This window comes from Streptomyces sp. AC512_CC834 (assembly GCF_019049325.1).
GTDB lineage: Bacteria > Actinomycetota > Actinomycetes > Streptomycetales > Streptomycetaceae > Streptomyces.
Genome location: NZ_JAGMUO010000097.1, coordinates 697,145 through 752,047 on the forward strand (window position 1 = coordinate 697,145; position 54,903 = coordinate 752,047).

The 54,903-nt window shown below is 72.6% G+C and carries 55 protein-coding genes and 2 pseudogenes (2 of these 57 only partly in view); 30 read left to right on the plus strand and 27 right to left on the minus strand.

Features of this window, described 5'->3' with window-relative positions:
- The 4 genes in view from KUM40_RS30695 to KUM40_RS30710 are tightly spaced (at most 40 nt apart) and all read left to right on the plus strand, a layout consistent with a single transcriptional unit that may run on beyond the window.
- A protein-coding gene (locus tag KUM40_RS30695; protein WP_217169459.1) for a sugar ABC transporter substrate-binding protein crosses the window boundary here: on the plus strand, positions 1-822 show its 3' portion. The gene continues 465 nt to the left of window position 1, outside the view; only the last 822 of its 1,287 coding nucleotides appear in the window; its start codon lies off the left edge, out of view; it ends in the stop codon at positions 820-822.
- Between the two features lie 23 nt (positions 823-845).
- The gene (locus KUM40_RS30700) at positions 846-1,799 is read left to right on the plus strand and encodes a carbohydrate ABC transporter permease (protein ID WP_217169827.1); all 954 of its coding nucleotides are present in this window, start codon (positions 846-848) and stop codon (positions 1,797-1,799) included.
- 5 nt (positions 1,800-1,804) lie between these two features.
- Positions 1,805-2,632 (plus strand): carbohydrate ABC transporter permease, encoded by an 828-nt coding sequence (locus tag KUM40_RS30705; RefSeq protein ID WP_217169460.1) that lies wholly within the window; start codon positions 1,805-1,807, stop codon positions 2,630-2,632.
- A 40-nt stretch (positions 2,633-2,672) separates the two neighbouring features.
- Entirely contained in the window at positions 2,673-4,064 is a 1,392-nt protein-coding gene (locus tag KUM40_RS30710) for a GH1 family beta-glucosidase (protein ID WP_217169461.1), read from the plus strand.
- Between the two features lie 257 nt (positions 4,065-4,321).
- On the opposite strand, the gene KUM40_RS41750 is transcribed toward KUM40_RS30710, so the two are convergent.
- On the minus strand, positions 4,322-4,417 hold the full coding sequence (locus KUM40_RS41750) for a DUF6415 family natural product biosynthesis protein (RefSeq protein ID WP_254395787.1): 96 nt from the start codon (positions 4,415-4,417) through the stop codon (positions 4,322-4,324).
- A 359-nt stretch (positions 4,418-4,776) separates the two neighbouring features.
- Here KUM40_RS41750 and KUM40_RS30715 point away from each other — a divergent pair, with 359 nt between their 5' ends.
- The 3 genes from KUM40_RS30715 to KUM40_RS30725 all read left to right on the plus strand — a co-directional run bounded on the left by KUM40_RS30715 (position 4,777) and on the right by KUM40_RS30725 (position 7,476).
- On the plus strand, positions 4,777-5,298 hold the full coding sequence (locus tag KUM40_RS30715; protein WP_217169462.1) for a hypothetical protein: 522 nt from the start codon (positions 4,777-4,779) through the stop codon (positions 5,296-5,298).
- A gap of 180 nt (positions 5,299-5,478) precedes the next feature.
- A complete protein-coding gene (locus KUM40_RS30720; protein WP_217169828.1) occupies positions 5,479-6,651 on the plus strand; it encodes an MFS transporter in 1,173 nt (390 codons plus the stop codon).
- A gap of 90 nt (positions 6,652-6,741) precedes the next feature.
- Complete coding sequence (locus tag KUM40_RS30725; RefSeq protein ID WP_217169463.1) at positions 6,742-7,476, plus strand: maleylpyruvate isomerase family mycothiol-dependent enzyme; 735 nt, start codon at positions 6,742-6,744, stop codon at positions 7,474-7,476.
- A gap of 43 nt (positions 7,477-7,519) precedes the next feature.
- Here the strand turns inward: KUM40_RS30725 and KUM40_RS30730 are convergent, their stop codons facing one another.
- Entirely contained in the window at positions 7,520-7,918 is a 399-nt protein-coding gene (locus tag KUM40_RS30730; protein ID WP_217169464.1) for a MarR family winged helix-turn-helix transcriptional regulator, read from the minus strand.
- Between the two features lie 75 nt (positions 7,919-7,993).
- On the opposite strand from KUM40_RS30730, the gene KUM40_RS30735 reads away from it, so the two are divergent.
- Positions 7,994-8,278: a DUF6332 family protein gene (locus tag KUM40_RS30735; RefSeq protein WP_217169465.1), complete on the plus strand. Its 285-nt coding sequence runs from the start codon at positions 7,994-7,996 to the stop codon at positions 8,276-8,278.
- On the opposite strand, the gene KUM40_RS30740 is transcribed toward KUM40_RS30735, so the two are convergent.
- The 3 genes from KUM40_RS30740 to KUM40_RS30750 form a co-directional block, all read right to left on the minus strand.
- Complete coding sequence (locus KUM40_RS30740; RefSeq protein ID WP_217169466.1) at positions 8,239-8,904, minus strand: response regulator transcription factor; 666 nt, start codon at positions 8,902-8,904, stop codon at positions 8,239-8,241. The two genes, KUM40_RS30735 and KUM40_RS30740, sit on opposite strands and share 40 nt — an antisense overlap.
- Positions 8,901-10,205 carry a sensor histidine kinase gene (locus KUM40_RS30745; protein ID WP_254395788.1) on the minus strand — a complete coding sequence of 435 codons (1,305 nt, stop codon included), beginning with the start codon at positions 10,203-10,205 and terminating at the stop codon, positions 8,901-8,903. The genes KUM40_RS30740 and KUM40_RS30745 overlap by 4 nt, the downstream gene beginning before the upstream one ends.
- A gap of 133 nt (positions 10,206-10,338) precedes the next feature.
- The gene (locus KUM40_RS30750) at positions 10,339-11,655 is read right to left on the minus strand and encodes a geranylgeranyl reductase family protein (RefSeq protein ID WP_217169467.1); all 1,317 of its coding nucleotides are present in this window, start codon (positions 11,653-11,655) and stop codon (positions 10,339-10,341) included.
- A 156-nt stretch (positions 11,656-11,811) separates the two neighbouring features.
- Between KUM40_RS30750 and KUM40_RS30755 the strand changes: the two genes are divergently transcribed.
- Both KUM40_RS30755 and KUM40_RS30760 read left to right on the plus strand, forming a co-directional pair.
- Positions 11,812-13,167 carry a dipeptidase gene (locus tag KUM40_RS30755; RefSeq protein ID WP_217169468.1) on the plus strand — a complete coding sequence of 452 codons (1,356 nt, stop codon included), beginning with the start codon at positions 11,812-11,814 and terminating at the stop codon, positions 13,165-13,167.
- Positions 13,168-13,405: 238 nt separating this feature from the next.
- Positions 13,406-13,975, plus strand: a pseudogene (locus tag KUM40_RS30760) (MBL fold metallo-hydrolase); the annotation flags it as partial.
- A gap of 2 nt (positions 13,976-13,977) precedes the next feature.
- Here the strand turns inward: KUM40_RS30760 and KUM40_RS30765 are convergent.
- The 3 genes from KUM40_RS30765 to KUM40_RS30775 all read right to left on the minus strand — a co-directional run bounded on the left by KUM40_RS30765 (position 13,978) and on the right by KUM40_RS30775 (position 16,993).
- A complete protein-coding gene (locus KUM40_RS30765) occupies positions 13,978-15,021 on the minus strand; it encodes an NUDIX hydrolase (RefSeq protein ID WP_217169470.1) in 1,044 nt (347 codons plus the stop codon).
- A 138-nt stretch (positions 15,022-15,159) separates the two neighbouring features.
- A complete protein-coding gene (locus KUM40_RS30770; protein ID WP_217169471.1) occupies positions 15,160-15,354 on the minus strand; it encodes a hypothetical protein in 195 nt (64 codons plus the stop codon).
- 685 nt (positions 15,355-16,039) lie between these two features.
- Entirely contained in the window at positions 16,040-16,993 is a 954-nt protein-coding gene (locus tag KUM40_RS30775) for an ROK family protein (RefSeq protein WP_217169472.1), read from the minus strand.
- Between the two features lie 214 nt (positions 16,994-17,207).
- On the opposite strand from KUM40_RS30775, the gene KUM40_RS30780 reads away from it, so the two are divergent.
- Both KUM40_RS30780 and KUM40_RS30785 read left to right on the plus strand, forming a co-directional pair.
- The gene (locus tag KUM40_RS30780) at positions 17,208-18,284 is read left to right on the plus strand and encodes a LacI family DNA-binding transcriptional regulator (protein ID WP_217169473.1); all 1,077 of its coding nucleotides are present in this window, start codon (positions 17,208-17,210) and stop codon (positions 18,282-18,284) included.
- A gap of 93 nt (positions 18,285-18,377) precedes the next feature.
- On the plus strand, positions 18,378-19,238 hold the full coding sequence (locus KUM40_RS30785) for a hypothetical protein (protein ID WP_217169474.1): 861 nt from the start codon (positions 18,378-18,380) through the stop codon (positions 19,236-19,238).
- Here KUM40_RS30785 and KUM40_RS30790 read toward each other — a convergent pair.
- The 5 genes from KUM40_RS30790 to KUM40_RS30810 form a co-directional block, all read right to left on the minus strand.
- Positions 19,219-20,517 (minus strand): aldolase/citrate lyase family protein, encoded by a 1,299-nt coding sequence (locus KUM40_RS30790; RefSeq protein WP_217169475.1) that lies wholly within the window; start codon positions 20,515-20,517, stop codon positions 19,219-19,221. The genes KUM40_RS30785 and KUM40_RS30790 overlap by 20 nt on opposite strands.
- Positions 20,518-20,683: 166 nt before the next feature.
- Positions 20,684-21,646, minus strand: coding sequence for an electron transfer flavoprotein subunit alpha/FixB family protein (locus KUM40_RS30795; protein WP_217169476.1), 963 nt, complete (start codon positions 21,644-21,646; stop codon positions 20,684-20,686).
- A gap of 54 nt (positions 21,647-21,700) precedes the next feature.
- The gene (locus KUM40_RS30800) at positions 21,701-22,489 is read right to left on the minus strand and encodes an electron transfer flavoprotein subunit beta/FixA family protein (protein ID WP_217169477.1); all 789 of its coding nucleotides are present in this window, start codon (positions 22,487-22,489) and stop codon (positions 21,701-21,703) included.
- Positions 22,490-22,708: 219 nt separating this feature from the next.
- On the minus strand, positions 22,709-23,218 hold the full coding sequence (locus KUM40_RS30805) for a flavin reductase family protein (RefSeq protein ID WP_217169478.1): 510 nt from the start codon (positions 23,216-23,218) through the stop codon (positions 22,709-22,711).
- 181 nt (positions 23,219-23,399) lie between these two features.
- Positions 23,400-23,747: a thioredoxin family protein gene (locus KUM40_RS30810; protein ID WP_217169479.1), complete on the minus strand. Its 348-nt coding sequence runs from the start codon at positions 23,745-23,747 to the stop codon at positions 23,400-23,402.
- A gap of 293 nt (positions 23,748-24,040) precedes the next feature.
- Between KUM40_RS30810 and KUM40_RS30815 the strand changes: the two genes are divergently transcribed.
- Complete coding sequence (locus tag KUM40_RS30815; RefSeq protein WP_217169480.1) at positions 24,041-24,769, plus strand: 1-acyl-sn-glycerol-3-phosphate acyltransferase; 729 nt, start codon at positions 24,041-24,043, stop codon at positions 24,767-24,769.
- Positions 24,770-24,782: 13 nt separating this feature from the next.
- On the opposite strand, the gene KUM40_RS30820 is transcribed toward KUM40_RS30815, so the two are convergent.
- The 4 genes from KUM40_RS30820 to KUM40_RS30835 form a co-directional block, all read right to left on the minus strand.
- Complete coding sequence (locus tag KUM40_RS30820; protein WP_217169481.1) at positions 24,783-25,355, minus strand: transglutaminase domain-containing protein; 573 nt, start codon at positions 25,353-25,355, stop codon at positions 24,783-24,785.
- A 61-nt stretch (positions 25,356-25,416) separates the two neighbouring features.
- Entirely contained in the window at positions 25,417-26,487 is a 1,071-nt protein-coding gene (locus KUM40_RS30825) for a low specificity L-threonine aldolase (RefSeq protein ID WP_217169482.1), read from the minus strand.
- On the minus strand, positions 26,484-27,230 hold the full coding sequence (locus KUM40_RS30830; protein WP_217169483.1) for an SDR family NAD(P)-dependent oxidoreductase: 747 nt from the start codon (positions 27,228-27,230) through the stop codon (positions 26,484-26,486). Before KUM40_RS30830 ends, KUM40_RS30825 begins: the two co-directional genes overlap by 4 nt.
- Positions 27,231-27,340: 110 nt before the next feature.
- Positions 27,341-28,744 carry a DUF6421 family protein gene (locus KUM40_RS30835; protein WP_217169484.1) on the minus strand — a complete coding sequence of 468 codons (1,404 nt, stop codon included), beginning with the start codon at positions 28,742-28,744 and terminating at the stop codon, positions 27,341-27,343.
- 228 nt (positions 28,745-28,972) lie between these two features.
- Between KUM40_RS30835 and KUM40_RS30840 the strand changes: the two genes are divergently transcribed.
- Positions 28,973-29,656 carry a glycerophosphodiester phosphodiesterase family protein gene (locus KUM40_RS30840; protein ID WP_217169485.1) on the plus strand — a complete coding sequence of 228 codons (684 nt, stop codon included), beginning with the start codon at positions 28,973-28,975 and terminating at the stop codon, positions 29,654-29,656.
- 27 nt (positions 29,657-29,683) lie between these two features.
- On the opposite strand, the pseudogene KUM40_RS30845 reads toward KUM40_RS30840, so the two are convergent.
- Positions 29,684-30,225: pseudogene (locus KUM40_RS30845) on the minus strand (GNAT family N-acetyltransferase).
- Positions 30,226-30,323: 98 nt separating this feature from the next.
- Between KUM40_RS30845 and KUM40_RS30850 the strand changes: the two are divergent.
- Both KUM40_RS30850 and KUM40_RS30855 read left to right on the plus strand, forming a co-directional pair.
- Positions 30,324-30,716 (plus strand): VOC family protein, encoded by a 393-nt coding sequence (locus KUM40_RS30850; RefSeq protein ID WP_217169486.1) that lies wholly within the window; start codon positions 30,324-30,326, stop codon positions 30,714-30,716.
- Positions 30,717-30,829: 113 nt separating this feature from the next.
- Positions 30,830-31,594 carry a VOC family protein gene (locus tag KUM40_RS30855; RefSeq protein WP_217169487.1) on the plus strand — a complete coding sequence of 255 codons (765 nt, stop codon included), beginning with the start codon at positions 30,830-30,832 and terminating at the stop codon, positions 31,592-31,594.
- Between the two features lie 28 nt (positions 31,595-31,622).
- Here the strand turns inward: KUM40_RS30855 and KUM40_RS30860 are convergent, their stop codons facing one another.
- Together KUM40_RS30860 and KUM40_RS30865 are read right to left on the minus strand one after the other, a co-directional pair.
- Positions 31,623-32,294, minus strand: a complete 672-nt coding sequence (locus KUM40_RS30860; RefSeq protein ID WP_217169488.1) for a MarR family winged helix-turn-helix transcriptional regulator — start codon at positions 32,292-32,294, stop codon at positions 31,623-31,625.
- Positions 32,291-34,012 (minus strand): FUSC family protein, encoded by a 1,722-nt coding sequence (locus KUM40_RS30865; protein WP_217169489.1) that lies wholly within the window; start codon positions 34,010-34,012, stop codon positions 32,291-32,293. The genes KUM40_RS30860 and KUM40_RS30865 overlap by 4 nt, the downstream gene beginning before the upstream one ends.
- Positions 34,013-34,188: 176 nt before the next feature.
- On the opposite strand from KUM40_RS30865, the gene KUM40_RS30870 reads away from it, so the two are divergent.
- From KUM40_RS30870 to KUM40_RS30880, 3 genes are all read left to right on the plus strand, one after another.
- Positions 34,189-34,800, plus strand: coding sequence for a DUF5134 domain-containing protein (locus tag KUM40_RS30870; protein WP_217169490.1), 612 nt, complete (start codon positions 34,189-34,191; stop codon positions 34,798-34,800).
- A gap of 135 nt (positions 34,801-34,935) precedes the next feature.
- Entirely contained in the window at positions 34,936-35,871 is a 936-nt protein-coding gene (locus KUM40_RS30875) for a M56 family metallopeptidase (RefSeq protein ID WP_217169491.1), read from the plus strand.
- 56 nt (positions 35,872-35,927) lie between these two features.
- Positions 35,928-36,632, plus strand: coding sequence for a phosphatase PAP2 family protein (locus KUM40_RS30880; RefSeq protein ID WP_217169492.1), 705 nt, complete (start codon positions 35,928-35,930; stop codon positions 36,630-36,632).
- Between the two features lie 226 nt (positions 36,633-36,858).
- On the opposite strand, the gene KUM40_RS30885 is transcribed toward KUM40_RS30880, so the two are convergent.
- Positions 36,859-37,842, minus strand: a complete 984-nt coding sequence (locus KUM40_RS30885) for an SDR family NAD(P)-dependent oxidoreductase (protein WP_217169493.1) — start codon at positions 37,840-37,842, stop codon at positions 36,859-36,861.
- Between the two features lie 86 nt (positions 37,843-37,928).
- Complete coding sequence (locus KUM40_RS30890; protein WP_217169494.1) at positions 37,929-38,858, minus strand: chlorophyllase; 930 nt, start codon at positions 38,856-38,858, stop codon at positions 37,929-37,931.
- 155 nt (positions 38,859-39,013) lie between these two features.
- On the opposite strand from KUM40_RS30890, the gene KUM40_RS30895 reads away from it, so the two are divergent.
- Positions 39,014-39,610: a TetR/AcrR family transcriptional regulator gene (locus KUM40_RS30895; RefSeq protein ID WP_217169495.1), complete on the plus strand. Its 597-nt coding sequence runs from the start codon at positions 39,014-39,016 to the stop codon at positions 39,608-39,610.
- 180 nt (positions 39,611-39,790) lie between these two features.
- A complete protein-coding gene (locus KUM40_RS30900; RefSeq protein WP_217169496.1) occupies positions 39,791-40,483 on the plus strand; it encodes a TetR/AcrR family transcriptional regulator in 693 nt (230 codons plus the stop codon).
- On the opposite strand, the gene KUM40_RS30905 is transcribed toward KUM40_RS30900, so the two are convergent.
- The gene (locus KUM40_RS30905) at positions 40,471-41,973 is read right to left on the minus strand and encodes an LVIVD repeat-containing protein (protein ID WP_217169497.1); all 1,503 of its coding nucleotides are present in this window, start codon (positions 41,971-41,973) and stop codon (positions 40,471-40,473) included. The genes KUM40_RS30900 and KUM40_RS30905 overlap by 13 nt on opposite strands.
- A 155-nt stretch (positions 41,974-42,128) precedes the next feature.
- Here KUM40_RS30905 and KUM40_RS30910 point away from each other — a divergent pair, with 155 nt between their 5' ends.
- Positions 42,129-42,767 carry a DUF305 domain-containing protein gene (locus tag KUM40_RS30910; RefSeq protein ID WP_217169829.1) on the plus strand — a complete coding sequence of 213 codons (639 nt, stop codon included), beginning with the start codon at positions 42,129-42,131 and terminating at the stop codon, positions 42,765-42,767.
- 27 nt (positions 42,768-42,794) lie between these two features.
- Here KUM40_RS30910 and KUM40_RS30915 read toward each other — a convergent pair whose 3' ends face one another.
- Together KUM40_RS30915 and KUM40_RS30920 are read right to left on the minus strand one after the other, a co-directional pair.
- A complete protein-coding gene (locus KUM40_RS30915) occupies positions 42,795-43,250 on the minus strand; it encodes a DUF6214 family protein (protein ID WP_217169498.1) in 456 nt (151 codons plus the stop codon).
- Positions 43,251-43,368: 118 nt separating this feature from the next.
- On the minus strand, positions 43,369-44,124 hold the full coding sequence (locus KUM40_RS30920) for a PaaX family transcriptional regulator C-terminal domain-containing protein (RefSeq protein WP_217169830.1): 756 nt from the start codon (positions 44,122-44,124) through the stop codon (positions 43,369-43,371).
- A gap of 102 nt (positions 44,125-44,226) precedes the next feature.
- Between KUM40_RS30920 and KUM40_RS30925 the strand changes: the two genes are divergently transcribed.
- The 5 genes from KUM40_RS30925 to KUM40_RS30945 all read left to right on the plus strand — a co-directional run bounded on the left by KUM40_RS30925 (position 44,227) and on the right by KUM40_RS30945 (position 50,051).
- Positions 44,227-46,014, plus strand: a complete 1,788-nt coding sequence (locus tag KUM40_RS30925) for a DNA alkylation response protein (RefSeq protein ID WP_217169499.1) — start codon at positions 44,227-44,229, stop codon at positions 46,012-46,014.
- Positions 46,015-46,094: 80 nt separating this feature from the next.
- On the plus strand, positions 46,095-47,249 hold the full coding sequence (locus KUM40_RS30930; protein ID WP_217169500.1) for a sialidase family protein: 1,155 nt from the start codon (positions 46,095-46,097) through the stop codon (positions 47,247-47,249).
- An 82-nt stretch (positions 47,250-47,331) separates the two neighbouring features.
- Entirely contained in the window at positions 47,332-48,009 is a 678-nt protein-coding gene (locus KUM40_RS30935) for a uracil-DNA glycosylase (RefSeq protein WP_217169501.1), read from the plus strand.
- The gene (locus KUM40_RS30940) at positions 48,006-48,989 is read left to right on the plus strand and encodes a BadF/BadG/BcrA/BcrD ATPase family protein (protein ID WP_217169502.1); all 984 of its coding nucleotides are present in this window, start codon (positions 48,006-48,008) and stop codon (positions 48,987-48,989) included. Before KUM40_RS30935 ends, KUM40_RS30940 begins: the two co-directional genes overlap by 4 nt.
- A gap of 138 nt (positions 48,990-49,127) precedes the next feature.
- A complete protein-coding gene (locus tag KUM40_RS30945) occupies positions 49,128-50,051 on the plus strand; it encodes a sirohydrochlorin chelatase (RefSeq protein WP_217169503.1) in 924 nt (307 codons plus the stop codon).
- A 159-nt stretch (positions 50,052-50,210) separates the two neighbouring features.
- Here the strand turns inward: KUM40_RS30945 and KUM40_RS30950 are convergent, their stop codons facing one another.
- Positions 50,211-51,278 carry a lactonase family protein gene (locus KUM40_RS30950; protein WP_217169504.1) on the minus strand — a complete coding sequence of 356 codons (1,068 nt, stop codon included), beginning with the start codon at positions 51,276-51,278 and terminating at the stop codon, positions 50,211-50,213.
- Between the two features lie 175 nt (positions 51,279-51,453).
- Positions 51,454-52,944, minus strand: a complete 1,491-nt coding sequence (locus KUM40_RS30955; protein WP_217169505.1) for an FUSC family protein — start codon at positions 52,942-52,944, stop codon at positions 51,454-51,456.
- 218 nt (positions 52,945-53,162) lie between these two features.
- On the opposite strand from KUM40_RS30955, the gene KUM40_RS30960 reads away from it, so the two are divergent.
- The 3 genes from KUM40_RS30960 to KUM40_RS30970 form a co-directional block, all read left to right on the plus strand.
- Positions 53,163-53,639 carry an Lrp/AsnC family transcriptional regulator gene (locus tag KUM40_RS30960; RefSeq protein WP_217169506.1) on the plus strand — a complete coding sequence of 159 codons (477 nt, stop codon included), beginning with the start codon at positions 53,163-53,165 and terminating at the stop codon, positions 53,637-53,639.
- A gap of 37 nt (positions 53,640-53,676) precedes the next feature.
- Positions 53,677-54,372 carry an HAD family phosphatase gene (locus KUM40_RS30965; RefSeq protein WP_217169507.1) on the plus strand — a complete coding sequence of 232 codons (696 nt, stop codon included), beginning with the start codon at positions 53,677-53,679 and terminating at the stop codon, positions 54,370-54,372.
- A 101-nt stretch (positions 54,373-54,473) separates the two neighbouring features.
- Positions 54,474-54,903: the 5' portion of a DUF4142 domain-containing protein gene (locus KUM40_RS30970; protein ID WP_217169508.1), read on the plus strand. 311 nt of this gene lie beyond the right edge of the window; only the first 430 of its 741 coding nucleotides appear in the window; the start codon lies at positions 54,474-54,476; the stop codon falls past the right edge of the window.

Below are 54,903 nucleotides of genomic sequence, written 5' to 3' on the forward strand. Positions count from 1 at the left end.
TACTACGGTGCGGCCCGCTCCGTGAACACGCTCGCCCTCTTCTACAACAAGGATGTCCTCGACCAGGCCGGTGTGGAGGTGCCCACCACCTGGGCGGAGTTGCGAGAGAGCGCGAAGAAGCTCACCCGGGGCAACCAGTACGGCCTGGCGCTCAGCGCGGGCGGCGCGGAGGACGGCGTCTTCCAGTTCACGCCCTTCATGTGGTCCAACGGCGGCGACGAGACCGACCTGGACGGCCCGAAGGTCGTCGAGGCCCTGGACTACTGGAAGAGCCTGCTGAAGGACGGTTCGCTCTCGAAGTCGACGGTCAACTGGACGCAGGCGGACGTCAACGACCAGTTCATGGCCGGCAACGCGGCGATGATGATCAACGGCCCGTGGCAGGTGGAGACGCTCAACAGCGACAAGTCGCTGCACTGGGAGATCGCGCCGATCCCGGTCCCCGAGGCCGGCGACGACTCGGTGGGCCCGCTCGGCGGCGCTGTCCTGACCGTCCCCAACACCGGTGACGAGGCCCGGGAGAAGACGGCCGGCAAGATCGTCGCCTGTCTGGCGAGCGAGAAGGAGCAACTGACCTACGCGCTCAACAGTTGGATGGTCCCGGCCAACGCCAAGGCCGCCGCCGTCTGGCGCGAGAAGGTGCCCGAGCTGGAGTCCCTCGCCGACCAGGTCGCCGTCGCCCGGTCCCGGACCGCGAAGCTCGGCGCCGGCTGGTCGAGCGTGTCGCTCGCCCTGCAGAGCGCCTTCCAGTCCGCCCTGACCGGCCAGTCCAGTGAGACCGCCCTGAAGCGCGCCCAGCAGCGGGCCACGAGCGGGAACTGAGGTACGCCCCCATGACCACTCCCATGCCCACGTCCGCCGTCACCGCGCGGACGCCCGCCGAGGCGGCCAAGTCGCCCGCCGCGCCCGACCCGGGCCGGATCGCGCGCCGCCGCAGGCTCACCCAGTGGGGGTTCGTCGCCCCCGCCGTCGTCTTCATGCTGCTGTTCTTCGGCTACCCCCTCGTCCGCAACGTCGTGATGAGCTTCCAGGAGTACACGCCGAAGACCTTCTTCACCGGTGAGGCGCCCTTCAACGGCACCGACAACTGGTCCCACGTGTTCCAGGACGCCCTGTTCGGCAAGGCCCTGTGGCACACGCTCGTCTTCACGGCGGGCTCGCTGCTCGGCCAGTTCTGCATCGGTCTCGCTCTCGCGGTCTTCTTCAGCCGCCGCTTCCCGCTGAACGGGGTGCTGCGCTCGCTGATCCTGCTGCCCTGGCTGGTGCCCATGGTGGTGTCCGGCATCGTCTGGCGGCGCATCCTCGACCAGGACACGGGTGTGCTCAACTCGTTCCTGGACACGTTCGGCATCGGCGGGCACACGCCCTGGCTGACCAGTCCGGAGATGGCCCTGGTGTCGGTCATCCTGGTCAACATCTGGATCGGCATCCCGTTCAACATGGTCATCCTGTACGGCGGTCTCCAGGAGATCCCGAAGGAGCTGCACGAGGCGGCCGCCCTGGACGGCGCCTCGGCCTGGCGGACCTTCCGCTCCGTCACCCTGCCGATGCTCAAGCCCGTCGTCACGGTCGTCCTCGTGCTCGGCTTCATGTCGACGGTCAAGATCCTCGACCTGATCCTCGCCCTGACCGACGGCGGCCCCGCCGACGCCACCCAGACGCTCGGCACCCTGACGTACCAGAACTCGTTCGTACAACTGGACTTCGGCGCGGGCGCCGTCGTCGGCAACGTACTCATCCTGATCTCCGCCGTGTTCGCGGTGTTCTACCTGCGGGCCAACCGCACCGAGGGGAAGTGACGTCCATGGCCTCCCACACGCCCACCGCCTCCCGGCGCCGCTGGGGTTCCACCGTCGCCGGCGTTCTCATCCTGTGCGTGATGCTCTTCCCGCTGTACTGGATGCTCAACACCGCGCTCCAGCCCGACTCGGGGCTGCTCCAGGTCGACCCGGTGCCGGGCGGCCTCGACATGTCCGGCTTCTCCAAGGCGATCAGCGACCAGGGCGGTCACCTGCTGACCTCGCTGGCGGTCTCGCTCGGCGCGGTCGCCATCTGCCTGGCGATATCGGCGCCGGCCGCCTACGGGCTCGCGCGGTTCGGGCTGCGCGGCTCGCGCACCATCGTGTTCGGCACGCTGATCACCCAGATGGTGCCGGGCATCGTCATCGCCAACGCGCTCTACAACTCGTACGTCGACCTGGGCCTGGTCAACTCCTACTTCGGCCTGATGCTGGCGGACGCCTCGCTGGGCATCCCGTTCTCCATCGTGCTGATGCGCTCCTTCATGGTGTCGATCCCGGGCGAGGTGATCGAGGCCGCGCAGATCGACGGTGCCGGTCCGGTGCGCACCTTCGTGCGGGTGGTGCTGCCGATGAGCCGCAACTCGCTGATCACGTCGGGGCTGTTCGCGTTCCTGTTCTCGTGGAGCGACTTCATGTTCGCGCTCACCCTGAACACGACCGACGACGTCAAGCCCATCACCCTGGGCATCTACCAGTACATCGGCGCGCACGTCGGCGACTGGGGCTCGGTGATGGCGGCCTCCGTGCTGTCGGCGGTGCCCGCCGCGATCCTCCTCGTCCTCGCCCAGAAGTACATCGCCGCCGGGATCTCCGGCGGTTCCGTCAAGTGAACCTCGCACGCCCCGCAAGCACGGAGATGAGCACCACAGCATGAGTGAGTACCCCGGTGAGTACCCCGGTTTCCCGCCCGGCTTCGTCCTCGGCGCCGCGACCGCCTCGTACCAGATCGAGGGCGCAGCGGCGGAGGACGGCCGCGGTCCGTCGATCTGGGACACCTACAGCCACACCCCCGGCCTGGTGGTGAACGGCGACACCGGTGACGTGGCCTGCGACCACTACCACCGCTATCCCGAGGACGTGGCGCTGCTGCGCGACCTCGGCGTGGACTCCTACCGCTTCTCCATCGCCTGGCCGCGCATCGTGCCGGACGGTTCGGGCGCGGTGAACCCCAAGGGCCTGGACTTCTACTCCCGCCTGGTGGACGAACTGCTCGCGGCGGGCATCGAGCCGGCCGCCACCCTCTACCACTGGGACCTGCCACAGGCCCTGGAGGACCGGGGCGGCTGGCGGGTGCGGGAGACGGCGGAGCGCTTCGCCGAGTACACGGCCGTGGTCGCGGAGCACCTGGGCGACCGGGTGCCGCGCTGGATCACCCTCAACGAGCCGTGGTGCAGCTCCTTCCTCGGCTACTCCATCGGTCGGCACGCCCCCGGAGCCAAGGAGGGCCGGGGCGCGCTGGCCGCCGCCCACCACCTGCTGGTCGGCCACGGGCTGGCCGTGCGGGCGTTGCGCGCGGCCGGGGTGCGCGAGGTCGGCATCACCCTCAACCTCGACCGCAACCTGCCCGCCACCGACTCCCCGGCCGACCTGGCGGCGGTGGTCCGCGCGGACACCCAGCACAACCTGGTGTGGACCGAGCCGATCCTCGCGGGCCGCTACCCGGTCACCGAGGAGGAGACCTGGGGCGAGCTGATCACCGGCGAGGACTTCCGGCGGGACGGTGACCTGGAGCTGATCTCCCAGCCCCTGGACTTCCTCGGCATCAACTACTACCGCCCGATCATCGTCTCCGACGCCCCGCACCGCGAGAGCGACCCGGCGCGGCGCGTGGCAACGGACAACCGCTACGAGGAGGTGCGGCTCCCCGGCGTCCGGCACACGGCGATGAACTGGCCGGTCGTCCCGGACAGCTTCACCGACCTGCTCGTCCAGCTCAAGCAGCAGTACGGCGACGCCCTGCCGCCGGTCCACATCACGGAGAACGGCTCGGCGGAGGACGACGCGCCCGCCGCCGACGGCACGGTGCACGACACCGACCGCGTCGCCTACCTGCGCGACCACCTCACCGCGCTGCGAGCCGCGATCGACGCGGGCGTGGACGTACGCGGGTACTACGTGTGGTCGCTGCTGGACAACTTCGAGTGGGCGTACGGCTACGACAAGCGCTTCGGCATCGTGCGGGTCGACTACGACACGCAGGAACGCACACCGAAGGACAGCTACCACTGGTACCGCGAGCTGATCGCCGCGAACCGCGGCTGACCCGGTGCGCCGGGGCTCCGGTGCGCGGGGCCCGGCCGTGCGGACGCTGTTGGCGAATCAGCCGGTCAGCCGTCGGCCCGGTGGTCCGGGCCTCATGATTGGACAGTCTGTCCCGGCGACACGCCGCCGAAGTGGCGCTTTTGCCGGGACAGACTGTCCAATCACCAACCGCTAGTCGTCCGGGTCGGGAATCGACGCGTCGCAGTACCGGCACACGTGCCGCGCGGCGGTCACCGGTACTCACCGCCCACCGTCTGCTAGTGGTCGCAGAGGGCTTTCACGGACCGGGCGAGGCGCTGCGCGTGCCTGATGCCGGCGGGAAGGTTGCGGCCGGGCTCGAGGCGCAGCCGCATGCGGGCCTTCCGATGCACCGGAGGGTATGCGTCTCCAAGTCCTGCGGCGAAGGGGGCTCGGCGTCCTCGACAAGCAGGTGGCGGGCGGTGGCTCTCATCTCCGCGGTATTGAGCGAAGACCGTGGTGACGCATCTGAAGGGAGGGCTGTAGGTTTCATGCCACCCGGCTGCACCGGTCACTCGTAGTCCCTCTCGCGCGGCTCGGCGCTTGGCGCCCTGCCTGCTCAGCACCTGCGCCGTCAGGGGCCTTGACTTCCGCTCTGTACGTACACCGTGCGCAGTGGGAGGTTGGAGGATCTGCGGCGGTCGGGACGGCCGTTCGGCCCCGCGTGTCCCACTCGACCTGGGGAGGGTCGGCGGTGATCTCCGATCACGACATGTTGTGGCGTCGCTGCGCACACCTGCGCCGTGTCCTGCTGCCGGTGGTGGACGAGGAGGGGTGGCGCCAGGCCCGCCGTCACGAGCGCCTGGAGGCCCTGGGCATCAGCATCACGGAAGGGGAGCCGCTCATCGAGGTCTTCGCGGCCCTGGCCGCCCATGCCGTCGCGGTCGACATTTCCGTGTCTGCCGCAGAACTTGACGTCCTGCCTCTGAGCTCGGTGACTTCCGCAACGACCGGCAAGAGCGACTTCGAGCTGCTCGCCGGACTCCCGGACACCTTCGCCGACGGCCGCGACGAGCGGGCCGTCAAGGTCTTTCGGCTGTACACCTACAGGGGCGGGCAGTACGGCCATCGGCTCTTCCGACTGAGCAGGGAACTGCGCCATGCTCTGATCGTCCTCGCCGAGCGCTCACGAGCGCCGTCCCCCAAGTGCGGGCACGTCTTCTTCTGGGCGGCTGCGGCCGGCCTTCCCGGCGGTCACCGAGATTCGACGGGCTGAGGTCATGTTGCGGCCGCGCGTTGGGCCCTGGTCCACCTTGGCGTCGTTTGAGCCCGTGCAACTACGGAGGGCGGCTCCGGACTGCGGCGCTGTCGCCGGAATCCGACCCTTGTCCGTCCGCGGTCCCGCCTCTAGCCTGACTTTGTGCCGCAAATAAACAAAGCCCGATCGCACAGCGCCGTGCCGGGCTCCCGCGACGATCTCACCCGTCTCCGTATCGCCCTGACCGCCTTCTTCGCCCTCGACGGCTTCGTCTTCGCCGGCTGGGTGGTCCGGATCCCCGCCATCAAGGAGCAGACCGGCGCCTCCGCCAGCGCCCTGGGACTCGCGCTGCTCGGTGTCTCGGCGGGTGCCGTCGTCACCATGACGCTCACCGGACGACTGGTCCGCCGCTACGGCAGCCACCCCGTCACCGTCGCCTGCGCGGTCCTGCTCTGCCTCAGCATCGCCCTGCCCCCGCTCACCCACTCCGCACTCGCCCTCGGCGCCGTGCTGGTGGTCTTCGGCAGCGCCTACGGCGGGATCAACGTCGCGTTCAACAGCGCCGCCGTGGATCTGGTGGCCGTGCTGGGGCGGCCGATCATGCCCAGCTTCCACGCGGCGTTCAGTCTCGGCGGCATGGTCGGCGCGGGGCTCGGCGGGCTGGTCGCCGGGTCGCTGTCGCCGACGCGGCACCTGCTCGGGCTCACCGTGATCGGCCTGCTGGTCACGCTCTTCGCGGGCCGCGCCCTGCTGCGTTGCGAGCCCGCCGCGCTGGTGGACCGCACGCCCGAGGAGGGCAGTGCCCCGCGCCGCCCGGACCGTCGTACGCGTCGCCTCGTCATCACCTTTGGTCTGATCGCCCTGTGCACGGCGTACGGCGAGGGCGCGATGGCCGACTGGGGCGCTCTGCACCTGGAGCAGGACCTCGACGCATCCCCGGGCATGGCGGCGGCGGGCTACTCGTGCTTCGCGCTTGCCATGACCGTCGGCCGGCTGACGGGGACGACGCTGCTGGAACGCCTCGGCCGGACGGCCACGGTGGTGGTCGGCGGCACCACCGCTGCGGCCGGCATGCTGCTCGGCTCGCTCGCTCCGTCGGTGTGGGCGGCACTGTTCGGCTTCGCGATCACCGGTCTCGGACTCGCCAACATCTTTCCGGTCGCGATCGAACGGGCCGGTGCGCTCGGCGGCCCCAGCGGTGTCGCGACCGCGTCCACCCTGGGCTACGGCGGCATGCTGCTGGGCCCGCCCGCGATCGGTTTCATGGCCGACTGGTTCTCCCTGTCGGCCGCCCTCACCAGCGTGGCGGTGCTCGCGGCGGTGGCGGTGCTGGTGGCGGTCGCGACGCGGCGCGCGGCGGTTCCCGGCTGAGCCGGGGCCCGAGCCGCCGGCCACTCCGGGGGCGGCCGACCACCCCGGGGGCCTGCCGCCGGGTCCGCTCCATGCGGCACACTCCGTGGCATGAAGACTGCCGCGTACGTCGAGATCCTGGACCGCGAAGGCGCGTTGCTGGCCGCGGCCGCCGAGGCGGCGGGCAGTGACGCCGAGGTGCCGACCTGCCCCGGCTGGCAGGTGCGGGACCTGCTGCGGCACACGGGGACGATCCATCGCTGGGCGGCGGCGTTCGTCGCCGAGGGACACACCGGTCCCCGGCCCGAGGGCGGCCTGCCCGACCTGGACGGTGCCCCGCTCCTGGACTGGTTCCGCCAGGGGCACGGCCGGCTCGTCGACACCCTCGCGGGCGCCGCACCCGACGTGCGGTGCTGGCACTTCCTGCCCGCGCCGTCACCGCTCGCCTTCTGGGCCCGGCGGCAGGCGCACGAGACGACCGGGCACCGGTTCGACGCCGAGTCGGCCCGGGGCGGTGCACCCACCGGCGTCGGCGTGGACTTCGCGGTGGACGGCATCGACGAGCTGCTGTGCGGCTTCCATGCCCGTCCGAAGAGCGCCGTACGCTCCGAGGAGCCCCGCACGCTGCGGGTCCGGGCGACGGACGCGCCGGATGCCGTATGGACCGTACGGCTGTCCGCGCAGCCTCCGGTGACCGTGCGGGACGGCGCCGGGGACGCCGACTGCGAGCTGTCCGGACCCGCCGCGCAGCTCTACTCGGCGCTGTGGAACCGCCGGGCCTTCCCGGAAGTCACCGGCGACGGCTCGCTCGCCGCGCTCTGGCGGGAGAGGTCGGGCGTCACCTGAAGGCGAGGCGAACCGCGCGCGCCGACGACGCCCAGTCTGCCGGTCATCCGGTCAGCATCCGGTGCAGGACCGCTCGTTGCACCGGGAGGACCTCGCCGTGCCGGGCCCGTCCCTTCGGGGTGAGCGCCACCCGCACGCCCCGCCGGTCCTCGGGGCACATGGAGCGCTCGACGAGACCGTCCTTCTCCAGCCGGGCCACGAGACGGGACAGCGCGCTCTGGCTGAGGTGGACCCGCTCGGAGATCTCCTGGACCCGGTATCCGCAGGAGCCGGGACCGTCCTCGTCCCGGGGGCCGGCCAGGACGTCGAGCACCTCGAAGTCGCTTCCGCACAGGCCGTGTCGGTGCAACGCGCGGTCGAGTTCGCACTGGACGCCGGCGTGCAGGGCCAGGATCTGGCGCCACTGGGTCACGAGCGCTTGTTCGGCCTTCTTCGCCGCCATGCGCGCACCGTAGCAGAGCGGATCGTGGTCGGCACCGTGCTGCCGAATCGGCGCCGCTCTGGGAGACTTGTCGGCATGGACACCTACGGGGGACGGCGTTCGCAGGGCGAGCGGGACGCCATCACGGTCGAGATCGGCTACGCGCTGTGCAGCGCGGCGTTCGCGGCTGCCGTGCTGTTCGGGGCCGTGGCGGGGCCGGCGTATCTCTTCGGCCTGCCGGCCCCGGTGCGTGGTGCGCTCGTCGGCTCGGGGGTGGTGCTGGCCGTGGTGCTGTTCTTCGTCCGGGTGGTGAGCGTACTGGTCCGGTTCGCGCGCCGTGGTCAGCCGAGCCAGCCCGGCCGTACCAGTCCCGACTCGTAGGCGAGTACGACCAGTTGGGCCCGGTCGCGGGCGCCCAGCTTCACCATGGTGCGGCTGACGTGGGTCTTGGCGGTCAGCGGGCTGACGACCAGTCGGCGGGCGATCTCCTCGTTGGACAGTCCGATGCCGACCAGGGCCATCACCTCGCGCTCCCGCTCGGTCAGCCGGGCCATCTCGCCGGCCGCCGCGGGCTCTTTGGAGCGCGCCGCGAACTCGGCGATCAGGCGGCGGGTCACCCCCGGTGACAGCAGCGCGTCGCCGTCCACCACCGCCCGTACGGCGCGCAGGAGTTCCTCGGGTTCGGTGTCCTTGACCAGGAAGCCGGAGGCGCCGGAGCGGATCGCCTCGAAGACGTACTCGTCGAGTTCGAAGGTGGTGAGCATGACGACCTTCACGTCCCGCAACCCGGCGTCCTGGGTCACCCGGCGGGTCGCGGCCAGGCCGTCGAGCAGGGGCATGCGGATGTCCATGAGGACGACGTCGGGGCGCAGTTCACGGATCGAGCGCACCGCCTCCTCGCCGTCGGCGGCCTCCGCGACCACCTCGATGTCCTGCTGAGCGTCCAGCAGCGCCCGGAAGCCGGCCCGTACCAGTGACTGGTCGTCGGCGAGCAGTACGCGGATCACCGGTCGTCCTCCTTCACGTGCCTGATGGGCTTCGCCTGCGTCGTGGGGTTCGCCCGCCTCATGGGCTTCGCCTGCGCCGTGGGCTTCACGTCGATCGGCAGGGAGGCCAGCACCCGGAAGCCGCCGTCGGGTCGCGGGCCCGCCTCGATGGTGCCACCCAGGGCCGCCGCCCGCTCCCGCATCCCGGCCAGCCCGTTGCCGCTGCCGCCCGCCTCGGCGCCCGTCGCGGGGCCGTCGTCGTCGACGCGCAGCCGCAGCGTGCCGCCCTCCCGGTCGAGACACACGCGCGCGCGGCGCGAGCCCGAGTGCCGCACGACGTTGGTGAGCGCCTCCTGCACGATGCGGAACGCGGCCAGGTCGGTGCCGGGCGACAGGTGCGGCGGCTTCCCCTCCACCTCGACGGTGAGGCCCGCGCTCGCCGCCTGCTCGACCAGTTCGGGCAGCCGGTCGAGACCGGGGGCGGGCGCGCGCGGCGCGTCTCCGGGGGTGCGCAGGGTGTCGAGCACCTGCCGGACCTCGCCGAGCGCCTCCTTGCTCTGGTCCTTGATGGTGGTGAGTGCGGTGCGCGCCTGCTCCGGGTCGGTGTCCAGGAGGGCCAGACCGACGCCCGCCTGCACGTTGATGACGGAGATGCTGTGCGCCAGTACGTCGTGCAGCTCGCGGGCGATGCGCAGCCGCTCCTCGTCCGCGCGTCGACGCGCCGCCTGGGCCCGTTCGGCCCGCTCCCGCGCCCACTGTTCGCGGCGGATCCGGGCCAGCTCCGACACGGCCACGATCGCCACGACCCAGGTGGCGATCACGATCTCCTGTCCCCAGGACGCGGCCGCGTCCCCGGACGGCGGCAGCCACCGGTAGAGCCAGTGCGCCACCAGGGCGTGCCCGGCCCAGAGCGTCCCCATCGCCGCCCACGCGGCTCTGCGGTGCCCGGCGACGACGGCGCTGAAGCAGGCCACCGCGACGGCCACGAACACCGGTCCGTACGGGTATCCGGCGCCCAGGTAGAGCAGGGTGGTGACCGCCGTGCCGAAGACGACCGGCACCGGGTACCGCTGCCGCCACAGCAGGGCCGCCCCCGTCACGAACAGCAGCGCACGGGCGAAGGGGTCGAGGGCGGCCCGCTCCCCCTCCTGGGCGTGGGCGGCGAAGTTCGAGCCGATCAGCACGAACGCCGTGATCAGCGCCGTGGAACGCCAGGGCCACCGGGGGCGGCGCTCCTCGTCGCCCCGCCGGTTCCACCACGGGGGCTGCCCGGGCCGCCACCACTGCGGCGGCCCGCCCCCGCGCTCACGCTGTCCGTCCATGACCGCCACGCTAGACGGCGCGCACCGCGGCCGGCGTCACCCGCGCGTGGTGATCACACGTACTCCCGGCGAAGTACGCCATCCCCCCGCGTTATACCCGCGTCCGCCCGGCCGCGACCGGGCGCGCCCGAGGTCAGGAACCGTCCTCGGCGCCCGCACCGCCCCCGGTGCCCGGAACACCCGTGGGGGCCGCCGCGCCCGGAGTGGCCGGCGGGCCGGCCGCCGTGTCCTCGCCGCCGGTGGGCCGGCGGTCCATCGCCGCCAGTGCCCGCTGCGCCAGCGGATGGCCGCGGACCAGCTCGCCCAGCGAGGTCGAGCCCTGGGTGATCTCCTTGAACGCCTTCCAGGCCGGGCGGAAGCCGGTCAGGGCTGCGTGGAAGAGCCCGGGCCGGCGCTCGAACACGGCCATCATGCGCTTGCCGACGCTCATCTCCACGCCCAGCCCGGCCTTGATCGCGAACGCGTAGTTCAGGGCCTGCTTGCGCGCGTCCACGGCGTCGTGCGCCTCGGAGATCCGCACCGCCCACTCCCCCGCGAGCCGGCCGGACCGCAGCGCGAAGGAGATGCCCTCGCGGGTCCACGGTTCCAGGAGCCCCGCCGCGTCGCCGCAGACCAGGACCCGGCCGCGCGACAGCGGCGAGTCGTCGGCGCGGCAGCGCGTCAGATGGCCGGAGGAGATGCTCGGCTCGAAACCGGCGAGCCCGAGCCGCGCGACGAAGTCCTCCAGGTACCGCTTGGTCGCCGCGCCCTCACCGCGCGCCGAGATCACACCGACCGTCAGCGTGTCGCCCTTGGGGAAGACCCAGCCGTAACTGCCGGGCATCGGGCCCCAGTCGATGAGCACCCGCCCCTTCCAGTCGGCGGCGACCGTGTCCGGGACCGGAATCTCCGCCTCCAGGCCGAGGTCGACCTGGTCGAGCTTCACCCCGACGTGGGCGCCTATCCGGCTGGCGCTGCCGTCCGCGCCGACGACGGCCCGCGCCAGCACCGTCTCGCCGCCCTGGAGGACGACGGCGACCGTGCGCCGGTCCGGCACCGCCGAACCGTGCTGCTCCACCCGTGTCACCGTCGCCCCGGTGCGCAGGTCGGCGCCCGCCTTCTGCGCGTGCTCGACGAGCTGCTGGTCGAACTCGGGCCGGTTGATCAGCCCGAACAGCATCTGCCGGGAGCGCCGGGTCCGGGTGAAGCGCCCGTTGTTCGAGAAGGTCACCGCGTGCACACGGTCCCGGAGGGGCAGCTCGAAGCCGGGTGGGAGGGTGTCGCGCGAGGGACCGATGATGCCGCCGCCGCATGTTTTGTAGCGGGGCAGGTCCGCCTTCTCCAGCAACAGCACGCGCCGTCCCGCGACCGCCGCCGCGTAGGCGGCCGAGGCCCCCGCGGGTCCCGCGCCCACCACGACCACGTCCCAGACCTGACGGGCGTCGTCCGCCGAAGAGTTCTCGCTGCTCACGATGGTCTACTGCTCCGATCAAACCGCATGCCGCACCTGACCCCCGCATCCTACGGCGGGCATCGCCGCAGGCCACTGTGGGAGGATCGGCCCATCATTCCAAGTACTCCTCCAAGTACTCCTTGGTACAACGTCGCACCCACAAGGAGCGTGCCCATGTCGTCGAATCCGGTCGCCGAGACCGTCGCCTCACTCATGCCCCGGGCGAAGGAGGAACTCGCCGCGCTGGTGGCCTTCCGGTCGGTGGCGGACTTCGACCAGTTCCCGCGCAGCGAGAGCGTGGGGGCCGCCAACTGGACAGCGGCGGCCCTGCGCGCCGAGGGATTCCAGGACGTGGCCCTGCTCGACACCCCGGACGGCACCCAGTCGGTGTACGGGTATCTGCCCGGACCCGAGGGCGCGAAGACCGTGCTGCTCTACGCCCACTACGACGTGCAGCCGCCGCTGGACGAGGCGGGCTGGGCCACTCCGCCGTTCGAGCTGACCGAGCGCGACGGCCGCTGGTACGGGCGCGGCGCGGCGGACTGCAAGGGCGGCGTGATCATGCACCTGCTCGCGCTGCGCGCGCTGACGGCGAACGGCGGCGTGCCGGTGCACGTCAAGGTGATCGCCGAGGGTTCGGAGGAGCAGGGCACCGGCGGCCTCGAGCGGTACGCCGAGCAGCACCCCGAACTGCTGGCCGCTGACACGATCGTCATCGGCGACGCGGGCAACTTCCGGGTCGGTCTGCCGACGGTCACCTCGACGCTGCGCGGCATGACGCTGCTGCGCGTGAAGGTCGACACACTCGAAGGCAACCTGCACTCCGGTCAGTTCGGCGGCGCGGCGCCCGACGCGCTGGGCGCCCTGATCCGCGTACTGGACTCGCTGCGCGCCGAGGACGGCTCGACGACCGTCGACGGTCTGGCGGCGGACGACCGCTGGGAGGGCCTGGCGTACGACGAGGAGCAGTTCCGCCGGGACGCCCGGGTGCTCGACGGCGTGGAGCTGATCGGTTCCGGTTCGGTCGCCGACCGCATCTGGGCGCGGCCGTCCGTCACGGTGCTCGGCATCGACTGCCCGCCGGTCGTCGGCGCCACCCCGTCGGTGCAGGCGGGCGCCCGCGCGCTGGTGAGCCTGAGGGTGCCGCCGGGCGTGGACGCGGCCGAGGCGACCAAGCTGCTCCAGGCCCACCTGGAGGCGCGTACGCCGTGGGGCGCCCGGGTCGGCGTCGAACAGCTCGGCCAGGGCCAGGCGTTCCGCGCCGACACCACCAGCCCGGCGTACCAGGCGATGGCGGACGCGATGGCGGTGGCGTACCCCGGCGAGGAGATGCAGTACGCGGGCCAGGGCGGCTCCATCCCGCTGTGCAACACCCTGGCGTCACTGTATCCGCAGGCGGAGATCCTGCTGATCGGCCTGAGCGAGCCGGAGGCCCAGATCCACGCCGTGAACGAGAGCGTGTCCCCCGAGGAGCTGGAGCGGCTGTCGGTGGCCGAGGCGCACTTCCTGCGCAACTACGCGGCGAGCTGAGCCGGGGCGGCTCGCGGTCGGGCCCGCTGCGGCTCGTGTTCTGCCGTCGGCAGAGGGGCCTCGCCACCCGGCGGGGCCCTGCCCTCTCTGCCTACGGTCGTCCCGTGACTCCTCTCCCTCGTGAACGAGGGAGCTTCTCCACCGACTCCAAGGAGTCGGCAGACGGCCAAGCCCTGACCGCTGCCGAAGCAGGTACGCAGCGTACTACGCCGCTTCGCGGCTCCGGTACGCAGGGGCGGCGGCCGAGTCCTTGGGACGGGTACGGCGGATCGTGCTCACCCACTTCCACGAGGACCACGTGGGCGGGGCGCAGGAGGTGGCCGCGCTCACCGGGGCCGAGGTGGTGGCGCACGGCCTGGAGGCGCCCGTCGTGCGCGGCGAGGTGCCGGGCCCGCCGCCCATGTACGAGGACGGGGAGCGTCCGCTGCACGAGAGCGCCCTGCGGCTGCTTCCGCGGGGCGGCTTCGACCGGCCGGCGCGGGTGACCGAGGTGTCCGACGGGGACGTGCTGGACTTCGGCGGCGGGGCCCGGGTCGTGCACGCGCCGGGTCACACGGACGGAAGCGTCGGGCTGCACCTGCCGCGGCACGGCGTGCTGTTCACGGGGGACGCCGTCGCTGCGTCCCCGTTCGACGGCAGTGTGCTGCTCGGCGTGCTCAACACCGACCGGGACCGGGCCGTCTCCTCCTTCGGGCGTGTGGCGGCCCTCGACTCGGAGCTGGTCTGTTTCGGTCACGGGGATCCGGTGACCGTCCGGGCCGGGGCGGCGCTGCGGGAGGCGGCGCGGTCCTACGGGGCGGACGTCTGACGTCAACCGACCGGTGTGCCCGCCTCCAGGTAGAGGGCGGCGCCGCGTTCGCGTGCCCGCAGGGCCCAGCGCAGCCGTGCGTAGCGGACCGGGGGCAGCAGGCCGGCGGCCTCGTCCTCGGTGACGAAGCGCCAGTCGCGCAGTTCGGAGCCGGGCAGCTTGATGCGTCCGGCGGCCGCGGAGTCGAGCCGGCCGCCGTCGAAGAGCATGCGCAGGCCGCCGTAGGCGGGTGGTGCGGGCGGTTCCCAGTCGACGACCAGCAGGGCGGGTACGTCCTCGAGGCGCAGGCCGGTCTCCTCGACGACCTCGCGCACACCGGCGCGGGCCGGTGCCTCGCCGGGTTCGACGACGCCGCCGGGGAACTCCCAGCCGGGTTTGTAGGTGGGGTCGACGAGCAGTACCCGGTCCTGTTCGTCGAAGAGCAGGACGCCGGCGGCGACGGTCTCGCCGGTGGGCTCCGGCGTCTGCACGATCCCGCAGGCCGGCACGGCGCCGGTGCCGACGGCCTCCGCGACCCGGGCGGCGGCCTCGTACGGCGTGAGGGCGCCGGTGTCGACCGGATGGGCGTCCGCGGTGAGCCAGGAGGCGAGGGCGGACCGGTAGGGCTCGATGTGGTCGTACGACCACTGCCGTACCCGCAGCTCGCCGTCCGGCAGGTCCGCCGGTGTCTCGCGGTTCGCTATTCGCTCCCGCAGGATCGTTTCAGCCGGAGCCAGCAGGACGTGCCGGACCGCGATCCGGCGGGCGGCGAGACCACCGAAGATCTCGTCCCGGTACTCCTGGCGCAGCAGCGTCATCGGGACCACGAGGGTCCCGCCGAGGTCGGCGAGCAGCGCGGCCGCCGTGTCGATCACCAGGCGCCGCCAGATCGGCAGGTCCTGGAAGTCGCCCACCTCGGCCAGGCGTTTGGGCGGCAGCAGGTGTGCGAGTGCCCCGCCGATGATCTCGGGGTCGAAGAGTGTGCTGTTCGGGATCAGTTCGATCAGTTCCCGTGCGGTGGTGGTCTTCCCCGCACCGAACGCGCCGTTGATCCAGACGACGGTCACAGGTCCCCCTCTTCTGTTGGCCCCCTGTGGCTTGCCCGCTTCACCCTGCCACGGAAACCAGGCGCAGTTGAGGACGTACGACAGCGGCGCCGGTGCCCAGGGGAGGGACACCGGCGCCGCATGGTCCGGGTGGGGGCGTCAGCCCAGCCCGCCCAGGGCGTCGTCGTCGAGGGTCAGGCTCTCGGTGGCGACGGTGTCCTCCAGGGTGCTGACGGTGTCGTCCACCCCGAGGTTGAGCGGGAGGTCGCTCGGGGCGGCGTGGGACGGGCTGACGGCCGCGACGACGAAGCCGGTGGCGAGGGACGCGAGGGCGAGCATGCTGCGCTTCTTCATGCCCCGTTCAACTACGCCGCCGCGCGGGGGTCACGGGTGAGACCGCGCAAGCCGTCGAACCGACCCGGCTCCCGCCCCGGGGACAGCGCCTCACCGACCCGACCCTCCCCTCTCCCCAGCAGATCGAGCCCGGGGCTCACCGACCCGCGCCTCCCCCAGCAGACCGGGCCCGGGGCTCACCGACCAGCCCGGGCCGCGGACCCGACACTCACCGCCCGACACCGGCCGACCGCCCCAAACCTCACCGACCAGTCCCGGCCGCAAACCCCCGACTCACCAACCGCCCCCACCCAACCGACCCGAGACTCACCGCCCACCCCGGCCAACCGGCCCAAGCCTCACCGCCCGGCACCGGCCGACCGGCCCCGAGCTCACCGACCAGTCCCGGCCGCGGACCCAATACTCGCGGACCCACGTCTGCGCGGACCCGACACTCACCGCCCGACACCAGCCGCCCGGCCCAAGCTCACCGACCAACCGACGCGAGCCTCACCGCCCGACACCGGCCAACCGGCCCCGAACTCACCGACCAGTCCCGGCCAACCGGCCCAAGACTCACCGACCGACCCCAACCGCGGACCCCAGCCTCACCGACCAGCACCGGCCGACCCGCTCCAGGCTCACCCGCCGGCCTCGGCCGCGGGCCCGAGGCCCATCGGCCGGATCCGTGCCGCGCCGGTCCGGCTCAGACGTGCGCGGCGGTGGCGTCCGGTGTTCTCGAGAGCGCCGCCGCGGCCGCCCCGACCAGTCCGGCGTCCGTCCCCATCTGGGCGGGGACGACCGCCAGGCGCTGGACGAAGGAGAGGGTCGCGTAGTCGGTGAGGGCCTTGCGCAGGGGGGCGAAGAGGACGTCGCCCGCCTTGCCCACGCCCCCGCCGACCACGGCGATGTCGATCTCGACGAGGGTCGCGGTGGCGGCGATACCGGCGGCCAGGGCCTGCGCGGCCCGTTCGAAGGAGGCGACGGCGACGGGGTCGCCCAGGCGGGCGGAGGAGGCGACCGCGGCGGCGGAGGCGTCGCCGTCCGGTCCCGGCCGCCAGCCCGCGTCGAGGGCGCGGCGGGCGATGTTGGGGCCGCTCGCTATGCGCTCCACGCAGCCGCGCGCACCGCACGGGCACGGATCGCCGTCCAGATCCACGCTGATGTGGCCGATGTGGCCGGCGTTGCCGGTCGGGCCGGGGTGCAGCCGGCCGTTCAGGACCAGACCGCCGCCGACGCCCGTCGACACCACCATGCACAGCGCGTTGTCGTGCCCACGGGCCGCACCCTGCCAGTGTTCGGCCGCCGTGATGGCCACCCCGTCGCCGATCAGCTCCACCGGCAGGTCACCGGCGGCGGCCCGGACCCGCCGGACCAGGGGGTAGTCGCGCCAGCCGGGTACGTTCACCGGGCTGACCGTGCCGGCGGAGGCGTCCACCGGGCCGGCGCTGCCGATGCCGACGGCCGTGGCCCGCCCCCACAGCGGCGACGCGGTCAGTTCCGCGAGCACGGCTTCGACGGCCCCCATCACGGTGTCACCGTCCTCCTGGGCGGGTGTCGCACGCTGTGCGCGCGCCTGGATGCGGCCGTGGCCGTCCACCAGTGCGCCGGCGATCTTGGTGCCGCCGATGTCCAGCGCTGCCACGAGGTCGGTGTGCATCAGAGTCGGATCTCCCCGTCGGACCGAAAGCGAAAAATGACGAACACAAGGCGCGCAGCGGACCGGTCCCACGGTGGGGACGAGGACCGGAGAGTGCGATGGACAGTGTCTCCCGCATCTGACAACGTTGTCCAGGCTCTATGCTCGACGCCACATCCTCATACAACCTCATGACCGACACATCCCCCCGGACAGCAGGAGCCGACGCAATCCCGTGGACGACAGGACAGGACACCGCATCGTGCCCGACACGACCCGCCGCGCAGACCGCCTCCCCGGGAACCGGTACGGCAATCGCCCGACCATGAAGGACGTCGCCGCCCGCGCCGGGGTCGGCCTCAAGACCGTCTCCCGGGTGGTCAACGGGGAGCCGGGCGTCACCCCGGAGACGGAGCGCCGCGTCCAGGAGGCCATCGACGCCCTGGGCTTTCGCCGCAACGACAGCGCGCGGGTGCTCCGCAAGGGCCGCACCGCGAGCATCGGTCTGGTCCTGGAGGATCTGGCCGACCCGTTCTACGGGCCGCTCAGCCGCGCCGTGGAGGAGGTGGCCCGCGCCCACGGCGCCCTGCTGATCAACGGATCGAGCGCGGAGGACCCGGATCGCGAGCAGGAGCTGGTCCTTGCACTGTGCGCGCGGCGGGTGGACGGTCTTGTGGTGATCCCCGCCGGGGACGACCACCGGTATCTGGAGCCCGAGCTGAAGGCGGGCGTCGCCACGGTGTTCGTGGACCGTCCGGCGGGGCGCATCGACGCGGACGTGGTGGTGTCGGACAACTTCGGCGGCGCCCGCGACGGCGTGGCCCACCTCATCGCGCACGGGCACCGCAGGATCGGCTTCATCGGCGACATGCCCCGCATCCACACCGCCGCCGAGCGGCTGCGCGGCTACCGGGCCGCCATGGAGGACGCCGGCATACCGGTGAAGGACTCCTGGATGTCCCTGGGCGTCACCGACCCGGAGCGGGTGCGCCGGGCGGCCGAGGAGATGCTCGCCGACCCGCATCCGGTCACCGCGATCTTCACCGGCAACAACCGGGTGACGGTCACCGTGATCCGTGTGCTGGCCGAGCACACCAGAGGCGTCGCACTCGTCGGCTTCGACGACATCGAGCTGGCCGACCTGCTCCGGCCGGGCGTCACCGTGGTCGCGCAGGACGCGGCCGCCCTCGGGCGCACCGCCGCCGAGCGGCTCTTCCGGCAGTTGGACGGCACCCTCCTGGCCCCCGACCGCATCGAACTGCCGACCAGGCTGGTCACCCGGGGCTCGGGCGAGCTGCCGCCGTCGCACTGAGCGGACCGCGGCGGACGACCGTACGGGCGGTGTCCGGCGCGAGCACAGGACACACCGTCGCGCCCACACGCCACCGCCGGGAGGAATCACACCGTGTCGCAACGACTCAGCGGGGGCCCGGGCCGGGGGCCCGGGCGGCCGTCCGGCGAGGACCGGACCCTGGGGGCGCTCGGGCTGGCCGGGGTGCCGCGTGAGGAGCCGCTCCTGTACCCGGGCGCGTGGCCCACGGAGTCCGGACTGCTGGACGGGGACCGGTTGCTGCCGCTGGACCGGGCGGTGCACGGGGACGGGGGCGACCGGGTTCCCGTGCTCGCGATCGGCTCCAACGCGAGTCCGGGCCAGCTCCGGCACAAGATGGCCGAGTTCGGCATCGGCTCGCCGATCCCGATGGTCAGGTCGCGGGTCACCGGCCTGGACATCGGCGTCTCCGCCCACGTGAGCCGGATGGGCTACGTGTCCGCCTCACCGGTGGGCGCCGCCGGCGTCGTGCGGGAGCTGTTCGTCCTGTGGCTCGACGCCGAGCAGCTCGCGGTGATCGACGCCAGCGAGGGCGTACCGATGGCGGGCGGCAACTTCGACCGCGCCTGGCTGCCCGCGCCCGACGTACGCGTCGAGCCGGGGGACGGCACGGTGCTGCGTGGCGCGTACGCCTACGTCAACCGTCACGGCGTCCTGCACGACGGCAACGGCGCGCCGCGTCGGCACCCGGGAGAGCAGCGGCCCCTGATCACCGAGCTGCTGCACGGGTCGGCCCGGCTGCGGGGGCTGTTCGGGGTGACGCCCGAGGAGTTCTGCGCGCGGGCGCGGGCCGACCGGCGGCTGTGCGAGCGGGGGACGCGGCTGTTCGCCGAGGAGGGGCGGGTGACGGCGTCCGGTCTGGAGCGGTACGTGGGCTCCGGACCGGACGATCCCTTCTCCGGGACCCGGCCCCCGTCTACTGCGCCGATGCCGTGAGGTCGCCGCGCCGCGGGGAGGAGAAGCCCTCCAGGTCGGCGCGGGTCAGGCCGGTCAGCCGGGCGACCTCGCCGATGTCGAGGGCGCCGCAGTCCAGGCCGCGCAGCAGATAGCCGCTGAGGGCCTTGGCGGTGGCGGGCTCGTCCATGACGTCGCCGCCGGTGCGGTTCGCGTAGCGGGCGAGGCGGGTGGCGGCCTGCTCGAGGCCCTCGCGGTAGAAGGCGAAGACGGCCGCGTACCGGGTCGGGATGTGGGCGGGGTGCATGTCCCAGCCCTGGTAGTAGGCGCGGGCGAGGGCCCGGCGGGTGAGGCCGAAGTGCAGGCGCCAGGCGTCGTGGACCTTGGCGGTGGGGCCGACCGGCAGGACGTTGGTGGAGCCGTCCGAGACGCGTACGCCGGTGCCGGCGGCGGCGACCTGCATGACCGCCTTGGCGTGGTCCGCGGCCGGGTGGTCACTGGCCTGGTACGCGGCGGAGACGCCGAGGCAGGCGCTGTAGTCGAAGGTGCCGTAGTGCAGGCCGGTGGCGCGGCCCTCGGCGGCCTGGATCATGCGGGCGACGGCGGCGGTGCCGTCGGCGGCCAGGATGGACTGGCTGGTCTCGATCTGGATCTCGAAGCCGATCCGGCCGGGCGTGAGGCCGCGCACCTTCTCGAAGGCCTCCAGGAGCCGCACCATGGCGGTGACCTGCTCGGGGTAGGTCACCTTCGGCAGGGTGAGGACCAGTCCGTCGGGCAGGTCGCCGGCCTCCATGAGGCCGCTGAGGAAGACGTCGAGGGTGCGGATGCCCCGGGCGCGCACCGGAGCCTCCATGCACTTCATGCGGATGCCCATGTACGGGGCGGCCGTGCCCCGCGCGTACGCCTCGGCGATCAGCCGGGCGGCGCGGGCGGCGGCCTCGTCCTCCTCGGCGTCCGTGCGGTTGCCGTAGCCGTCCTCGAAGTCGACGCGGAGGTCTTCGATCGGCTCGCGCTCCAGTTTGGCGCGTACGCGGGTGTACACGGGCTCGGCGAGGTCGTCGGTGAGGCCGAGGACGGCGGCGAGGGACGCGGCGTCGGGGGCGTGTTCGTCGAGGGCGGCGAGCGCCTGGTCGCCCCAGGAGCGGACGGTGTCGGCGGCGAAGACGTCACCGGGGACGTAGACGGTGTGGACGGGCTGGCGGGTGCCCGGGTCTCCGGGGTAGCGGCGCTCCAGCTCCGCGTCGACCGGTGCGAGGGAGGCACTGATCTCCTCGCCGACGGCGCACGCGAGGCTCGTTGCCACCTTCTCCTGCTGACCCATCCGACACCCTCCTGGTTTCACTTTTCCGCTCAACGGAATCACTTATCCGTAGAGCGAAGTTATCTGTCGGTCTCTCGCCGGTCAACACCCATCCTGCGCACACGCCGAGGCCCCCGCGACCACGGACGGTCGCGAGGGCTTCGGCGTGACGTTTCGGCCGGGAGGTTCAGCCCTTGCGGGTGTTCACTTCCTCGGTGAGCTGCGGGACGACGTCGAAGAGGTCGCCGACGACGCCGTAGTCGACGAGGTCGAAGATCGGGGCCTCGGCGTCCTTGTTGATCGCCACGATCGTCTTCGAGGTCTGCATGCCGGCCCGGTGCTGGATCGCGCCGGAGATGCCGGAGGCGATGTAGAGCTGCGGCGAGACGGACTTGCCGGTCTGGCCGACCTGGTTGGTGTGCGGGTACCAGCCCGCGTCCACCGCGGCACGCGAGGCACCCACGGCCGCGCCGAGCGAGTCGGCGAGGGCCTCGATGAGTCCGAAGTTCTCCGCGCCGTTGACGCCGCGGCCGCCGGAGACGACGATCGCGGCCTCGGTCAGCTCGGGGCGGCCGGTCGACTCGCGCGGGGTGCGCGAGGTGACCTTGGTGCCGGTCGCGGCGGCGGAGAAGGAGACCGAGAGGGCCTCGACGGCACCGGCGGCCGGGGCGGCCTCGACGGCGGCCGAGTTCGGCTTGACCGTGATGACCGGGGTGCCCTTGGAGACGCGGGACTTGGTGGTGAACGCGGCGGCGAAGACCGACTGGGTGGCCACCGGGCCCTGGTCGCCGGTCTCCAGGTCGATGGCGTCGGTGATGACACCGGAGCCCAGGCGCAGCGCCAGGCGGGCGGCGATCTCCTTGCCCTCGGCGGAGGAGGGGACCAGCACGGCGGCCGGGGAGACGGCCTCGTGGGCGGCCTGGAGGGCGTCGACCTTCGGTACGACCAGGTAGTCGGCGTACTCGGCGGCCTCGTGGGCGAGGACCTTCACCGCGCCGTGCTCGGCGAGCGTGGCGGCGGTGTCACCGGCGCCGTTGCCGAGGGCGACGGCGACGGGCTCGCCGACGCGGCGGGCCAGGGTCAGCAGCTCCAGGGTCGGCTTGCGGACGGCACCGTCCACGTGGTCGACGTAGACGAGAACTTCAGCCATGGGACTTCTTCTCTCCTGCTTGCGAAAGATGAGGGACGGTCGGCGGGGCGGGGCTCAGATGAACTTCTGGCCCGCGAGGAAGGCGGCGAGCTGCTTGCCGCCCTCGCCCTCGTCCTTGACGATCGTGCCCGCGGAGCGCGCCGGACGCTCGGCTGCCGACTCGACGACCGTGTAGGCGTTCTCCAGACCGACCTCGTCCTCGTCGATCTCGAGGTCGGACAGGTCCCAGGACTCCACCGGCTTCTTCTTGGCCGCCATGATGCCCTTGAACGAGGGGTAACGCGCCTCGCCCGACTGGTCGGTGACCGACACGACGGCCGGCAGCGACGCCTCGAGCTGCTCAGTGGCGGAGTCTCCGTCGCGGCGGCCCTTGACCGTGCCGCCCTCGACCGAGACCTCGGACAGCAGCGTCACCTGCGGCACGCCCAGGCGCTCCGCGAGCAGTGCCGGTACGACGCCCATGGTGCCGTCGGTGGAGGCCATGCCGGAGACGACCAGGTCGTAGCCGGCCTTCTCGACGGCCTTGGCCAGGACGAGGGAGGTGCCGACGGCGTCGGTGCCGTGCAGGTCGTCGTCCTCGACGTGGATCGCCTTGTCCGCGCCCATGGACAGCGCCTTGCGCAGCGCGTCCTTCGCGTCCTCCGGACCCACCGTCAAAACGGTGATCTCCACGTCGTCATCGGAATTCTCGGAAATCTGCAGCGCCTGCTCGACCGCGTACTCGTCCAGCTCGGAGAGCAGACCGTCCACGTCGTCCCGGTCGACGGTCAGGTCATCGGCGAAGTGCCGGTCGCCAGTGGCGTCGGGCACGTACTTCACAGTGACAACGATCCTCAAGCTCACGCCGGCTCTCCTACTGCGTCGACATTTCAGTGCTGCCTCTTGCAGGCAGCATAGGCGCCCCAAGCGGCCGATCCCGGTCGGGGCGACCTGCGCTCCGCCGGAATATTACTCGTCAGTACATCCAGTTCCTGCCCGCTAAGCAAGCGCTTTGAACTGTGACCTTCGCAACGCAGCGTAACCGGAACCCGCCACCTTCGCAGCAGCCGTCCCGCTGACCGGTCAGTCGCGCAGACCCCGGTAACGCCCCTGGTGGTACAGCAGGGGCCGGCCGGCCCCTGCGGGGTCGCCGAGGAGCACCTCCGCCAGCACGATCCGGTGGTCCCCCGCGGGCACGCGGCCGGCGACGCGGCAGACGAGCCAGGCGAGGACGCCGTCCAGTACGGGCACCCCCTCGGGGCCCTCGCGCCAGGCGGTGGGCGCCGCGAAGCGGTCGGCGCCGCTGCGGGCGAAGGTGGCCGCCAGCTCTTCCTGGTGCTCGCCGAGCAGGTGGACGCCGACATGCTCGGCCGCGGACACCGCGGGCCAACTGGAGGAGCCGGTACCGATGCCGAAGGACAGGAGCGGAGGCTCGGCGGAGACCGAGGTGAGGGACGTGGCCGTGAAGCCGACCGGGCCGGCGGCACCTCGTGCGGTGATCACGGCGACGCCCACCGCGTGCCGCCGGAAGACCGACCGCAGCAGGTCGTCGGTGGCGGTCCGCTGCGCGGCGAGACCGGGTGTGGCCGTCATACGGGGTTGTCCTTCTGCGTTGCGCCTCGGTCCCGGCAGCGGGGATCGGGGAATGGGGGCAGGCTGACGACGGGTGGCACACACAGTCAAATACGTCCCGGAAGTGGAGGCTGGCCTGGAAGCTGGTGTGGAAGCTGGCGTGGAGGCTGTGGAGAAGGCCTCAGCACCGACGTGGCGGTAATCACACCGCCTCGCCCAGCGCGGCGATCACGTCCGCCTTGCGCGGCTGCCCCGCGGCGCGCCGTACGACGCGGCCACCGGCGTCGAGGACCAGCACGGTCGGTGTCTTGAGCACGTCGAGGGCGCGGACGAGTTCCAGGCGGGCCTCGGCGTCGATCTCGACGTGGGCGACGCCGGGGACCAGGCCCGCCACCTCGCCGAGCACGCGCCGGGTGGCGCGGCAGGGCGCGCAGAAGGCGCTGGAAAACTGTACGAGCGTCGCGCGGTCGCCGAGCTCCGCGCCCAGGTCCGCCGCGTCGAGCCGTGGGCCGGGAGCCCCGGACCGCCTGCCGTCGCCGTGCCCGCGCACCAACGCCCCCGTTCCGCCGCCACCGCGGCACTCCTGGACGCGCGCACGCCGCGCGCCACTGGTCGGTCGTCCACAGGTGCAGCGCTCGCGGGACGGCGGAGATTCCCGCCCACCGTCGTGTTTCGGCCACCAAACAGTCCGGCGAGTGATGAGGATCTCGCCGCACACGGGCACCAAGGCTGGTACACCGGCCGTTCTTGGGGCACGATCTGCGACAAGCCGTAAACCTACGGCTGCGTAACTTTCGACTGGGAGTCCCCTTCCCAGGCTGACAAGGAAGGGTCCGCCCGCCCATGGCAGAACTCGTCTACCGTCCGGTCATCGGTCTCGCCCGCACTCTGTTCAAGGCGTGGGACCTCAAGATCGACTGCCGTGGGTCGGAGAACGTCCCGCGCACGGGCGGCGCCGTACTGGTGAGCAACCACATCAGCTACCTGGACTTCGTCTTCGACGGCCTGGCGGCGCTGCCGCAGAAGCGGCTGGTGCGCTTCATGGCGAAGGAGTCGGTCTTCCGGCACCGGATCTCCGGTCCGCTGATGCGCGGGATGAAGCACATCCCGGTGGACCGCAAGCAGGGCGAGGCGGCGTACGCGCACGCCCTCGACTCGCTGAAGTCCGGCGAAATCGTCGGGGTCTTCCCGGAGGCGACGATCTCCGAGTCGTTCACACTGAAGAGCTTCAAGTCGGGCGCCGCGCGGCTCGCGCAGGAGGCGGGCGTCCCGCTGGTCCCGATGGCACTGTGGGGCACCCAGCGCCTGTGGACCAAGGGCCACCCGCACAACTTCAAGCGCAGCCACACCCCCGTCACCATCCGGGTCGGCGAGGCGATGGAGGCCCCGCGCGAGCAGTACGCGGGCGCCATCACCCGGCGGCTGCGCGAGCGCGTGCAGGAGCTGCTCGAGGCCGCGCAGCGCGCCTACCCGGTCCGCCCCAAGGGAGCCGACGACACGTGGTGGATGCCGGCCCATCTCGGCGGCACCGCCCCCACGCCCGAGCAGGTGCGCACGGCCCAGGCGCACTGAGCCGGGCGGCCGGTCAGAGCGCAGTGGGAAGGGTCTCCCACAGGTGCGGCCGGTCGGTGGCCGCCTTCAGGGTGTCCAGCACTGCCGGATGCGGTGCGGCATAGAGCTCCGGGTAGTCCGCCTCGCCCGCCGCGCGGTCCGGTGTGAAGGCCAGTTGTTCCCTGCCCAGGGAGAACCGCGCGTTCACGCCGGGCTTGTTGCCGCGCGGATCCTGCCGGTGCCAGGCGCCGTCGAGGCGTACGGCGATCAGCCCGTGCACCACGTCGAACCGCTGGTAGCACAGCGCGGTGGGGATGTCCTCGGCCCGCAGCAGCGCGGCCAGCGCGTGGGCCTTGGCGTAGCAGATGCCGGTGCGCCGCTCCAGGACGTCGGAGGCCCGCCAGGTGACGCGCGGATCCCCGGAGTCCTGTGAGTGCGGGATGGTGTCGCGTACGAACTCGAAGGCCAGCCGCGCATAGTCATACGAGTCGTCCGCCTCTTTGGCGAGCCGCCCCGCCGCCTCCCGGATGCGTGGATGGTCGTGGTCGATGACCTCGTCGGCGGCCAGGTAGGCGGACAGGTCGGGGTTCTTCTGGATCAGCTCCATGCCCGCAGAGCATAGGAAAGCGATCACCCGCCAGTCAATGACTTTTCAGGTGACCGCATACCTATGCATTCATCTCCTCCTTGAGGGCGGCGACGAACGCGTCGACGTCCTGCTCGGTCGTGTCGAAGGCGCACATCCAGCGCACGTCCCCGGCGGCCTCGTCCCAGAAGTAGAAGCGGAACCGCTTCTGCAGGCGCTCGCTCACGTCGTGCGGCAGGCGCGCGAAGACCGCGTTGGCCTGCACCGGGTAGAGGATCTCCACGCCGTGCACCGCGCGCACGCCCTCGGCCAGGCGCTGGGCCATCTCGTTGCCGTGCCGGGCGTTGCGCAGCCACAGGTCCTTGGCGAGCAGCGCCTCCAGTTGCACGGACACGAAGCGCATCTTGGAGGCGAGCTGCATGGACAGCTTGCGCAGGTGCTTCATGTGGCGCACCGCGTCCTGGTTCAACACCACGACCGCCTCGCCGAACAGGGCGCCGTTCTTCGTGCCGCCGAGCGAGAGGAGGTCGACGCCGACGGCGTTGGTGAACGTGCGCATGGGCACGTCCAGGGAGGCGGCGGCGTTGGCTATCCGGGAGCCGTCCAGATGCACCCGCATGCCGTGCGCGTGGGCGTGCTCGCAGATGGCACGGATCTCGTCGGGCGTGTAGAGGGTGCCCAGCTCGGTGCTCTGGGTGATCGAGACGACCTGCGGCATCGCGCGGTGCTCGTCGTCCCAGCCGTACGCCTGCCGGTCGATCAGGTCGGGCGTGAGCTTGCCGTCCGGGGTGGGGACGGTGAGCAGCTTGAGGCCGCCCATGCGCTCGGGGGCGCCGCCCTCGTCGACGTGGATGTGCGCGCTCTCGGCGCAGACCACCGCGCCCCAGCGGTCGGTGACCGCCTGGAGCGCGACGACGTTGGCGCCGGTGCCGTTGAAGACCGGGAAGGCCTCGGCGCCGGAGCCGAAGTGGCTGCGGATCACACGCTGGAGGTTCTGGGTGTAGTCGTCCTCGCCGTACGCGACCTGGTGCCCGCCGTTGGCCAGCGCCAGGGCGGCGAGGACCTCCGGGTGGGCCCCGGCGTAGTTGTCACTGGCGAAACCGCGGACCTCGGGGTCGTGATGGCGACGCGCGTCGGTCTTCGGAGGGTTCACGGCTTCTCGGTCAGCCACAGACGGTTTCCGTTCACTTCCGCGGCGGGCTTGTCCCAGACTCCGGCGACGGCCTCGGCGAGGTCACGCACGTCCGTGAAGCCCGCGAACTTCGCGTTGGGACGCTCGGCGCGCATCGCGTCGTGCACCAACGCCTTGACCACCAGGATCGCAGCCGCCGACGTCGGGCCCTGCTCGCCCCCCGCCTTGCGGAAGTAGTCCGCCATGGCCAGCGTCCACGCCTCGGCGGCGGCCTTGGCCGCCGAGTAGGCGGCGTTGCCCGCGGTGGGCCGGCTCGCGCCGGCGGCGCTGATCAGGACGTAGCGGCCGCGGTCGCTGCGCTCGAGCGTCTCGTGGAAGGCGAGGGAGGTGTGCTGCACCGTGCGGATGAGCAGCTTCTCGAGGAGGTCCCAGTCGCCGAGGTCGGTCTTGGTGAAGGTCTGGCTGCCGCGCCAGCCGCCGACGAGGTGGACCACGCCGTCGACCCGGCCGAACTCCTTCTCGGTGCGGTCGGCCCAGGCCCGGGTGGAGTCCAGGTCGAGCAGGTCGACGGTCTCGCCGGTGACGGTGGCGCCGCCGTGCGCGTACCGCGCCGCGTCCACCGCCTCCGCCAGCCGCTCCGGATCGTTGTCCGAACCGACGACCGTCGCACCCGCCTCGGCGAGCCGCAGCAGCGCGGCCCGTCCGGCGGGCCCGCCCGCACCGGCCACCGCGATCACCGCGCCGTCGAGCGCCCCGTTCCCCATGGTCCTCGCCTCCTGTGCCTGTGCCCGTGCCGCTGTCTGTGCCTGAGACTCTGCCCGTGCCCGAGCCTGAGTCTCTGCCTGCCGAACGTGTTCCCGCGTGGCGCCGTCGCTCACGCGGCGGCCCGCTCGGCACCGTCCGCCGTGGCCGTGATGCCCCGGGTCGAGGCAATCACCTTCCGCAGCTTCTTGGACAGTGCCTCGTAGAACATGCTCAGCGGAAACTCGTCCGGAAGCACGTCGTCGACGAGTTTGCGCGGCGGCAGGGACAGGTCCAGGGCGTCGGGACCCTTGGCCCACTTCGAGCCCGGGTGCGGGGCGAGGTAGGTGGCGACCAGCTCGTAGCCGGCGAACCAGTGGACGAGCTTGGGACGGTCGATGCCGTCGCGGTAGAGCGTCTCGATCTCGGCGCAGAGCTGGTTGGTGACCTGCGGGGCGCGCTGCCAGTCGATGAAGAGCTTGTTGTCGGTCCAGCGGACGACGTCGTGCTTGTGCAGGTAGGCGAAGAGGAGCTGGCCGCCGAGGCCGTCGTAGTTGCGCGTGCGCTCACCGGTGACCGGGAAGCGGAACATGCGGTCGAAGAGCACCGCGTACTGCACGTCGCGGGCCTGCGGGACGCCGTCGGCCTCCAGCTTCACGGCCTCCCTGAAGGCGGTGAGGTCGCAGCGCAGCTCCTCCAGGCCGTACATCCAGAACGGCTGGCGCTGCTTGATCATGAACGGGTCGAAGGGCAGGTCGCCGTGGCTGTGGGTGCGGTCGTGGACCATGTCCCACAGGACGAAGGCCTCCTGGCAGCGCTTCTGGTCGTGCACCATCGCGGCGACGTCCTCGGGCAGCTCCACGCCCAGGATGCCGACCGCGGCCTCGGTGACGCGGCGGAAGCGGGCGGCCTCGCGGTCGCAGAAGATGCCGCCCCAGGAGAAGCGTTCGGGCGCCTCGCGCACGGCGATGGTCTCCGGGAAGAGCACGGCCGAGTTGGTGTCGTAGCCGGCCGTGAAGTCCTCGAAGGTGATGCCGCAGAACAGCGGGTTGTCGTAGCGGGTGCGCTCCAGTTCGGCCAGCCAGTCGGGCCAGACCATGCGCAGCACGACCGCCTCGATGTTGCGGTCCGGGTTGCCGTTCTGCGTGTACATCGGGAAGACGACCAGGTGCTGGAGGCCGTCCGCGCGGTTCGCGGCGGGCTGGAAGGCCAGCAGCGAGTCGAGGAAATCGGGTACCTGGAAACCGCCGTCGGCCCAGCGGCCGAGGTCGGTCACCAGGGCCTCGTGGTAGGCGCGGTCGTGCTCGAGGAGCGGGGACAGCTCGCGCACGGCCTCGGCGACCCGGCGCACGGCGTCCTCGGCGGCGGCGCGCCCGGGGGCGCCCTCGGCGTCGAAGTCGATCGACCCGTCCTTGGACTGCCATGGACGGATTCGCTCCACCGCATCCTTGAGCACGGGCCACGCCGGGTGCTCAACCACCCTGATCGCCGAAGGAATGTTCTCCTCCGCACCCACCTGCACAAGAATTTCCGTCATGTCCCATCCTCCACGGGAGAAGCTCACGTCAGGACACCGTATGCATACGAGGTTTCTCCCAGCAAGGGGAGCCCCCGTAAATTATCCTGCCCGACCCTAGTCTTCACCGCATTTTTTCCTGCGGCATGCCCGAGCCCGTATACCGGGCGCGGCCGGGGGGAAACGGTCCCGCAGGGCCGTTAGGCTGCCGCCCTACCTACGCCGACGTCGACGGAAGCGAGTCGAGCCTTGAACTTCCTCACCATCGGTCACCGCGGAGCCATGGGTGTCGAACCCGAGAACACGCTGCGCTCCTTCGTCGCCGCCGAGCAGGCCGGTCTCGACGTCGTCGAACTGGACCTGCATCTGAGCAAGGACGGCGCGCTGGTCGTCATGCACGACGCCGCCGTGGACCGCACCACCGACGGCACCGGCGCCATCGCCGACAAGACCCTCGAGGAACTGCGCGCCCTGGACGCCGGCCGCGGGGAGCGGATCCCGGTCTTCGAGGAGGTGCTGGACGCCGTCTCGGTGCCGTTGCAGGCCGAGATCAAGGACGCGGCGGCCGCACGCGGCCTCGCCGAGGTCATGCTCCGCCGGGACCTGGTGGACCGGGTGGAGGTGATCTCGTTCCACGACGAGGCCATCGTCGAGATCGCCCGGCTGGTGCCGGGGGTGCGGACCGCCCTGGTCGCGCAGTACTACGGCCCCGAGGTCGTGGACCGGGCCGTGGCGGCGGGCGCCGGCACCCTCTGTCTCGACATCAACAGGGTCACGCTGGAGATCGTGCGGCGGGCCCGCAAGGCCGGTCTGCGGGTCTTCTGCTGGACCGTGAACACGCAGGATCATCTGCGGCTGGTGCGCGCCCTTGGCCTCGACGGCGCGACGACCGACTACCCGGAGATCAAACGCACCGGCCGCTTCACCGCCTGAGCCTCGGGCCGCCTGAGCCCCAGGCCCTCAGACCAGCGGCTTGACCAGCAGCTCGAACTGCAGGTCGTCCCGCTGCGGAATGCCGAAGCGCTCGTCGCCGTACGGGAAGGGGGTCATCCTTCCCGTACGGCGGTAGCCGCGGCGCTCGTACCAGGCGATGAGGTCCTCGCGGACCGAGATCACGGTCATGTGCATCTCCGTCACCCCCCATGTCTCGCGGGCCTGCCGTTCCGCCTCCGCGATGATCTTCCCGCCGAGGCCCTCGCCCTGGAGCGCGGGGCTGACGGCGAACATCCCGAAGTAGGCGTGCGCGCCGCGGTGCTCGAGCTGGCAGCAGGCCACGATCCGGCCCTCCCGCTCCACCGTCAGCAGCCGGCTGTCCGGCGACTTGACGACGTCCAGGACGCCCTGCGGGTCGGTGCGCTGTCCCTGGAGGATGTCCGCCCCTCGGTGGTCCACCCGGCCCGGCTGGAGTCGCCCCGGTAGGCGGACTCTATGAGCGCCACGATCGCGTCCACGTCGGCGTCGGTGGCGTCACGGTAGGTCGGTCGGGTGGCGGCGGTGTCCATGTGGGGCGTCTCCGGTTCGTTCTCGGGCGCGGCGCGGCGCGGGCACCGATGAGCGTAACGCCGCCCGTGGTGTCGGGACGCAAGTAGTGTCGGGACGCATGGTGCATGTACTCAGCAGCCGGACCCTGCTCCGCCCCACCGACCCCGACCGCTCCCGGGCCTTCTACGGCGAGCGGCTCGGCCTCGCCGTCCACCGGGAGTTCGGCACCGGCCCCGAGCGGGGCACCGTCTACTTCCTCGGCGGCGGTTTCCTGGAGGTCTCCGGGCGCTCCGAGGCTCCCCCCTCCCCCGCGCTCGCGCTGTGGCTCCAGGTCGAGGACGCGGCGGCGGCCCACGACGAGCTGCGTGCCAAGGGCGTCGAGATCGTGCGGCCGCCGGTCAAGGAGCCGTGGGGGCTGGTGGAGATGTGGATCGCGGACCCCGACGGCACCCGGATCGTGCTGGTGGAGGTGCCCGCGGAGCATCCGCTGCGCCACCGGCCCGGGATCTGAGCCATCGGGGCAGCACCTCGGTACGTGCCGGATGGCCGCGTCCCCGACCCGGCCTTAGCGTGCTGGAGGGGGGACGGACTCTCCTCGGCCCCGGCGGAAGGACGCCAAGCACGATGAAGCTCCACGAACCGGTGACCGGCGGGCCCTGCTGGACGGAGCTGGGGACCACCGACCTGGCAGCGGCCAAACGCTTCTACACCAAGCTGTTCGGCTGGCGTCCGGAGACGGACCCGCGGCCGCAGGCGGGCGGCTACACGATCGCCCGGATCGGCGACGCGGCGGTCGCCGCCCTGACGCCGCTGTACCAGCAGGGGCAGCCGGTCGCGTGGAACGTGTCGTTCGCCGTGCGCGACGCGGACGCCGCCGTACGGCAGGTGACGGCGGCCGGCGGGACGGTCCCGCAGGGTCCCACGGACGTCTTCGACTCGGGCCGGTTCGTGGTGGCCGTCGATCCCACCGGGGCGCTGTTCCAACTGTGGCAGGGGCGCTCGTTCCCGGGTGCCGGGCTGTTCAACGCTCCCGGTTCGCTGGGCTGGGTGGAGCTGCTGACCCGGGAGCCCGACCGGGCCGCCGACTTCTACACGACGGTGTTCGGCTGGAGCGTCAGCGCCTCGCGGCGCTATCCGCAGTGGGGGATCGACGGGGCGGACTTCGGCGGCATGGTGGCGATGGACGACAAGTTCCCGCACGAGGTGCCGGCCCACTGGCTGCCGTACTTCGCGGTGGCGGACGTGAACACCGCCGCGGGCGACGCGACCGACGGCGGCGGCACCGTGCTCATGGAGCCCACCTCCGTGCCCGACGGGCCGCGCATCGCGGTCCTGCGGGATCCGCAGGGCGCGATGTTCGGCGTGTACCGGGCGGGCGACGAGCGCTGAACCCGCCCAGCACGCGGGAAGGGCGCCCTCAGGCCCGCAGCGCGTCCAGGCGGCCCTCGAGCTGGCCCAGCAGCCCTCCCAGGAGCGTCGCCAGCTCGCCCTGCCGGGGTCCGTCCACGCCGGACAGGACGGCGGACTCGTAGGCGAGCTGTTCGGGAAGGATGCCGTCGACGACGTCGCGTCCGGTGTCCGTGAGGCGGACGTGGGCGACCCGGCGGTCGCGGGTGTCTCCGCGCCGTTCGACCAGACCTCGTTCGGTGAGCTGCTTGAGGCGCTTGGTGACGGCCGCTCCGGAGGAGAAGGTCTCGCGGGCCAGCTCGCCGGGGGTCAGCTCGTGCCCGGTGCGGCGCAGCGCGCCGAGCAGGTCGAACTCGGCGCGACTGAGGCCCGCGCGGCGCAGCGGGGCGTCCTCGGCCTGCTGGAGGAGGGCGGCGCAGCGGTTGATGCGGCCGATGATCTCCATCGGCCCGGTGTCGAGGTCGGGGTGGACGGCCCGCCACTGGCGTACGACCGCGGCCACGGTGTCCCCGCCCTGTCCTTCGCCCGGTCCTTCGCCCGGTCCGTTGCTCGGTCCTTCGCCCGGTCCTTTGTCCGGTTCCCCGCCCGGCCCTCTGCCGGGTCCCTCCCTGCCGTCGTCGGCTTCGCTGTCGCCGGCTCCCGCGTCGCCCCCGGTCGCCGAGCCCCCGTCGGTTGCGGTCATGGCCGTACGTCCTCCGTTCTCGTGCCCGTGTCCCGGTCCGCACGCGCTGCCTGGCGTCGCACCGCCTCGGCGAGCGTACGGTGTCCCGACCGCTCGGCGAGCACGACCCTCTCCTGGGGCAGCGCGCGCCCCCACCATTCGCCGGCCGCCCCGTCGGCGGTGGCCCGCAGGTCGGTCAGCGCGGCGGCGAGGCTCCGGCCGGCGGCCTCCAGGGCGCCCGGGGCGGGTTCCCGCTCCGCCAGCAGGCGGGCGGCGCGCTCCCTGGCCAGGTCGGCCGCGGTCACCGCCTGTTCGACGCGGCTGCCGGCCCGCCGGTTGGTGACCGCGACTGCGGCCAGGAAGCCGACCAGGGCCCCGACGAGGGTGTCCACCACCCGCTCGGTGATCAGCTCTCCGGGTTCCTGGTAGCCGGCGAACTCGCTGACGAGCAGTGCCATCGGCGTCACGCAGACGCTGCCGAGCCAGTAGTTGCGGGTGATGAGGGCCTCGGCACCGAAGTTGAGGGCGAGGCAGAACAGGACGAGGAGCGCCTGCCCGAGGTGGGCGAGCGGGGCGATGGCGGCGAAGAGCAGCACCCCGGCGACGTTGCCGACCACGCGCTGCACGGCCCGGCTCCAGGTCAGGGTCATGTTGGCCTGGTAGAGCGCGGCGGCGGTGACCAGGGCCCAGTAGGGGCGGCCGATGCCGAGGGCGAGGGAGGCGTACCCGGCCAGCGCGCAGCCGAGGGCGGTGCGCGCGGCGATCGGGGTCAGCGGGCCGAGCCGCTGCCACAGGGGCGCGGGACGGGCGGCGAGTTCGGCGTCCACGCCGAGGAGTTCGTCGGTGGCCCCCGGGGCGTCGCCGGTGCGGGGGATCCGGCCGGCGCCGCGCAGGGCGTGGGCCCAGGCACGCAGCGGCTCCGGATCGGTGTCGGCGGGGGCGGCCAGCGCGACCTCGGCGCGGACGACGAGGCGCTCCAGGGCGTGCCGGGTGGTGGCGCGGGCGCCCGTCGCGGGGAGGGACAGCAGTGTCTGCCAGGCGGCCTGTACGGCGGCGTACCCGGCGGCGCGGGCGGGGTCGTGGGCGGGGGCGTGGCGGTCTCCGGTGCCGCGGTCGCCGGTGCCGCGGGTGGCGGCGTACGCGGCGGCGGCGTTCAGGGCCTGGGCGGTGGCCCGGCGCTCCGGGCCGTGCGGGCGGACCAGGGCGGGCGCCATGCCGACGAGCCAGGCCCAGACGCCCGCGGCGGCGCCCAGCGCCAGGTGGCCGGGGATCTGGCCGAGGGTCTGCGGGACGAAGAGGGCGGCGGAGCTGATGAAGGTCAGCACCACATTGCCGGGCGGGCCGACGCGGGTGGCGTCGCACAGGGCCTTCTGCACGGCGGCCATCAGGGCGCCGACGGTGACCAGGACGACGGCGTTGCGGGTGAGCGAGGCGGTGACCAGGGCGACGACGACTCCGCCGAGCATGCCGAGCACCACCCATGCCAGGGTGCGGGCGCGGGCGGCGTAGGGGCGGTTGTGGGCGTAGAGCGCGCACAGGGACCCGGCCATCGTGTACATCGCCAGGTCGAGCCGGCCCAGCCCCAGCAGGAGCAGGTTGGGAGGGGCGACGGCGGCGACCGAACTCAGGGCGGGCTTGAACCAGATCTCGGAGGGCCGGCGCAGACGCAGCACGCCTGCCAGGGACAGGCGTCGGCCAGGGCGTGGTGAGATGCCGGAGGTGGGGGTCGCACTGCTCATGGAATTATCTTAACAGGTGTTTTACCTGTAAACGATACCCTCGCACACCACACCGACCAGCGACGATCCGCCGCGCTCCCCCGAATACCCCCCGTGTACACCCTTGCGCTCGCGTGCGCGCCGCATGGCCCGGGCAGTCCTTGACAGACCGTGGACCGCCGAACGGGGAGGTGCGTGTGCACGGACCGGCGTCGCTTGGATGGCTGCTGGTGGCCCTGTGCGCGGCGACCGGCGCCTACTGCCTGCTGCGGATGCGCAGCGGTGTCGAGGAGCAGCGTCGTGCCGCGGGCGGCGAGGCGCTCATGGGGTTCGGCATGGCCGCCATGGCGGTTCCCGCGGCGGTGTTCACCCCGCCCGCGTGGGCTTGGCCCGCCTACGCGGTGGTGTTCGGGGCCGCCGGGCTGCGGTCGTTGTGGGCGCTGTGGGCGGCCAGGTCCGGACGCCACCATCTGCACCACCTCGTAGGAGCCGCGGCGATGGTCTACATGGCGGTGGTGATGGCCGGCTCCCCCGCCCACGCGCACGGGCACGGGCACGGGCACGGCACGTCGGGCACACCGGTGCTGACCGGGGCCCTGCTGCTCTACTTCACGGGGTACGTCCTGCTGACCGGTGTACGCCTGATACCCGTCGCCGCCGTAACCGGGGCCGGGGCCGGTCCGGTGCCCTCGCCCGCTCTCCCGGCCGGCGGCGGCCCCGCGGCCGGGTGGGGCGACCGACCGGAGCTGGCGCGGGTCTGCCGGCTCTCCATGGCGATCGGGATGCTGGCCATGCTGCTGCCCCTGTGACACCGGCGGCCGGACTCCCGTGCGGCTGCGTCCCCCGTCCGGCCTGCCCGGCGTGCGCGGGACGCAATCGTTGCCTGCGTCACTTTGCGCGTCGGCCCGTACTGCCGGCGGCGCCGCGCTCATAGGCTGCCCCCCATGATTCTCCCCGCGGCACTGCTGCTGCTCGGCGCGCTGACCGCCGTGCTCGCCCCCAGGCTGCTCGCCCGGGCCGACTGGCCGGATCGCGAACCGGTGGTCGCGCTGTGGGTGTGGCAGTGCGCGGTGGCCGCGGTGATCGTGTGCTGCGCGCTGTCGATGACGTTCAGCGCGGCGGCGGCCTGGCACGCGGTGGGCGGGCCCGTCTTCGCGACCGCTCCCGGTCCGGTGGTCGAGGCCTACGCGCTCGGGACGTCCGGCCACTGGGCGGACATGACCGCCGTCACGCTGGCCTGCGGCGGGTTGTGGAGCGTCGCCATGCTGGCCCGGGAGGTCGTACGGGCCCGGTCCCGGCGTCGGAGCCGCAGGGCCGAACTGCTGCTGCGCGCTCCGGTGTTGCCCGGCGAGGTGCCCGGCTCGGACCCGCTCGTCGTGCTGGAGGGCGAGCGGCCCGAAGCCTGGTGGCTGCCCGGCACTCCCCCTCAGCTAGTCGTCACCACCGCCGCGTTGCGGCGCCTCAAGGGCCGGCAACTGGACGCGGTCGTCGCCCACGAGAAGGGGCACGCGCGGGCGCGGCACGACTGGCTGCTGCACTGCTCCGCCGCGCTGGCGGACGGTTTCCCGCAGGTTCCGGTCTTCGCCGCGTTCCGCGACGAGATGCACCGCCTGGTCGAACTCGCCGCCGACGACGTGGCCTCCCGCCGCTTCGGCCGGCTGACGACTGCCCTCGCCCTGGTCGAACTCAACGAGGACCGCGGCGTCTTCGGTCCGTGCCCGACCGCCCAGGCCCATGTCCCGCAGCGGGTCCACCGGTTGCTCACCCCGCCGAACCGGCTGACGGCGGCCCGGAGGCTGCGGCTGACGGCCGCGGCCGCGCTGGTACCGGTGGTTCCGGTTCTGGTGGCCTTCGCGCCGGGACTGCGCGCGTTGGGCTAGACATGGGCCGGCCGCCGAATTGGCCCCGGAGCCTCCGGTTCGGCGAGTATCGCAGCATGCAGACGCCGTCGGTCGACTCCCCGCCCACCCCGCCGCAGCCGCGCGGTGTCCTCCGCGTCACCTGGGTACTGGCCGTGTGCTCCGCGCTGGTGCTCACGCTGGTGGCCGTCGAGTGGCGCCCGTTGGTCCGGCTGGACGACGACATCGCCGGCACGACGCACCGCTGGGCGGTCGACGAGCCCGGCGTCACCCACGTCATGCGGATCCTCACCGACTGGGTGTGGGACACCTGGACGATGCGGCTGCTGTGCGCGGTGGTCGTGCTGTGGCTGTGGTGGCGGCGCAAAGACCGGTGGACGGCCGTGTGGCTGGGGGCGACCTGTCTGCTGGGCAGCCTCCTCCAGCAGGGCTTCAAAGCGGCGGTGGACCGCCCCCGTCCGGTCTGGCCAGACCCCGTGGACTCCGCGCACTACGCGGCCTTCCCTTCCGGGCACGCCATGACCGCGACGTTCGTGTGCGGCCTGCTGGTGTGGCTGCTCCACCACTACGGCGCCGGCCGCGATCCGCGCCGTATCGGCGTCGCCGTGGCCGTGGTCTCCGTGGCCGGCGTCGGGGTGACACGGGTGTGGCTCGGCGTCCACTGGGCCACGGACGTCCTCGGCGGCTGGCTCCTGGGCGCCCTGGTCGTGGCGCTCGCCGTACTGGTGCACCGGCGCAGGCGTCCACGAGCAGGGCTGCCTTCCGCCCGGCCGGAATCCTGACCGGACCGCGACATCGCCTCCCGGGATCCGCCCCCGGCCGCCGTTCTGTTCGGCTTCCCCGAGACCCGGGACCCGAGACCCGAGATCCCGGGCCCAAGGACATGGGCCCCGGGGCCAGGGGCCCGGGGACCCGGAGCCAGGGGACACCGGCACCCCGCACGCGGCCCTCGCACATCTTGTGGCAGCCGGCCCGCTGCCGACCGGGCCGCTGCTCCCCGCCGAGCGGTCAGGCGCCGAGCAACCGTCCGCTCAACTCCCACAGGCGCCGGGCGGATTGCGGGTCGAGGGAGTGCGAGGCGGCGTCCGAGGGGATGCTGTCCGGCGTCACCGGCCGCTGTTCGTCATCCAGCGGCGCCACCTCGCTGTCCTTCAGATAGACGCCGCCGATGTCCGCCAGGAGCGGACTCGCGGCCCCGAACACGATCGTCGCCGCGCCCTGCCGGGCCGTCTTCTTCCCGACCGCCGGGTCGATGACCGGCCGGCCGGCCTCGTCGATCAGGCCGGCCGCCCGCAGGCCCTCGTCACCCGCGGCGCTGTTGAGAGCCGTACCCACGACGATGCCCGGGTGGGCGGCATAGCCCCGAATGCCGTCCGCGGCCCAGCGGTTGTCGAGTGCGACGGCGAACAGGACGTTGGCGCACTTCGACTGGGCGTACGCCGTGTGGGGCGCGTAGTCGCCGGAGGCGAAGTGCGGGTCGTCCCAGCGGATGGTGGAGTAACGGTGGGCGCCGGAGGTGACATTGACGACCCGGGCGCCGTCGGCCGCGAGCAGGGCGGGCCGCAGGGCCAAGGTGAGCTGGAAGTGCCCGAGGTGGTTGACCGCGAACTGCACCTCGTAGCCGCGGTCGTCCACCTCGCGCTGCGCGGGCGCAGGTACGCCCGCGCAGTTGATCAGTGCGTGCAGCGGGCGTCCCGAGGCGTTCCAGCGGTCGGCGAACGCGTCGACCGAGGCCGCGTCGGCCAGGTCCAGCCGACCGGCCTGGACGCCTTCGATTCCGGCCACCGCCTCAAGGGCCCGGTCGGGGTTCCGGGCGCCGACGGTGACGGACGCCCCCCTCGCGGCCAGGGCGCGGGTCGCTTCGTGTCCGATGCCGGCATGGCCGCCGGTGATGACGACATTCCTGCCGGTCAGGTCGACGCCGGCGAGGACCTCGTCGGCGGTGGAGGCCGGGGTGAATCCCGAGCCGATGGGATGCTGCCGGTCAGTCATGAGACCGTTCCTCTCGTCGTACGGGTGCGGCACCCGGGTACGACCCGGATGCGGGGATGTCGCCAGGCCCCAGGCCCCAGGTGGGCCTACTTCGACTCGATGCGCCCCACCGGGGCGGAGCCGGACAGCAGGGCGTCGCAGGCCCGCTGCCAGGCGTGCGCGTCGAGTCCGAGCGTGGTGGCGAGGTAGGCGGCGGTGAGGTGTCCGACGGCCGCGACGCGCTCGGGGTTCTCGTCGGTGGTCTCGGCGGCGTCGTAGCCGGCGATGCCGCCCAGCCCGTGCTCCGCGTCGAAGACGGTGAGCAGGGTCTTGGGGCCGGGGGCGAGGGTGTAGGGGTCGGCGTGCCAGTCCGGGCCCACATCCGTGAAGTGACGGGAGTCGTCCTTGTCTCCGGCCACGACGAGCGCGGGGGTGATCATCGTGGAGAAGTCGACGGTCTTGAAGGCCGGCATCTGCTCGATCATGGACGCGTGGATGACGTCTCCCCGGCCCGGGGCGGCGAGTACGACGCCTGCCCTGATGCGAGGCTCCCGCAGACTCACCCGCTCGCCGCCGGCAGTGGGGTCGGTGAGCTGGGCGCCCAGCAGCAGGTTCGCGGTGAAGCCGCCGAGTGAGTGACCGGCGACGGCCACCCTGCCGTGGTCGATGCGCCCGGCGAGCTGCGGCACCGTGCTCTCGATCACGTCGAGGCGGTCGAGGACGTGGGTCATGTCCTGCGCGCGCGAGCGCCAGAAGAGGGGCGCTTCGGGGTCGTCGGAGACCTGATGCGCCAGTGTCCTGGAGGACAGGTGCGTGGGCTGGACGACGACGAACCCGGCCTGCGCCCAGAGGTTCGCCATCGGCGCGTAGCCGTTCAGCGAGGACAGGTTGTTCGAGCCTCCGTGGCCGTGGGAGAGCAGGATCACGGGGAGGCCGGTGCCCTGGGCGGGGGCGGTGACGCGGACCTGGAGGTCCACGGGCCGTCCCGCGACGGGAAGCACCACGGGGCTGAAGGACAGCACTGGGTACGTGTTCATGAGGGGAGTCCTTTCCAGAGCCCGCCGTCCGGGGACAGGCAGGGCGGCTCGGCGCGGTCCGCGTCCGCGTGCGCTAACCTGAAAGCGGAACACGGCTCCATTTATTATGTGGAGCAGTGTTCCGCTTTGTCAAAGGGTGCCGGAGGGAACGCGTCATGACCACGGAAGGCCCTGCCGGGCAGCCGCCGGCGAGGAGCAGGCGCGCCGACAGCCTGCGCAACCAGCAGGCTGTGATCACCGCTGCCGCGGAGGTGTTCCTCACCTCGGGTGTCGATGCGCCGATCCGCCGGATCGCCGCCAAAGCGGGCGTCGGGATGGGCACCGTCTACCGCCACTTCCCCACCCGGGCGGACCTCGTCACGGCCGTCTACAACCAGCAGATCGAAGACCTCGCCGCCGCCGGCCCCGCCCTGCTGGCCCGTACCGAGACACCGTTCGACGCGCTGAGCCAGTGGATCGACCTCTTCGTCGACTTCCTCGTCACCAAGCACGGCCTCGCCGATGCCCTGCAGTCGGACAGCGAGCGCTTCGCCGACCTGCACGCCCACTTCCTCGACCGGCTGTCGCCCGTCACCACCGAGCTGATCGACGCAGCGGTCGACGCCGGCGACATCCGGCCCGGGACACAGCCCTACGAGCTGATGCGCGGCATCGGCAACCTCTGCATAGGACGGGGAAGCGACCCCCGCTACGACCCCCGTCGCCTGATCGCGCTGCTCCTTCAAGGACTCCGCCGACCCGCCGCGTCCTGAACGGCCGACGGCGACGGAGTTCGAAGGGTACGTAGCCCGAGGCAACCACCGGGAGGTTCCGTCCGCCTCGGACGATCCCCCGTGTCGCCCGAGGCAGACGGTAGCCGGAGCGGACCCCTGGGGCCCGTCCGCCTGCGCCGAGTATAGTTGGCTGTCAGCCAGTCAACGCAGGAGTACAGCATGTCCCCGCGCAGCGCCTCGGTCAATGAAGAATTGCGGCGGCGCTCCAAGGAGCGGCTCCTGCAAGCCGCTGTGGAGCTGGTGGGCGAGCACGGGTACGACGCGACCACGCTGGGCGACATCGCCGACCGGGCGGGCTCGGCCCGCGGGCTCGTCTCGTACTACTTCCCCGGCAAGCGCCAGCTCGTGCAGTCCGCCGTGCACCGGTTGATGCACCGCACCCTGGAGGAGGCGCTGGAGCGCGAGCCGCGCACCACGGAGGGAGGCGAGCGGATGGCACGGGCCGTCGACGCGATCCTGGGGCTCGCCCGGGACCGGCCGGTGCTCATGCGCCAGCACATGGCGGGCCTGCTCCAGGCCGAGGTGGGCTTCGTACCGTGCCCGGAGCAGCGGCGGCTGGCGGAGCTGCTGCGGGACACGGTGGCCCGGCACGGCTCGAAGGACGTCGACCGCGACTACCCGATGCTGCGCGCGCTGCTGATGGGCGCCGTCTTCGCGGCCCTGGTGCCCGGAGTGCCGATGCCGGTGCCCCGGCTGCGCGCGGAGTTGTTCGAACGCTACCGGCTGGACTGGGACATGGGAGTCCCGCCGGACGCCGAGGCGCCCGACGGGACGACGTGCGACACGGACCTGTCGCGGTTCTTCGCGACCGGCGTGCTCGATCAACCGGACCGCACCGCTCAGTCGAAGTAGTCCGGCTGCGTCTGCGTGTTCAGCTCACGCAGATGGACCCGCTTGGCCGGATCCGTGCGCCGGTCGCTGAGCTTGAGGACGTCGAAGCCCTTGGCGATGTCGTTCGAGTAGATGTAGCCGTTGTAGTAGTACGCCGACCAGGCACCGCCGGTGGTCATCGTGTCGGTGGTCAGCGGACCCCGCTCGAAGTAGGCGATCTCCTTGGGCCGCGAGGAGTTCGTGAACTCCCAGACGGAGACGCCGCCCTGGTACCAGGCCTGGACCATGATGTCCCTGCCCTTGACCGGGATCAGCGAGCCGTTGTGGGCCACGCAGTTCTCGGTGTCCGCCTGGTGACGGGGGATCTTGAAGTAGCTGCGGAAGACCAGCTTGCGGTGGTCGCCCCGGCCGACGATGTCGTAGATGCCGTCGGCGCCGCGGTCCGGGCCGATCTCCGCGTTGCAGGTGGCGGCGCCGCCGCCGCCCAGCTCGTCGGTGAAGACGACCTTGTTCGCCCTCTGGTTGAAGGTCGCCGAGTGCCAGAACGCGAAGTTCACGTTGTCCTGGACGCGGTCGATGACCTTCGGACGCTCGGGGTTCTTGATGGAGAACAGGATGCCGTCGCCCATGCAGGCGCCCGCCGCGAGGTCCTTGGAGGGCAGGACGGTGATGTCGTGGCAGCCGGTGGTCTTGGAGACGCCCGGGTTGGTGGGCCCGCCCGGGTTGCCGCCGCCGTCGGGGCCCTCACCGGGGAAGAGCACGGGGAAGCCCACGACGGCCGCACGCTCGGGGGCCCTGCGCGGCACCTTGATGACGGAGATGCCGTCGTGCGGCGGCCGGCAGTCGGGATAGGCGGCGTTCGGCGAGTACGAGGAGACGTAGATGTAGACGTTCCTGCGCTCGGGCACCAGCGTGTGGGTGTGCGAGCCGCAGGCGGTCTCGACGGCGGCGACGTACTTCGGGTTCCGCTTGTCGCTGATGTCGAAGACCTTCATGCCCTCCCAGGAGGACTTCTCGGTCACGGGCTGCGTGGTGCTGTTGCAACTGCTGTCGCTGCGCGAGGAGTCGGTCGACAGGAACAGCAGGTCGCCGGAGACGGAGATGTCGTTCTGCGAACCGGGACACAGCACCTGGGCCACGGTCTTCGGCTTCTTCGGGTTCCTGATGTCGAAGATGCGGAAGCCGTCGTAGTTGCCGGCGAAGGCGTACCGGCCCTGGAAGGCCAGGTCCGAGTTGAAGCCGGACAGGGCGTCCTTGGGGATGTTGGCCAGGTGCTCGATGTTGTCGGAGTGGACTATCTCGTCCTGGCCGGGTATCTCGCCGTTCTCGATGGCGTCGCGCACATCGGCGCGCGCACTCTTGGACACCTCCTTCGACGTGGCCGGACTGTCCCCGGGGTCGGGGGTCGCGACGGCCGGGCCGGCGGTCAGCAGGGCGGACAGGAGCCCGGCGGCCGCAGCCACGACTCCCAGCCGTCTGCGCCGCGTTCGCGGGTCGTTCAACAGGGTCACTGTTTTCCTCCCAACGTCCGTTCCCGTCGGAACGGTCACGCCCCCGCAGTATCGTCTTCGCCATGCACATACCAACAGGGGGCAACAAACACGCGATGAAGTTTTTTGATCAGCACCCCCAGCCACAGGAGGTCGTTGTGTCCCCTCGCCTCGCGATGTCCGGCGCGTCGCTCGTCACGGCCTCACTGACCGCACTGGCCGTGCTCGCGCTGGGCGCCTGCGACTCGGGTTCGGACACCGGGTCGGCGGCCGCCGCCGGGCCCTCGGTGATCGCGCCGGGCAAGCCGGGCGAGGGCAACCGGACACTCTCCGCCGAGGAGGCCGAGAACCAGCGCGCCGACGACGACTCCCCCAACTCGGCGGACGTCTCCTATGCGCGCATGATGATCCAGCACCACGCCCAGGCGCTGAAGATGACCGAACTGGTGCCGGAGCAGGCCGAGTCCGGCCGGGTCAAGAAGCTGGCTGAACGGATCTCGGCGGCGCAGGGGCCGGAGATCGAGGCGATGAAGGGCTGGCTGAAGACCAACGGTGAGAAGGTGACGGGCGGCGGACACGATCACGCGACGATGCCCGGGATGGCCACCGAGGCACAACTGAAGAACCTGCGCGCGGCCCGGGGCAAGGCCTTCGACCAGCTCTTCCTCACGCTGATGATCACTCACCACGAGGGCGCGATCACCATGGCCACGGATGTGAAGTCCCAGGGCAACAACGTGCAGGTCGAGGAGATGGCCGACGACGTGGTCGCCCAGCAGACGAGCGAGATCTCACGGATGCGCGACATGCTGTGACGACGTGACGGGTCCCTCCGGCGTGACTCAGCGGCGCGCGCGACGGGGCGCCAGGAATCCCTCGTCGCGCGCCTGGCCGATCAGCCTGAGCGACCTGCGCCGACCGCGCCCGGTCGCGCGCATCACCGCGAGGACCGCATCGCCGCCCTCCTCCCGGGCCGCCCGGTACTCCTGGGCGACGAGCCTGCGCTCCTCCCTCCCTCGCGGCCACGCCGGACGGGCCCGCCGCGACGCGGCCGCTGCCGCACGTGCGGGGGCCGGTACGCAGGCCTCGAAGAGCGGGGTCTCCAGCCATTCGGCGAGCACGGCCAGATCGTCGAGGGACAGCGGCGGTTCGGCCCGTACGTCCTCGACCCGCACGTCCTGGCCGGACAGCACGGCGAGCGCGTCCACCCGGGCGCCGTCGGCGAAGGCCAGCCGGACATCGAACCACGAGGCCGTGGCACCGCCCTCGCTCACCACCCAGGTGTGCCGCACGGACATCTCACCGTCGTCCGGACAGCGGTCGGAAAGCTGAAGAGAACGATCAACGAAGGATGCTTCGAGCACATACGCAACGTAACCGAATGATCACATTCCATACGAACGGAACACGCTTCGTTCACCCGGCGCGACACCCTGTCAGCGGAGCCCGACCGGACTGCTCCCGCTGGTACCGCGTGTAGGCGTCGCGCAGGGCCGTCCCCGGCCAGTCGGGCGGGAGCAGCTCGGCGGGCAGCACCGGGTCGGCCAGCAGGTGGCGTACGACGGCCGCGAAGGCGGTGAGGCGGTCGGCCGGACGCCGGGCCCGGTCGACATGGGCGAGCAGGGCCCGCGCCCCGTCGGACCAGTCGTCCAGCGGCCACAGGCGCGCGGCCAGTTCGCGGGCCGGGGCCTCGGGGCGCGAGGTGAGCCGCTCGGCCACCCGGTCCAGCTCGGCGGGCAGCGGACGGCCCAGGTTGGCGGGGCGCAGCCAGACGCCCTCGCGGAGTTCGGCGAGGCGCAGGGCGGTCAGGTGGGTGCGCAGCTCGGCGCGCGCGGCGGGGCCGCGCCCGGTCGCGGTGATCACGAGCATCTCCCAGTCGCCGTCCCACGCGCGCGTGTGCGGACGCAGGGCCTCGTCCTGGCGCCGCTGGCGCTCCAGAAGGCGCTCGCTGAGCCGGTAGCCGGTGTCCGTGCGCCTGAGGTCCCCGGCGGCGGCCATCCTGCTGAGCGCCGCGCGCACGGTGGAGGCGCCGACGTCGAACCCCTCGACGAGCCGCACCAGATCCCGCGCCGGCAGTTCGGGGGGATGCGTACCGAGCAGCAGGCTCAGGACCACCGACCGCGCGGACAGCGGACGCAGCGTCAGCCCGTCGGGTGCCCGGGAGCCGGTCATCCGCGCGGGCTCGTGTCGTGCGTCCACATGAGCACGTACTGTACGTGCGCCGACCGTATTGCACTATTGCTGCGACCGCAGGGGTAGTACAACACTCGGTGCATGACGACACTCGCGCAGGAGCCGTACGAGCCGTTCGAGGAGTCCGAGGAGTCCGAGGGGTTCGAGGGGGCTGCGGGGGCTGCGGGGGCTGCGGGGGCTGCGGGGGCTGCGGGGGCTGCGGGGCACCCGGAGGGGTACGCCACGCACGACGTCACCAACCAGCCCCCTCCCCTGGCCCCCTACGACGCCTCCGACGACCCGGTCCTGCTGGAGGGCGTGCGGCGGGAGGGCGCCGTGTGGGCCGAGGACGGCCTGCGGCGGCTGGGCCGGCGGGCGGGCAGCGCCGAGGCGCAGGAGTGGGGCGACCTCGCGAACCGCCACGAGCCCGTGCTGCGCACGCACGACCGGTACGGCAACCGGGTCGACGAGGTCGAGTACCACCCGAGCTGGCACCACCTGATGCGGGTGGCCGTCGGTAAGGGGCTGGCCGGCGCGCCCTGGGCCGACGACCGGCCGGGCGCCCATGTCGCGCGGACGGCGGGAGGACTCGTCTGGGGGCACACCGAGGCGGGCCACGGGTGCCCGACCTCGATGACGTACGCGGCCGTTCCGGCGTTGCGCGCCCAGCCCGAGCTGGCGAAGGTCTACGAGCCGCTGCTGACCGCCCGGGAGTACGAACCGGGACTGCGGACACCCACGGAGAAGCGCGGTCTGCTGGCCGGCATGGGGATGACCGAGAAGCAGGGCGGCTCGGACGTCCGTACGAACACCACGGCGGCCACCCCGACCGCCGAGCCGGGCGTCTACACGCTGCGCGGGCACAAGTGGTTCACGTCGGCGCCGATGTGCGACGTGTTCCTGGTGCTGGCGCAGGCGTCCCCAGCCGGAGGCAAGGGAGGAAAGGGAGGACTGTCCTGCTTCCTGGTGCCCAGGGTGCTGCCCGACGGCACCCGCAACACCTTCCGCATCCAGCGCCTCAAGGACAAGCTCGGCAACCGGTCCAACGCGTCTTCCGAGCCGGAGTTCGACGGGACGGTGGCCTGGCTGGTGGGGCCCGAGGGGCAGGGCGTCAAGACGATCATCGAGATGGTCAACTGCACCCGGCTGGACTGCGTGATGTCGTCGGCGACGCTGATGCGCAAGACGCTCGTCGAGGCCGGTCATCACGTACGGCACCGCAGCGCGTTCGGCGCCCGGCTGGTCGACCAGCCGTTGATGCGCAACGTCCTGGCCGACCTCGCGCTGGAGTCCGAGGCCGCGACGACGCTCACCCTGCGGCTCGCCGGGGCGGCCGACCGTGCCGTGCGCGGGGACGCCGGGGAGGCGGCGTTCCGGCGGATCGCCACCGCCGTCGGCAAGTACTGGGTGACCAAGAGGGGACCGGCGTTCACCGCGGAGGCCCTGGAGTGCCTGGGCGGCAACGGCTACGTGGAGGAGTCGGGGATGCCCCGCCACTACCGCGAGGCGCCGCTGCTGTCGATCTGGGAGGGCTCGGGGAACGTCAACGCCCTCGACGTGCTGCGGGCGCTCGGCCGCTCCCCCGCCGCCGCGCAGGCCCTGTTCGACGAACTCGCCCTCGCGCGCGGTGCGGACGCCCGGCTGGACACTGCGGTGGCCCGGCTGGAGGCGGGGCTCACCGGCGCGTCCGAGACCGGTGCCCGCCGGCTGGTCGAGCTGATGGCGCTCACCCTCCAGGCCTCCCTCCTGGTCCGGCACGCCCCGCCCGCCGTCGCCGACGCGTTCTGCGCGACCCGGCTCGGGGGCGACTGGGGACACTCCTTCGGCACGCTGCCGGACACGGCCGACCTCGACGGCATCTTGGCGCGGGCACTGCCGGGCGAGGGCTGAGCGGCCGGCGCGAAGACACCTCGCCGGACTCGACACCACCGGTCTGACCTGCGGCGACCCTCCTCCAGAGGTGACTGTCAGTGGCTGGGTGCAGACTGTCCCGTGTCCGAGACGAAGGCGTCGACGAGGACGCCGCGGAGGTGATCGGCATGACCGAGGTACTGCTCGCCGTGGGCACCCGAAAGGGCCTGTTCATCGGGCGTCGGCGGGGTGGCACCTGGGAGTTCGACGAGAGTCCGTACTTCAACGCACAGGCGGTCTACTCGGTCGCCCTCGACACCCGCGGCGCCACCCCGCGGCTGCTGGCCGGCGGCGACAGCGCGCACTGGGGCCCGTCGGTGTTCCACTCCGACGACCTGGGCCGGACCTGGACCGAGCCGAGCGCGCCGGCCGTCAAGTTCCCCAAGGAGACCGGCGCTTCGCTGGAGCGGGTGTGGCAGTTGCACCCGGCCGCCGCCGAGCCGGACGTGGTGTACGCGGGCACGGAACCGGCCGCGTTGTACCGTTCGGAGGACCGCGGTGAGAGCTTCGAGCTGGTCCGCCCGCTGTGGGAGCATCCCACGCGGTCGAAGTGGGTGCCGGGCGGTGGCGGTGAGGGGCTGCACACGGTGCTCACCGACCGGCGGGACGCGAAGTCGGTGACGGTCGCCGTCTCGACCGCCGGCGTGTTCCGCACCGCCGACGGCGGCGCGAGCTGGGCACCGTCGAACTCCGGTGTCTCCGCCGTCTTCCTGCCGGACCCGAACCCGGAGTTCGGCCAGTGCGTGCACAAGGTCGCGCGCGACGCGGCCACCCCGGACCGCCTGTATCTGCAGAACCACTGGGGGGTGTACCGCAGCGACGACGCCGGCGCGCACTGGACGGACATCGGCGAGGGCCTGCCCTCCACCTTCGGTTTCGCGGTGGCGGCCCATCCGCACCGCGGCGACACGGCATACGTCTTCCCGATCAACGCCGACGCCGACCGGGTACCGGCGGACCGCCGATGTCGGGTCTTCCGTACGGCGGACGCGGGCAAGAGCTGGGAGCCGCTCTCGGCGGGCCTGCCCCAGGAGGACCACTACGGCACGGTGCTGCGCGACGCGCTGTCCACGGACGACGCCGAACAGGCGGGCGTGTACTTCGGCAACCGCAACGGCGAGGTGTTCGCGTCGGCCGACGACGGCGACAACTGGCGGCAGTTGGCCTCCCATCTGCCGGACGTGCTCTGTGTGCGGGCCGCGGTCGTCGCATGAACCGGACTGTGAACCGGACAGGGGGGACCGGCCTTGGCCACCGGTTGATCGGGGTCACCCGTACGGCAGTAGGGTGACGCCCGTGGCACCACGACCCTTGAATGAAATCGTCGAAGCGGGCTGGGCGAAGGCCCTCGAACCTGTCGCCGGGCGGATCACCTCGATGGGTGAGTTCCTGCGCGCGGAGATCGCCGCCGGACGCACCTATCTCCCGGCCGGGGCGAACGTCCTGAGGGCCTTCCAGCAGCCCTTCGACGACGTCCGGGTCCTGATCGTCGGACAGGACCCGTACCCCACCCCGGGTCACGCGGTGGGGCTGTCGTTCTCCGTCGCGCCCGAGGTACGTCCGCTGCCCGGCAGCCTCGTCAACATCTTCCGGGAGCTGAACACCGACCTGAATCTCCCGCAGCCCTCCAACGGCGACCTGACCCCGTGGACCCGGCAGGGCGTACTGCTGCTCAACAGGGCGCTCACCACGGCTCCGCGCAAGCCCGCCGCGCACCGCGGCAAGGGGTGGGAGGAGGTCACCGAGCAGGCGATACGCGCGCTCGCGGCGCGCGGCAAGCCGATGGTGTCCATCCTCTGGGGCCGCGACGCCCGCAATCTGCGGCCGCTGCTCGGCGAGCTGCCCGCTCTGGAGGCCGCGCATCCGTCCCCGATGTCGGCCGACCGGGGCTTCTTCGGCTCCCGTCCGTTCAGCCGGGCCAATGACCTGCTGGTGCGGCTGGGAGGTCAGCCGGTCGACTGGCGCCTGCCGTGAGCACCGGCTTCCTGGCCGTGGACTCCGGCGGCTCGGGGCTGCGCGTCGTCGTCGGTACGGCCGGCGACGACGGACCCGGCCCGCTCGGCCGGCGCGCCTCGTCGGAGCCCGTCCGCACCGGGACGCGCGGCATCGAACCCGGTCATCTCCTGGCGCAACTGCTTCCCATGACAAGCGCGTTGCTCGCCGAGACCGGCGTGACCCGGCTCGGCACGGTCGTCGTCGGGGCCGCCGGTCTCGCCACCCTGGGCGACGCTTTGCGCGCCGAACTGCCGGGCGCGCTGGCCCGGGAGCTGGGCGTGCGCACGGTCGCGCTGGCCGCCGACGCCGTGACCGCGTACGTCGGCGCCCTCGGTCCGCGGACCGGAGCGGTGGTGGCCGCCGGCACCGGCCTGATCGCGGTCGGCACCGATCTGACCCGCTGGCGCCGTGCGGACGGCTGGGGGCATCTGCTGGGCGACTGCGGCAGCGGCGCCTGGATCGGACGCGCCGGCCTGGAGGCGGCGCTGCGCGCCCACGACGGCCGGGAGGACGGCTCCGCGCCGCTGCTGGCCCGGGCCGAGGAGCGCTTCGGCGCGGCGGCGGCACTGCCCGGGCAGGTGTATCCGCGTACCGACCGTCCCGCCGTCCTCGCCTCCTTCGCGCCCGAGGTGGCCGCCTGCGCGGCGGCCGACGACCCCGTCGCCGCCGGGATCCTCCGGGCCGCCGCCCGGCACATGGCCGACTCGGCCGCCGCCGTGTGCCCGGCCGGCGGTGAGCCCCGCGTCGCGGTCACCGGCGGGCTGCTGCGGATGGGCGATCCGCTCGTCGTACCGCTGGGAGAGGAGTTGGCGAAGCGGCTTCCGCAGGCCCGGTGGACGGCCGCGGAGGGTGATCCGCTGGACGGCTCGGTCCGGATCGCGACCGCCCTGGCGAACGGCTCGCTCACTCTTCCGAGTGACGACAGAATGCTGTGGGTGACGACCGTGCCGGGCGGCTGAGAATCGGTCCGCCGACGAGGTGAATCATGCCGATGTCCGCCGATCCGTACATCACTCATCAGACAAAACCGGACGGATACCGCTCACCTGCACCCTCCCCGAACAGGGAAACCCCGGAAACCAGTAACATGCGGCGCCATGAGCTCCCCCACTGGGCCCGCGTCCGGCCTGCCAGTACGAATGCCGCGCCCCCGCCAGCCCGGACGGCACCGCCGTCCCGAACCCCTGGTGGCTCCCGAGGGCGCGCCGGCGCTCGTCCTCGCGGTGCCGGGGACGCCCAGCAGCGCCACCCGCGGCCTCGCCGACGAGGTCATCAGCATCGCCCGCTCCGAGCTGCCCGGGCTCGACGCCCGGATCGGCCACCTCGACGGGGACGACGACGAGTTCTTCTCGCTGTCGACCGTGCTCGTGCGGGCCGCCGAGGAGCGCACCGCCCGCTTCGAGCAGGCGCGCGCCGCCGGCATGGACGTCAAGGAGCCCGAGGGTCCCGTCGCCGTCGTCGTGCCGCTGCTCGCCGGGCCGGACGGCGCGCTGCTGCGCCGGATCCGGCAGGCCGTGATGGACAGCAAGATCGCGGCCGAGCTGACCGACGTGCTCGGTCCGCACCCGCTGCTGGCCGAGGCGCTGCACGTGCGGCTCTCCGAGGCCGGTCTGGCCCGCGCCGACCGTGCCCGCCTGTTCACGGTGGCGACGGCCGCGGACGGCATCATCCTGGCCTCCGTGGGCGGTGACGAGGCCGTCCAGGCGGCCGGGATCACCGGCATGCTGCTCGCCGCGCGCCTCGCCGTGCCGGTGATCGCGGCGGCGCTGGACGAGGAGGGCTCGATCGCGTCCGTGGCCGAGCAGCTACGGAACTCGGGCTCCCAGCAGTTGGCCCTCGCGCCGTACCTGATCGGCCCGGAGATCGAGGCGTCCGTGCTGGAGGAGGCGGCCAAGGAGGCGGGCTGCTCCACCGCCGAGCCGCTCGGCCCGTACCCGGCGATCGGCAAGCTGGCGCTGGCGAAGTACACGACGGCGCTCGGCATCTCGCCGCAGCAGCCGCAGGGGACGCCGGTTCGGTGAACCGGGGCGGTGCGCGTGCCCGTCCAGGCGTGTGTGAGGGCCCGCTCCGGGAGAGGAGCGGGCCCTTCGGCGTTGCCGGGGGTACGGAGGACGTGTGCCACCCTGGGGGTACCTCCCAGGCCGTTCAGGCACTGGGGAGGCACGACTGCCCGTCCGCGGCTACGCGGAATGCGTCGCCCGCGGCCAGGACGCCGGGCCGAAGACCACGCAGGACGCCGCCGGGACCGCGAGGGAGCCGGTGCGGCGGGGGATGCCGGTGGACGGGTCGAGGGCGAACCAGGTCACGTCTCCGGAGCGCTCGTTGGCCGCGTACAGGAAGCCCTCCGCCACGGTGATCTCGCGGGGCCAGTGCCCGCCGCAGGGGACCGTGGCGGACAGCCGCAGTCCGTCCGGCTCCACGACGAACACGGACAGGACGTCCTCGCCCCGGGTCGCGGTCCACACGAAGCGGCCGTCGGGCGAGACCGCGATGCCGGACGGGTGGGCGTCGCCTGCCGGGGCCCCCGGCAGCACGGGCACCTCGGTGAGGGGCTTCAGTACGCCGTCGGCGGCGTCCCAGTGGCAGACGGTGACGGTGGGCGCCAGTTCGTTGACGACGTAGGCGTGGGAGCCGTCCGGGTGGAAGGCCAGGTGCCGTGGGCCCGAGCCGGGACGCAGCGCGATCTCCCGGTGCACGGCGGGAGCACCGTCCGCCAGGGTGCAGACCCGCACCGAGTCGGTGCCGAGGTCCACGCTGACGGCCCACCGCCCGCTCGGATCGGGCCGCACCTGGTGGGCGTGCGGCCCCTGCTGCCGCTGGGCGTGCGGGCCGGAACCGGTGTGCCGCAGGACGCCGGACGCGGCCCGGGCCAGGGCGCCGTCGGCGCGGACCGGCACGGCGGTGACGGTGCCGGAGCCGTAGTTGGCGATCAGCACGTGCCCGGCGTACAGGCTGAGGTGGGTCGGTCCGTCGCCCCCGACGGGCACCGGCCGCCCGGCGGGCTCGGGCTTGTCCCCGCTCACGCGGTAGGCGGCCACGGCGCCCTCCGCCGTCTCGCTGACGGCGTAGAGCGTGTCCCCGTCGGGCGACAGGGCCAGGTAGGAGGGGTCGGCCAGGTGGTCCGTGCCGCTCACGACCGTGAGGGCGCCGCTGTCGGGGGCGACAGTCGCCGTCAGGATCCCGGGGCCGCCGGCCGCCGTGAACGACCCGATGTATGCCCGCCGCTGCCGCCTGCCGCCGTCCGCCACCGCTGCCCCTCTCGTCCTTCGTTCTGCGTCGTCTGCGTCGCCCTGCGCCTGTCCTGCGCCTGTCCTCTGCGTCGCCGAGTCGGGTCGGTACCGACCGATCTTCCGACCCGGAGCGACGGTAGCAGTCGATCACTTGCGGTCTAGACCAAATGGGTGGCGCGCGGCGGGCGACGGGTCAGGCGCCGGCCAGTCGTGAACCGGAGGGGACGCGCAGGGGTGCGGCGAGTTCGGTGAGGGCGTGTTCCAGGCCGTGCAGGTGGGCCAGCGCGGGCTCGGCGGCGCGCGGCCCGCCCGCGTGGGCGGGGACGGCACCACCGCCGGTGAGTGCCTCGACCGCGCTCTCGACCCGCCAGCAGGCGGCGGCCAGCCGGGCGTCGTGCGAGGCCTCCGGGTCGGCCGCGACAGAGACCAGGCCGCGTATCTCCCGGGCGCAGTCGTCGAGCAGGGCGAGCACCCGGCGGGCCCGGCGCCTGCGCCCGTACATCGGGCTGAGCGGGTGCACCAGCGGGGCGACCGACAGCCGTACCCGGCCGAGCAACTGCTCCAGTTCGGCCACGTGCGGCGCCGGGTCGGCGCCGTCGGTTCCGGCGAGCCGGGCGGCGGCCTCGGCGGTGCAGGCGTGCACGCAGCGCAGGGCGCGCTGGATCCACGCGTCGGTGACGGCGTGCGTGGTGACGGGCAGGACGAGGAGCACGGCGAGCGCGGCGCCGAGCGCCCCGACACCGGTCTCGGCGAGCCGCAGGGCGAGCAGGCCGGGGCTGAGGACGCCCAGGAGGCCGTAGAGCAGCTCGGCGAGCAGGGTCACGCAGAGCATCATCCAGGTGTAGGAGACGGCGGCGGTGTAGAAGATCCCGAAGACGCAGGCGGCGGCGAGTACGGCGGTGGGCACCGCGGACCCGGCCAGCGGGACGGCGATCAGGAAGCCCAGGCCGATGCCGAGGACCGTGCCGAGGACCCGGCGGAAGCCCCGGACCAGGGTCTCTCCGCGCGAGGTGGTGTTGACGAACACCCACCAGGTGGCGCCCACGGCCCAGTACCAGCGGTCGCCGGACACCAGTTGCCCCACGACCAGGGCGAAACCGGCGCCCGCGGTGGCCTGCACGGCCTGGCGGGTGGTGATGCGGGCCAGTCCGGTGCCGGAGGGTGGTGCGGGGACGGCGGGCGCGGGCCGGCGGCGCTCGTAGCACCACAGGCCGAAGCGCACCGCCGCGGCGGCGGCCACGGACAGCAGGACGGCGGCGAACATCTCCGGCAGCCGGTCCGTGGTCGCGCGCAGGAACTGGGCGATGAAGAAGGTCATGAAGGCGAACACGCCGAGGCTGTGCCCGCGCGGGCCCCAGCGCCGCGCGTACACGCCCGCGCCGACGACGGCGAGGAAGGTGAGGCCCCTGGCCACGGGGTGGTCGTGCAGCACGGCGGCGGCGGTGAGCACGGGCAGCCCGGCGACCGGCAGCAGCGCGGTGGTGACGGCCTGGCCGCGCACGGTGGCGTCGGTGACGGTGAACAGCGCGAGCAGTGCGGCGAGCCCGCCGATGACGGCTCCCACCAGGGAGGTACCGGCCAGGCCGCACACCACGACGGCCAGCCCGATGCCGAGGACGGCCCGCGCGGCGAACCGCAGCCGGGACCGTCCCGGGTCCGGGCTCATGAACACCCTCTTCAGCACTGGTTGCCGCCCCCTCGCTCGCTCACGCCCACCGGCCCGAGAGTCACCACACGCAAAAGGCGCCGCGGGGTCCGCAGCGCCATCGACTCGTCCATAGGAGCATCTCTGCCACCAGTGGCTCAACCGGCTGCCGCACGAGTGTGCCATTGGTACATTTCTCGCGGCATTCCTACAGCCACCGAAGTGCCAATGGCCGACGAGAGGGGACCTGACCCGTCATGGCCGTCGACGAGCTCGACACCCGCATCCTGCGACTGCTGCTGGAGCAGCCGCGCACCAGCGTGCGCGAGTACGCCCGTCTTCTCGGGATCGCCCGCGGCACACTCCAGGCCCGGCTGGACCGACTGGAGCGCGACGGTGTGATCACCGGTGCCGCTCCGTCCCTCTCCCCCGCCGCCCTGGGGCATCCGGTGCTCGCCTTCGTGCACATCGAGGTCACCCAGGGCCGCCTGGACGAGGTGGGCGAGGCGCTGGCGGGCGTCCCGGAGATCGTCGAGGCGTTCTCCATCACGGGCGGCGGAGATCTGCTGACCCGCGTCGTGGCCCGTGACAACGCGCACCTGGAGGACGTGGTGCAGAAGCTGATCAGCCTGCCGGGAGTGGTCCGCACCCGCAGTGAGGTGGCGTTGCGCGAGCGCGTCCCGCACCGGCTGCTGCCCCTGGTGGAGTCGATCGGGCGCACGGCACGCAAGTGACGCTGGAGTCCTTGGAGTCCTTGGCATCCTGGATCCCATGAGCACTCTCGGCGACATCTCGGTCATCTTCGATCTCGACGGAACGCTGGTGGACAGCGAGCCGAACTACTACGAAGCGGGCCGACGGACCCTCGCCGAGTACGGCGTTGCGGACTTCACCTGGGCCGACCACGAGGCGTACGTGGGCATCAGCACCCGGGAGACGATCGCCGACTGGAGGCGGCGGTACGGGCTGCGGGCCCCGGTGGAGGAACTGCTCGCGGTCAAGAACCGCCACTACCTGGGACTGTCCGGCACCTCGGCCCGGGCGTACCCCGAGATGCGGAAGTTCGTCGAGCTGCTGGCGGGCGAGGGCGTACCGATGGCGGTGGCGTCGGGTTCGTCGCCCGAGGCGATCGGGACGATCCTCGCCCGCACCGGCCTGGACGCACAGTTGCGCACGGTCGTCTCGGCCGACGAGGTCGCGCGGGGCAAACCCGCCCCCGACGTCTTCCTGGAGGCGGCCCGCCGGCTGGGGGCGGACCCGGCCGACTGCGTGGTCCTGGAGGACGCGGCGCCGGGTGCCGCCGCCGCGTACGCGGCCGGGATGCGCTGCATCGCGATCCCGTACGTCGCGGCGCAGGCGGACGCCCCCGAGTTCGCCACCGCCGGCCTGCTGCTGCGCGGAGGTCAGGAGGAGTTCACCGCGCGGACGGCGTACGACTGGCTGGTGCGGGCGGCACGGGCTTCCTGACCATTCTGGGCGGGCGCAGATTTTGCCCGAAGCGGTGATCAGATCGCCGCCCGCATCCGTACCTCCTGGTGTCCGAGCCTGTCTTCGCCCCAGGAGGCACGATGCGCATCACGCGCACCACGGCAGGGACCGCCTTCGTGGCCGGTGCCCTGGTCCTCACTCTCACCGCACTCGCGTACCCGGCCATGCTCGGGGTACAGAACGCGGGCAGTGACCAGGCCCGGATCGTCACCAACACACGGTTCGGGCCGCTCACGGAGCAGGACCGGGACTTCGTGGTGAAGGTGCGTGCCGCCGGGCTGTGGGAGCACCCGCTGGGGCTGATCGCCATGGAGCGGGGGACGACGCCGGAGATGAGGGAGGCCGGTGAGCACCTGGTCGTCGGCCACTCCCGGCTGGACGCGACCTGCCGGAAGATCGCGCCGGAACTGGGCATCACCCTGCCCAATCAGGCGTCCCCGCAGCAGCAGCAGTTCGTGTCGACGGCGAAAGGGGCCACGGGCAAGCAGTTCGACACCACCGCGGTCAACA

Excerpts from the sequence above, each read along its gene's own strand:
- KUM40_RS30700 (WP_217169827.1), top strand. The coding sequence starts at position 846 with ATGCCCACGTCCGCCGTCACCGCGCGGACGCCCGCCGAGGCGGCCAAG.
- KUM40_RS30705 (WP_217169460.1), top strand. The coding sequence starts at position 1,805 with ATGGCCTCCCACACGCCCACCGCCTCCCGGCGCCGCTGGGGTTCCACC.
- KUM40_RS30710 (WP_217169461.1), top strand. The coding sequence starts at position 2,673 with ATGAGTGAGTACCCCGGTGAGTACCCCGGTTTCCCGCCCGGCTTCGTC.
- KUM40_RS41750 (WP_254395787.1), bottom strand. The coding sequence starts at position 4,417 with ATGCGGCTGCGCCTCGAGCCCGGCCGCAACCTTCCCGCCGGCATCAGG.
- KUM40_RS30725 (WP_217169463.1), top strand. The coding sequence starts at position 6,742 with ATGAAGACTGCCGCGTACGTCGAGATCCTGGACCGCGAAGGCGCGTTG.
- KUM40_RS30730 (WP_217169464.1), bottom strand. The coding sequence starts at position 7,918 with ATGGCGGCGAAGAAGGCCGAACAAGCGCTCGTGACCCAGTGGCGCCAG.
- KUM40_RS30735 (WP_217169465.1), top strand. The coding sequence starts at position 7,994 with ATGGACACCTACGGGGGACGGCGTTCGCAGGGCGAGCGGGACGCCATC.
- KUM40_RS30745 (WP_254395788.1), bottom strand. The coding sequence starts at position 10,205 with ATGGACGGACAGCGTGAGCGCGGGGGCGGGCCGCCGCAGTGGTGGCGG.
- KUM40_RS30755 (WP_217169468.1), top strand. The coding sequence starts at position 11,812 with ATGTCGTCGAATCCGGTCGCCGAGACCGTCGCCTCACTCATGCCCCGG.
- KUM40_RS30770 (WP_217169471.1), bottom strand. The coding sequence starts at position 15,354 with ATGAAGAAGCGCAGCATGCTCGCCCTCGCGTCCCTCGCCACCGGCTTC.
- KUM40_RS30775 (WP_217169472.1), bottom strand. The coding sequence starts at position 16,993 with ATGCACACCGACCTCGTGGCAGCGCTGGACATCGGCGGCACCAAGATC.
- KUM40_RS30790 (WP_217169475.1), bottom strand. The coding sequence starts at position 20,517 with ATGGGTCAGCAGGAGAAGGTGGCAACGAGCCTCGCGTGCGCCGTCGGC.
- KUM40_RS30795 (WP_217169476.1), bottom strand. The coding sequence starts at position 21,646 with ATGGCTGAAGTTCTCGTCTACGTCGACCACGTGGACGGTGCCGTCCGC.
- KUM40_RS30805 (WP_217169478.1), bottom strand. The coding sequence starts at position 23,218 with ATGACGGCCACACCCGGTCTCGCCGCGCAGCGGACCGCCACCGACGAC.
- KUM40_RS30815 (WP_217169480.1), top strand. The coding sequence starts at position 24,041 with ATGGCAGAACTCGTCTACCGTCCGGTCATCGGTCTCGCCCGCACTCTG.
- KUM40_RS30820 (WP_217169481.1), bottom strand. The coding sequence starts at position 25,355 with ATGGAGCTGATCCAGAAGAACCCCGACCTGTCCGCCTACCTGGCCGCC.
- KUM40_RS30830 (WP_217169483.1), bottom strand. The coding sequence starts at position 27,230 with ATGGGGAACGGGGCGCTCGACGGCGCGGTGATCGCGGTGGCCGGTGCG.
- KUM40_RS30835 (WP_217169484.1), bottom strand. The coding sequence starts at position 28,744 with ATGACGGAAATTCTTGTGCAGGTGGGTGCGGAGGAGAACATTCCTTCG.
- KUM40_RS30850 (WP_217169486.1), top strand. The coding sequence starts at position 30,324 with ATGGTGCATGTACTCAGCAGCCGGACCCTGCTCCGCCCCACCGACCCC.
- KUM40_RS30855 (WP_217169487.1), top strand. The coding sequence starts at position 30,830 with ATGAAGCTCCACGAACCGGTGACCGGCGGGCCCTGCTGGACGGAGCTG.
- KUM40_RS30860 (WP_217169488.1), bottom strand. The coding sequence starts at position 32,294 with ATGACCGCAACCGACGGGGGCTCGGCGACCGGGGGCGACGCGGGAGCC.
- KUM40_RS30865 (WP_217169489.1), bottom strand. The coding sequence starts at position 34,012 with ATGAGCAGTGCGACCCCCACCTCCGGCATCTCACCACGCCCTGGCCGA.
- KUM40_RS30875 (WP_217169491.1), top strand. The coding sequence starts at position 34,936 with ATGATTCTCCCCGCGGCACTGCTGCTGCTCGGCGCGCTGACCGCCGTG.
- KUM40_RS30880 (WP_217169492.1), top strand. The coding sequence starts at position 35,928 with ATGCAGACGCCGTCGGTCGACTCCCCGCCCACCCCGCCGCAGCCGCGC.
- KUM40_RS30885 (WP_217169493.1), bottom strand. The coding sequence starts at position 37,842 with ATGACTGACCGGCAGCATCCCATCGGCTCGGGATTCACCCCGGCCTCC.
- KUM40_RS30890 (WP_217169494.1), bottom strand. The coding sequence starts at position 38,858 with ATGAACACGTACCCAGTGCTGTCCTTCAGCCCCGTGGTGCTTCCCGTC.
- KUM40_RS30895 (WP_217169495.1), top strand. The coding sequence starts at position 39,014 with ATGACCACGGAAGGCCCTGCCGGGCAGCCGCCGGCGAGGAGCAGGCGC.
- KUM40_RS30900 (WP_217169496.1), top strand. The coding sequence starts at position 39,791 with ATGTCCCCGCGCAGCGCCTCGGTCAATGAAGAATTGCGGCGGCGCTCC.
- KUM40_RS30910 (WP_217169829.1), top strand. The coding sequence starts at position 42,129 with ATGTCCGGCGCGTCGCTCGTCACGGCCTCACTGACCGCACTGGCCGTG.
- KUM40_RS30915 (WP_217169498.1), bottom strand. The coding sequence starts at position 43,250 with ATGTCCGTGCGGCACACCTGGGTGGTGAGCGAGGGCGGTGCCACGGCC.
- KUM40_RS30920 (WP_217169830.1), bottom strand. The coding sequence starts at position 44,124 with ATGACCGGCTCCCGGGCACCCGACGGGCTGACGCTGCGTCCGCTGTCC.
- KUM40_RS30925 (WP_217169499.1), top strand. The coding sequence starts at position 44,227 with ATGACGACACTCGCGCAGGAGCCGTACGAGCCGTTCGAGGAGTCCGAG.
- KUM40_RS30945 (WP_217169503.1), top strand. The coding sequence starts at position 49,128 with ATGAGCTCCCCCACTGGGCCCGCGTCCGGCCTGCCAGTACGAATGCCG.
- KUM40_RS30960 (WP_217169506.1), top strand. The coding sequence starts at position 53,163 with ATGGCCGTCGACGAGCTCGACACCCGCATCCTGCGACTGCTGCTGGAG.
- KUM40_RS30965 (WP_217169507.1), top strand. The coding sequence starts at position 53,677 with ATGAGCACTCTCGGCGACATCTCGGTCATCTTCGATCTCGACGGAACG.